The sequence below is a fragment of the Cohnella faecalis genome (genome assembly GCF_003570905.1).
GTDB classification, from domain to species: Bacteria; Bacillota; Bacilli; order Paenibacillales; family Paenibacillaceae; genus Cohnella; species Cohnella faecalis.
In genome coordinates this window covers 1-57671 of sequence record NZ_QXJM01000037.1, presented here as the reverse complement: position 1 = coordinate 57671, position 57671 = coordinate 1, and the positions used below count along the sequence as shown (strand labels likewise).

The window sequence follows — 57671 nt, the reverse complement described above, 5'->3', positions numbered from 1 at the left end:
TGGCTCCCGAAATCGGGTTCAGCTTATTGAATTGGGGCTTTAGAGTCTCGGTCGTGAACAGCCAACCGATTTGAGCGTAATTGGCCGCAAAAATGATAACGAATACGATGACGAACAGCGGCGCGAGAAAAATAAGAATTTGCAGGACGTAATGACCGAATAGGTTCATAACGTTGGTTTCGGTAATATCCATGCTCATTCGGTGCCTGAACACGTCGGAAAACATCGCTAAGAGCCGAGTTTGAAAGAAGGAGCCCAACATAAGAAAACAAGTCAGACTTCCTAGCATGATCAATGCCCCGGGAACGTCCGGACTGGAGGCGACCTGACCCTTGTTGCGGGTGTCCTGCCGTTTTTTCGGCGTCGCCTTTTCCGTTTTTTCGCCGGCGAACAACTGCAAGTCGAGACGGTGACGAAGACGGGACACACGGCACCTCCTCTTCCGGGTTCTCTATCAAGGGGACTTCTGGAACACGACGAACAGCTTGTCCAACGCTTGGAACATATGATCGAAGATCATTTGGAACAAAACGCCAAACCCGGGCAGCAGCAGAACGAGCATCGCAAGTCCGACCAAAATTTTCAGCGGGACGCCGATTACGAATACGTTGTATTGCGGCGCCGTACGAGCCAGCAAAGCAAGACCGACGTCAGTCAGGAACATGGCTACGACGAGCGGAGCCGATATTTGCAAAGCAAGCATGAAAGTATCGGCGAAGGTTCGAGCCAAAAATTCGGCCAGCCCGCCTTCGGACACCGTATGGAATAAATTGTTATCGAGCGGGAGCCACCTGTAACTGTCCATAATGGCGCTTAACAAATAATGATGGCCGTTGATGGATAGAAAGACGAGCAGCATAATCATATACTTCAGATTTCCCGTCATCGGTACGGACACGCCGCTGATCGGATCTACGATATTCGCGATTCCAAGCCCCATCTGCATATCGATTATAGCGCCCGAGGTTTGAACGATCGTAAAAAACAAATAAGTAACGTAACCGATGACCAAACCGGCCAGCACTTCTTTCATGACAGCCATTATGTAAGTAGCATCCGTAGGAACTTTCGAATCGAAGCCCACCGTCAAAAACACGATGATCGAAACGAAAAACGCCAGCCCGATTTTGAAAACGGCAGGTACGGTTTTGGTTGAGAACACCGGCGCTACAACAAAAAACGATGTAATTCGACAAAAGACAAGCATAAAAGCAGGAATGAGCTGCATGACGATATCCATATTCAATTCCATACGGCGTCAACCAATGTAGTTCGCCAAATTGCCGAGCAACTGACTCGTGAAATCGACCATAACGTTCAAAATCCACGGTCCGAATAAAAGAACCGCTAAAAACACGGCAATAATTTTTGGAATGAATGCTAGAGTCTGTTCCTGAATGTGGGTCGTCGCTTGAAAGATACTGACCAGGAGCCCGACAATCAAGCCAAAGCCGAGCATCGGCGCGCTTACTTTGAGAATGGTATAAAGCGCCTGGCCCGCAAGGCCGATGACGAATTCGGAGCTCATGATCTCCCTCCCCGCTAGTTAGGTCTGAAAGCTGGTTAGCAATGATTTGACGATTAAGTACCATCCGTCAACGAGAACGAAGAGCAAAATTTTGAAAGGCAGTGAAATCATGACGGGAGGCAGCATCATCATCCCCATCGCCATCAGCGTGCTCGCCACGACCATATCGATAACGAGAAATGGAATAAAGATCATAAAGCCCATCTGAAACGCCGTCTTCAGCTCGCTGATCGCATAGGCCGGTACCAGCACGGTAATTGGAATATCCTGATACGACTCCGGCTTCTCCGTCTTCGTATAGTTCATGAACAAGAGCAGATCTTTGGCTCTCGTATGCTTGTACATGAATTCCTTCATCGGAACGGAAGCTTTCTGCAACGCTTCGGTTTGCGATATTTCGCTCTTCAAGTAAGGCTGGAGAGCTTCGCTGTTTACCTTGGACAGCGTCGGCGACATAACGAACAATGTCATGAACAGCGCAAGACCGATCAACACTTGATTGGGCGGCATTTGCTGAGTACCGAGCGATGTCCGGACAAAGCCTAGCACGATTACGATTCGAGTGAAGCTGGTCATCAGCACCAGAATCGCCGGGGCCAGACTCAAGACGGTAATAATCAGAAGCAGAGATAAAGACGATGCTCCGACAGGCTCTTTTCCGTCTCCTACCGAAATATCGATAAGCGGCGAATCGGCGAAGGCAGACCCTCCAAAGGCTAGAACGGCGGTTTGCAGGAAAAGCAGACTCGCGATCAATTTACGTTTCATTGTTGTTCTTCCGATCTTCGGGCTTAGTATCCGTCAACAATTGCTCCATGCGCTGCTTTCTTTCAGACAATTGACGCAATCGGTTTTCAAGCGTTTGCTCGAAGCTGGACCGACCTGCCGGCTGCGTGAACTCCGAAACATCCTTGGGAGTCTCATCCGTTAGTCCGCCTTGTCGAGTTAGCTTTCTTAGCCAAATCGGGAGAGAAGCCGCCGGAGCCGCGTTCACCGTATCGTGCTCGGCCAGAAGCGCGGCAACGACGTCCGGATCCGAAATCGATTCGAGCAATGTCACATCTTCGCCGACTCCAAGGACGTAGATCCGGCCGTTCCATTCCACGATCTGCATCGACTTATTCGTGCCGAGCGTCAACCCTCCTAACGACCGAAGCGACCGATTCATCCACCAGCCGCGATTTCGTTTTGCGAAGAAACGCAGCAGCAATACGATGAGCCCTACCATCAACGCAAGCACGAACAACACCCAGAGCATGTCCCAAGTCGAAGACGAGCTTGGCAAGTCTCCTTCCAACCTCCAATTGCTCATTTTCTTTCAACGCTCCCGCATTAACCCAAAGTTTTCTTGATGGCTTCGATAACGCGGTCGGCTTGGAACGGCTTGACGATAAAGTCTTTGGCGCCGGCTTGGATCGCATCAATAACCATTGCCTGCTGCCCCATAGCGGAACACATGATAACTTTGGCGTTCGTGTCCATTTTGCGGATTTCCTTAAGTGCGGTGATGCCGTCCATTTCGGGCATCGTAATGTCCATCGTAATCAAATCCGGATGAAGCTCTTTATACTTTTCGATCGCTTGAGCGCCGTCTTGGGCTTCTCCTACGACCTCGTACCCGTTCTTAGTCAGAATATCGCGGATCATCATGCGCATGAAAGCTGCGTCGTCTACGATAAGAATGCGGTTTGCCATGTTTGGGTTCCTCCCGATGATCGTTATTGAATTTTTTGTACTCGATCCCACTGACTGACGATGTCGGTAACGCGAACGCCGAAGTTCTCGTCGATAACGACAACCTCGCCTTTGGCGATCAGCTTGCTGTTTACAAGAATGTCGACTGGTTCGCCGGCAAGCTTGTCCAGCTCGATGATCGAGCCTTGGGAAAGCTCCAATATTTCTTTAATTTGCTTTTGAGTTCGTCCGAGCTCGACGGTTACTTTAAGCGGAATATCCAATAGCAGATTCAAATTCGTTTCTTCCGCCTGCGAAAAGCCGCTGTTCTGGAACGATGCGAATTGAACCGGATTTACGTTGACGTTCCGATGAGTCGCCGCCGCTCCTAACGTCTGCGGCTGGGACGGCATTTGGGGCACAGGCGCTCCATAGCCGCCGTAATTCGGCGCAGGTTGCGGCGCCGGCTGCGATGGCGGTTGATAGGTTGGAGCCGGAGCTTGATACGTCGGTTGCGGCGCCGGTGCAGCAGATGCCTGGGCAGCAGGTGCCGGGGCAGGCTCAGACGATGTTCCGCCAAGCAGCGAATTGACCAGATCTTTCGCGAAAGGAACCGAAACGAGCTGCATGATCGTCGAATCGATCAAATCGCCGATTTTGAGCCGGAAAGAAATTTTGACGAAATAGTCCTCCGCCGGAATGTTGGATACTCCCGAACCGTTCTGAACGTCTAAAATATCAATTCCGGGCGGCGATATATTTACCATTCGGTTGAAGATCGTTGACATGGACGTCGCCGACGAACCCATCATCTGGTTCATCGCTTCCTGAACGGCGCTTATGTGGATTTCGTTCAATTCCGTAGAAGTGACGTTGCCCTCTCCTCCAAGCATCAAATCGGCGATAACTTGCGCGTCGTGAGCTTTGATTACCAAGGAATTGATTCCTTCGAATCCTTCAACGTAATGAACGTGAACGGCCACATGCGGTTTAGGAAATTCTTCTTCGAAACGGCTTCTTGCAATAGCGGAAACCGTCGGAGTCGTAATATCGACTTTTTTTCCAAGCAGCGTCGATAAAGCCGTCGCGGCGCTTCCGAAAGTAATATTGCCGATTTCGCCAAGAGCGTCCTGTTCAAGCGGAGTCAGTAAATCTTCGATTCCGATCGAGCCGTCTCCGGAGCCGAACGACTCCGGCTGCTCCGCACCGCCGCCCGAGGATTGCTTCAGCAGCGCGTCAATCTCCTCCTGAGACAAATAGTCTTTACTCGTCATGGATCTCTTCCACCTCTTCGCTCACGATTTCGTGAATCTGAATCGCCATTTTATCACGAACGGTACCCGGGCTGGCAATAAATTTTACTTTATCGCCGACTTTAACTTCCAATCCTTCATCCGTCGCCTTATGCAAAGCCAACACATCGCCGACCTGCAGGTTCAAAAACTCGCTAACCGATATCCACGAAGAACCGAGTTCGGCGATAACGGGAAGCTTCGCTTTGTTGACTCGTCTCTCGAGCGCTTCTTGTTCTTCCGGCGCACGGCTCTTCTTCTGGGAAGCGAACCATTGATGCACCGCCAGTCTGGGCATAATCGGCTCCAGCACGACGTGGGGAATACATAAGTTGATCATTCCGGTCGTATCTCCGATCTTGGTGCTTAACGAAATCAATGCGATCGTTTCGTTGGGAGACACGATTTGCATGAACTGCGGATTCGTTTCCAGCGCTTCGAGTCTCGGTTGAAGATCGATGACCGTCTTCCAAGCTTCTTGAAGACTTTCGAACGCGCGGCTGAATATTTTTTCCATGATGATCGTTTCGATCTCCGTCAGGCTGCCTATTTTCGTCGGAGCCGCCCCCGCGCCGCCGAGCAGCCGGTCCAGCATCGCAAACCCGACGTTAGGATGCACCTCCATGACCATGCGTCCTTCGAGCGGCTCCGCTTCGAAAATGTTAAGAATCGTCATCTTCGGAATGGAGCGAATGAACTCGTCGTAAGGAAGCTGCTCCACTTGCACAACGTTGATTTGAACGAACGTCCGAAGCTGGGCGGAGAAATACGTCGTCAAGTATCGGGCGAAATTCTCGTGAATCCGGGTCAAGCTGCGGATATGATCTTTGGAAAAACGGGTTGCCCGCTTGAAATCGTAGGCGCGAACCTTCTTCTGGGTATCCTCTTTTTTGAGCTCCTCCGCGTCCATTTCTCCCGACGAGAGAGCCGCCAGTAGGGCATCTATCTCATTCTGTGAAAGAACGTCAACCAAATCTCTCACCCCTTTCGGACGATCAGACTGTGTGTTAAGCCGATTAAATCGGCGAGATGATAAAGTCGGTTATTTTGACGCTGGTCAGCTTGCCTTCGGACAGGACCGGATTAATGGCATTGATGAGCTCGGCGCACAGCTGGTCTTTCCCCTTTGTGCCCTTGACGTCTTCCGAATTCAATACCCATAGAGCCCGGTTTATAAGCGGTTTAACTTGGATGTCCTTGATCTTGTCGAACTCCTCTTTCGCCTTCGCGCTGTCCATCTGGAAAGACAAGCTGATCCTCACGACATAATCGGTGTCTGCGATGTTCGTTTGGATATTGGTTAATTCGGACGTGACCTTGATCATTTCATCCGCGGACATCGGTTCCGCCGCTACGCTCTGTACGCTTTCCCTCGCTTGATCCTCGGGATCTTTGGCATCCGAACCGAATAGGGAAGACCAGAAGTAGAGGGCGACGATGACGATCAGCGTTATCGCCAGTAAAAGCGAAACGAGCCAAGGCAACATTTTTTTCATGACGTAGCTCCCTCCGATTGCGCGTTTGCGGGACCGGTTATGGCCGCCAGAACGCCGATACTGCGCAAATAGTGCCGGATGGATCTGATCACATCCGATGAATTTTCCATCACAATGAATTTCTTTCCCGTGGTGAGCGTGATCATCGTGTCCGGCGTTTCTTCCACGGTTTCGATTAGCAAGGCGTTGATAGTAAACTTCGTTCCATTCAATCTCGTTACGGCAATCATTCAGATTCCCCGTACGCCGAGGGAGGGCATCTAGCCCTCCCGGGGCGGGACGTCAATTAGCGTTTAAGGTTTACGACTTCTTGCAAAATTTCATCCGATGTCGTGATAATTCGAGAGTTCGCCTGGAAGCCGCGCTGAGCGACGATCATCTCTGTGAATTCGTTCGTCAGATCGACGTTGGACATTTCCAGTTGACCGGCGATGATAGCTCCCGTTCCCGTCTCCGTATTGCCTGCGGAACCGATTTCGAGCGCTCCGTCCGGGTTGGCGTTCGGAGTCATCCGGTACAAGTTGCCTCCGACTTTTTCAAGACCGCTCGGATTGACCACTTTCGCGACTCCGATGAAAATACCGGTCGGCTCAGCGTTGCCCTCGGCGTCGACCGAAATGATCTGGCCGTCCTGAGAAATCGAGAATGCCGTTACTCCCTCGTCGAGAGTAATCGGTCCGCCGCCGCTGTCCTCGGAGCTGAGAACGAACATTCCGTCCGCATTAACGAGCTGGCGATTGGCATCGAACGTGAAGTTGCCGGCGCGAGTCAAATATTGGGCTCCGTCTTCTCCCGGACTTACGACGAAAAATCCGTCACCGTCAATCCGAAGATCCGTCGGCACATTCGTCGTCATGGCACTGCCCGCCGTATGAATCGTATCGATCGACGCGACCGAAACGCCGAGGCCGACCTGCTTGGCGTTGATACCGCCGCTCGTTCCTTCAACCGGTGCCGTGACGCCGGACATCGACTGGCTCAAAATGTCCTTGAACATAACGCGGCCCGCTTTGAAGCCGACCGTATTGACGTTGGCGATATTGTTTCCGATGACGTCGAGCTTCGTTTGGAAGCCCCTCATACCGGATACGCCGGAATACATCGAACGTAACATCTAATGCCAACCTCCTCATTGGTTTTTATGGAGTTTGACCGCTTCAATCGGTCCGCGGTCAAGGGCCTCCTGCTGTAGGGCCGGCCCTGGTCTTGCCGTTCTTTCAGTTAACGACGACGGCGCTGTCGATTTGCGTGAACACATGCTCGTTCATCGACGCTCCGTCCATGGCGGTCACAACGGTGCGATTGGGCACATTGACGATCATCGCAATGCCTTTGAACAATACGAGAGAGTCTTTCGCGCCTTTGGCCGCCGCTTGATCGATCGCGCTCTCAATGCGGCCGAGCTGATCGGAATTCAACTTGATTCCTCTTTGCTGCAGCCTCATTTCGGCATGATGGCTGAACTTGAGCTCCTGGTTGCTCAGCACCTCGCGGAAAGAAGCTCCTGCTTTGGCAAGCTCCACGTTCCCGACCGATTTCCGATTCGGCGATTGCAGCGGTCCCGTCCGTCCCGTCGTTAATTGCCCGATGAACATCCGGTCACTCACTTGCAGCCACCCCCGACCCGCTCCCTCCGCTAACGGATGGCAGAGCGATGGACGTCAGCTCGTCGATCTTCACCTCGGATTGGCCTATCTTCGCATACTGAATGCCGTCTCTCATCACGATCGAATCGACGATTCCATTCTTCGCTTCGACGGTACCCGTGTTGGAAGTTGCGATCCAGCTAACCTGCATCCCGATTATTCCGGATGCGATTCCCGCCGATTGGCGAAGCGATTTTAGCTCTGACGCCATATTCGCCGTCTGTTCCAACGAGGAAAACTGAGCCATTTGCGAAATGAACTCTTTATCCTCCAACGGCTGCATCGGATCCTGGTTGCGCAGCTGCGCGATCAGAATTTGCAAAAATTCGTCTTTGCCAAGCTCTTTCGTCGGCGTTCTTGCGGCCTTCTGTACGTTCTGAGCCGAATAATACGGCCAAATGTTCGTCGTTCCTACGGCTTCGTTCGCCACAGATTTCACCTCCTGTACGGCTTATGCCGTTACGTTAAGCGAACTGCCGTAACCGAATTCCCTTAGGAAAGTCGTTCTTTCCAGTTCCGCTTCGAATAAGTCCTCGCCGCTGCCGCCGTCCTTGTTGCCCGAATTGTTGCCGTCGCCTTGCCCGCCGGATCCCGACTGTCTCTGATCCTGCTGCAGCGAAGCTCCCGCTGAAGATGACGTCTGTTGAACGACTTCCATCCGGTCGACTTGAAGTCCCTGGCCTTGAAGGGCTGTGCGAAGCTGCGACAGCTGATTCTCCAGAAGATCTCTCGCCGTCAGATGCTCGGTAACGAATTGAGCGGTCAGTTGGCCGTTCTGCAATACAATCTTAATATCGACTTGGCCCAAGTGCTCCGGATGAAGTGTGATCTTCGCTTCCGAAATGCCGTTTCCTTGCGTAAGAACGAACTGCTTCACAAGAAATTTCTCCATTTGATCCGCGAACTGTTGAACCGGAATCTGAGCCGGAAGCTGCGGCGCGCTTGGAGCCGTTCCTTTAAGCGCATCGTTCATCTGAAGCGACCATACAGGTGCCGTCGAGGTCGATTTCGGTTCTGCTTCGATACTGGAAGCCAGCTGCTGCGGCTCGATGGACTCGCCATCCGGCGTTTCCGTATGAACTGCGTTTACAGGACGCCAGGCTGCTTCCCGAAGCGGTTGTGCCGTTTTTTTGACTTCCGTCGCGACCGCGGCTGCGGTCTCGTCCGGCGTTTCCGACTTCTTCGCGGAAGCTTCTCCGACGGACGCCGAAGGAACCGATGCCTGGGCGGAGTCTGCGTTAGCGACTGCCTTTCCGCCTGCTTTATCTTGAGTCAGCATGCCTTCCCAAGACTCCAAAACGCTTTGCAATTGAAGGGCAAGCACGGATACCGCCGCAGGGGACTGTTGTCCTTGCGCCAGCCCGGCCGAAAGCTTCCCGATCGTCTCGCCAAGCGTTTGCACAACCTTCCGAACTTCCTGACCGATGTTGATCGTCTCGATCGAAGGTTCGGCCGACTCGGCATCCTCGCTCGCGTTCGTGTCCGTCATGTCTGCCGCAGGTTCGCCAAGGAGCAGCTGCAAAGCAGCCAGCAACGCCGTCAATTGATCGGCAACATCGCTATCCGGCTCCTCTTTGGACTCCTGATCGTTCAATTGATTAACGAGCTCGTCAAGCAGAGCCAACGTTTCTTGCAAAGCGGCATCGTCCGCAGGCATCGCAGGCAATTGTCCGACGATTCCAATCAATCCGACGGGAAGCGCCGTTTTGGCCGGTGCGGACTTCGCTGCGCCGCTGCCGTCCAACACTTGAACGAGCATGCCGGCGAATGCTCCCGACGTGCTTCCAGCTTTGCCGCTTCCTGCCGAGCTTCCCGCCGAGCTTGAGTTTGCTACGACTCCGATCGTATTCATCATTTTTCACCTCCTTTCCCTATCTGTTGATTTGCTCCGGACCTGCGGTCGTTACGGATTTGCCGGCATCAGCTTGCCCAGCAGCGAGGACGTCAGCTTCGAATCCTCTTTGGACATCGCATCCAAAATTTTAGAACGCGCGCTATCGTCCACTACGCCCAATATTCGAAGAGCCTTGCTTTGATTCGTGGCAGCCATAGCGATAAGCAGCTTCGCTGCGCGCTCCGCCTGCATAGAGGAGAATGTCTTGTTCAACTCGTCCGCATTGAGAGTTTCAGCCGACAAACCGGCTTTCTCCGTAAGCTTCTTGTTTTCCGTTTTCAAGGTCTTGGCCTCATCCTCAAGCTGCTTGACTCTTGCTTGCAGCGCCTGAAGCTGGGAGTCTTCGACCGTTTTGGAATCTTTGATCCTCTGGGTGACGTCAGCGGCGCCCTGAGGACTCATTTTCTCAAGCACCCGTCCCCGCTGCGTTTCCGACATGGCCCCAAGCACCAAGGCAGCCTCCTCCGGCGTCATCGCTTCCAGAATCGGAGCGACTTTTCCCGGAGTCATCTTTCCGTACATACCGGCAAGCGAACGAATGCGCTCGTCGTATTGAGCTGTTGATATCGTCTGTTCCTGGATTTGCTTGTTCAACTGCTCGACTTTTCCGTTCAGCTCTTCGATCGTCTTTTTTTGCGTGACCGACTCGGAAGTCGCTTTTGTCAGGCTGCTTTCTTGCTCGGTCAACTGAGCTTTCAGCTCGTCCACTTTTTGCCTGGCGTTGCTCACAGTTAACTCCTCGTCCGTTGCGCCGGCGGCTTCAGGCTCGGCCGGGTCCGGAACAATCGCTTTGATGACCGGAATTTTATTGCCGATTTCCATGGCCGACTCCCGCCAATCCTTGTTGAACATCAGCAAGAGCACGCCTAACAGGACGGCCGTAAACAAAACCGGGGTTACAAAAAAGAGAAAGCGTTCGAAGCCGCTGTAACTGTTTTTTTCCACGTCTGCGCTCGCCACGTCTCTCCTCCTTTCCCTCCGCTGCGTTCGACTCCGCCGCTATCCGCTTGCGGCGGCAGCAGCTCTTGTGATCGCGATTTCATCGAGTTCGTTTTGTTCTTTCGCCAGCCACTCGGTCCGAAACCGGACCAAAGCTTTCTCTCTGGCGTTCAGCCATACTTTCTCGTCTACCATTCGATCCTTTAGCCGGTTGCGGCACTCGCCGGCCTGATCTGCAGCCGTCTCGACTCCGTTCCGTTGCCGCCGGATTCGTTCGTTCAATACGTCGATGTATTGTTGAAGCGTCAGCAGCTCGCTCAAAGGGATCGGCTCGCTCGAAGCGGCTACCAGCCTCGATTCCACGCTCTCCCGCTCGTTCAACAATTGCTCCAAACGCTCTTCTTCGGCTCTAAGCCTGCCAAGCGACGCGGCGTATTCCCACTCCGCCATCGATTTTTCGCTGCCCTTCAAGTCTACGATCTTTTGCATGGAATAACGGAATCGCATAATCGCTTAGCTCATCTCCCGAAAAAATCGATAATTAACCTTTGCTGGGCTTCCTGCAGCGATACTTTCTCGTTCGTCTTCTGTCTCGTATACGCATTAATCTGGTCGATAGCTTGAATGGCCTTGTCGATTTCCGGGTTCGAGCCTCGTTGGTACGCTCCGATATTGATCAGATCTTCCGAATCCCGATAGACCGATAATAGCCGCTTTAAGGACTCGGCCGCGTCCTTCTGATCATCCTCGACGATGTCGTTCATTACGCGGCTGACGCTGGACAGAACGTCAATTGCCGGGAAATGGCCTTTGTTCGCGATGTTCCGGTTCAGTACGATATGCCCGTCCAATATTCCCCTTACGGCGTCCGCAATCGGTTCGTTCATGTCGTCGCCGTCTACGAGAACGGTATAAAAGGCCGTAATCGAGCCGGTCGGCCCCGTCCCCGCTCTTTCGAGCAGCTTGGGCAGCGCCGCGAATACCGATGGGTGTATCCGCGCGTAGCCGGCGGTTCTCCGATGGCAAGCCCCACTTCCCTTAGAGCCATCGCATACCGGGTTACGGAATCCATCATGAGCATCACATTCATGCCCCTGTCGCGAAAATATTCCGCGATCGCAGTAGCGATGAGCGCACCCTTGATCCGGACGAGCGCCGGCTGGTCGGACGTCGCAACGATGACGACCGAGCGGGCCAATCCTTCGGGCCCAAGTCCTTCTCGATGAATTCAAGAACTTCGCGCCCGCGTTCGCCTATGAGAGCGATGACGTTAACGTCGGCTGATGTGTTGCGCGCTACCATCCCCAGCAATGTGCTTTTCCCGACTCCCGAGCCGGCGAATATGCCAACGCGTTGGCCTTGGCCGACGGTGAGCAATCCATCGATAGCCCGGACTCCCGTTCCTAGCGGCTCGACAACCCGAGGCCGCGTGAGCGGATTGCTCGGCGCTGTGTGAGTGGATGCGTGCGGCATTCTAATCGGCAGCCTGGAGCCGTCCAAAGGTCTGCCGAGTCCGTCTAGAACTTTCCCAAGCAGCTCCGATCCCACTTGCACGGTAAGCGGTCTCCCCGTTGCGACGACGTCGCATCCGGGGCCGATGGACATGAGCTCGCCGAGAGGCATAAGCAAAACCCGATTATTCCGAAAGCCGACGACTTCCGCCAAAATCGGCGAACCGCCTTTAATCGGATGAATCGAGCACACCTCGCCGATTGCGACGTCGGGGCCTTCCGATTCTACGGTCAGTCCGATTACTTGCGTCACCTTGCCGTTGACACGAACGGGATCGATAGAGCCGAGAGCTTCCTCGTATTTGGATAAATCAAGGAGCGCCATCGCCAGACTCCTCCTCGCGCGCTTGAGCGGCTACTCTCAGCAGCTCTTCGCGAATAGCGTCCAATTGTGTGTCGATCCGGGCATCGATGCTTCCGAATGCCGAGCGGACGATACAGCCACCGTCCTTAATCGAGGCATCGGGCACGATTTGCAGCTCGGCCTGGGAATCGATCACGAGCATGAGCTCCTCTTTCGCGGCTTGCACAAAGCCGAACTGCGACGGAGATACGCACAGAGTGATGACTCCCTGCTCCTTGCGGCGGGCCAACGCCCTCGCAAACATGTTGACGGCCATTTCAGGCGCTTCGGCTACTTTCGCGAGAATGATTTTCTCGGTAATCGCGCAGCTGAGCTCCACCAGAAACCTTTCGGCTTCCGCTATCGTATTGTCCTTTGTTATGTAAGCCTGTCGAACGATTGCATTCGCTTCGTTCAATCTCGCGTCCCATTGTTTCGCAAGGTCGCGCTCGGCTTGGCCAATTCCCTCTTTATAGCCTTGATCGTAGCCGGACTGCCTAGCTTCTTCCGCGACTTGAGAGTCTTCCGCCCGCCGCTCGCGCCACCAGTCGTCCGCTTCGGAACGAGCATCCGCAACCAATTGCCGCGCCGTTTCCTGCGAGGCTTCGACGATTTGCCGCGCCGCTTGCTCGGCGTCCTGCAATATGCGGTCTCTCATCGATTGTGTTTCGACATCTATCGACGATTCTCCTTCGCCGATATCCGGATTGGAAGAAATATTTTGCGGTGGAAGCTCGAATTTCCTGGCATTTTCAAGCCTTTTCAGATCCTCCAGCGAGATGACGCGACCGGATTTGATCAGATTAGACAATAATATCGTCTCCTCCGCCGCGGGCGATAATAATTTCTCCCGCTTCCTCCAGTCTGCGAATCGTCGCTACGATGCGAGTCTGGGCTTCTTCGACGTCGCGCAACCGTACGGGACCCATGTATTCCATTTCTTCCTTGAACGTATCGGCCATCCGCTTGGACATATTGCGAAAAATCGCTTCGCGAACTTCTTCGCTGGCCACTTTGAGGGCAAGCTGCAAATCCGCGTTCTCGATATCGCGAATGATTCGTTGAATCGAACGGTTGTCGAGATTGACGATATCCTCGAAGACGAACATTCTCTTTTTGATTTCTTCGGCCAATTCCGGATCTTGAATTTCGAGCGAATCGAGAATCGTCCTCTCCGTTCCCGGTCGACCCCGTTCAAAATCTGTACGATTGATTCAATACCGCCGGCATTGGTGTAATCTTGAGTAACCGTAGCCGATAGCTTCTGCTCCAGCACCCGCTCGACCTGGGCAATGACGTCCGGCGATGTGCTGTCCATAAGCGCGATCCTTCTCGCAACGTCCGCCTGCTTGTCCTGCGGCAACGAAGAAAGAACGGCCGACGATTGATCCGGTTGCAAATAAGAGAGAACGAGCGCGATCGTCTGCGGATTCTCGTTCTGTATGAAGTTGAGAATTTGCGTAGGCTCCGCTTTCCTTGCGAAATCGAAAGGACGAACCTGCAAGGTCGCGGTCAAGCGATGAAGGATATCCGTCGCTTTCTGGGTGCCGAGCGCCTTCTCCAATATTTCTTTCGCATAAGCGATACCGCCCTGCGTCAAATACTCCTGAGCGATGCATATTTGATGAAACTCGCTTAGTATCGTTTCCTTCTCCGAGCTGTCCACTTTGCGAACGTTGGCGATTTCCAGAGTCAACTGCTCGATTTCGTCGTCTCGCAAATGCTTGAACACTTGCGCCGACACTTCCGGCCCGAGCGTGATCAGCAGGATGGCCGCCTTTTGCCTGCCCGACAACTGATTAAACTTTGCCATAACTGCCACCGCCTTTATTCATCCACGAGCCAAGTGCGGAGAAGATTGACGAACTCCTCCGGTTTGCGCTTGGCCAAGCTTTCGAGTTGCTTGCGAACCTGACTTTCTCCCGCGACGTTGTCGATATCGATCGTCGGGAGCTCGGTACGGGTAGCCGCCATTTCGGCAAGCTCCTTCGCTTCCTCGGACGCTTTGCGACGACGGTACATAATATAGCCGCCTCCGCCGAGCAACGCCAGCGCAAGCACGCCAAGACCCGCCAGCCAGTAAGTCGACGCAGCTACGCCGGAGCTAACGCTTCCGTTTCCTTCGAACGATTGCGAAATAACCGATACACGGCTCGCCAACGCTTCGTCTGTCAATTCCAGCCCCGATTCCGCAAGAAGCGTTCTTACATTAGCGACGAGCATCGCTTTGTAAGCGTTCTGCTTCTCCGGAGTCATGACGGACTCGGCCACGGCGACGTTAACGGCCAAATCTTTTACTTTATAAGGCGCATATTCGATTTGATCCTTGATGCGGGTCGGTTCGTAATTCGTCGTAGTCGACGTCTTCTCCGAAGAGGTGCCCTCGGAAGTCGTGCCGCCCGGGTAATTGGAAATGTCCGTCTCTCCGGTGCCTGCGACCCCTCCGGTCTGTCCGCTTTGGCCCGTGTACGATTCGTTGCTCGTTTTCTCGCTGATGACGATGCCTTTGTTGTCGTTATTCGGCAACGGCTCAACCTTGTTGACTTCGGTAACTTGCTTATCGAAGTTTAACGTCGAGACGACGCTTACAACCATATTGTCCATGCCGACAATCGGATTGAGGAACGACTGAATGTTGCGTTTGATGTCGTTCTCGAACTTCCGTCGAATTTCGAACTGGGTTTCGACGATTCCGCTCGAATTGGCGTTGCTTCCCCCATTCGAAGGCGTCAGCTCTCCGGACGTGCTCGTAATTGTAATGCCGTCGACGTCCAGATTCGGCACCGCCGTCTTGACGAGATTGAAGTAGCTGTCGATTTCCTCCTGTTTCGGACGGAAGCCCGGCTTGAAGGTCATCACTACCGAAGCCGTCGCCTTCTCGCGATCTTGGTCGCTCAGGAATACCGATTCCTCCGGAAGATTAACGAGCACCTTCGCGCGCTGTACGCCTTGCATCCCCAGCAGCAGCTGCTGAATTTCGCCGTTCAGGGCGTTGCGGTACTTGACTTTGAATTCGTTGTCCGTCGTACCGATCGCGGACGACCCTTTGGTCATTTCGGCGAAGCCGATCGAGCCTTGCTGGACAAGCCCTTGAGAGCCGACTGCGACCTTTACGCGGGAAGCCGCTGCGCTCGGCACCGAAATGCTCGAGCCGTCGGCGCCCAGCTTGTACGAAATCCCCTCTGCATCCAAGTATTGGATGATGGATTGCGCATCGGTGTTGTCCAGGTTTTGAAACGCCAGCTCGTACTCTGTCCTTGTAAACGCATATGTAAGTAAAATGATCGTCAGCAGAAGCAATAGAGCCGCTCCGCCTAATACCGCTTTCTGCTTTTTGCTGTACTGGTTCCAGAAGCCGCTAAGCCTCTCGCGAACCTGACCTAACTTCTCGTTCACAATTTCACCTCACCTGCGGTTGAAGCAGCCTTCGAAAGCTGAATAGGCTTCATCGATTGGGCTGCGGGTTTGCTGCGTTGAAGAGCTGCGATTACATTTGCATCCGCATGATTTCCTGGTAGGCCTCGATGACCTTATTGCGAACTTGTGAGGTTAAAGATAAGCTTAGCTCCGCTTGCGTGGCAGCAATCATGACGTCGTTAACGTCTGCATTGCCGATGATGAATTGATCCGTGACTTTATGTACATTCGTTTCTTGGGCGGCCACGCCGTCCAAAGCATTTTTAAGAAATGCCGCGAAGCTCTCGGTCGCTTCGGCCGGAGTAGCCGTTTTGCGTTCCAGCGGAGTCAGGACGTTCGTCGTTATTCCAACCGGCGCGATCAGGTTGTTCGTAATCAAGAGGGCCCCCGCTTTCGCTATTTAGATACTAGTCATCGGACTTGCGTCATCAACGTCCTATTTCAAGCGATTTCGTGAACATCGCCTTGCTCGCGTTCAAGGCCGTAACATTCGCCTCGTAGGAACGCGATGCGGAAATTAGATCGGTCATTTCCTTGACCATGTCGACGTTAGGCATGTAAACCATCCCGTTCTCGTCCGCATCCGGATGCGACGGGTTGTACACTTGCTTGAACGGAGTCTGATCCTCCTGGATCTTCGTCACATGGACGCCTCGTTCCGAAGGGCCTGTCAGTTTGTCGTTGAGCAAATCCTTGAAGGGGGCCTGCGTCGGCTCCATCACGACCATCTTGCGGCGATACGGAACGAACTTGCCGTCCACGTACTGGGCACGAGTCGTCTCGGCGTTGGCGATATTGGACGTAATGACGTCCATCCGAAGCCGCTGCGCGGTTAAAGCCGATGCGCTAATGTCGATACCGCTAAGCTTCATTTATTAAGCCCTCCCGTCGATGCCGATCCGCATCATTTTCACGTCATGATTGATCTGCTGGACGAACAGATTGTACCGAAGCTGATTTTCCGCGAGCATCGACATCTCTTTTTCGATATCGACGTTGTTCTTGTCATTGTTAATGACGGTGGAATCCTCGGTCACAATTTGCGGAGCGGGGCTGGAATAAGAGCTTCCTCCGATCGGAATGTGCCTTTCGTTCGTCAGCCTGCCGGGCAGCACGGATGTGCCTTCCCCATCCATCGCTTGAGTGAGCAACTCTTCAAATGCGACATCGGACCTCTTGAAAAAGGGAGTGTCGACGTTCGCAACGTTATTGGACAGCACCTGCTGTCGCAAAGAAGCGGCGTGAAGAGCTCCTTCCAATCGACCAAACGAAGCTCCACCGAGCACGTTCATGAATTTCCCGCCTTTCTTTTATTAAAAAAAATAATCAATCGACATAAGGTTTCGTCAACTATTTCAACGTTCGACAACCATAATCCTGCTTGATTCGACATTTAATTCGAATTTCACCACATTTTTTGGGGGTACCCGTTAATTAAAATTTTCTAAGACCATCATCCATCACCGCTTAGTTTGTGACAATAAGAAAAAAGCCCTAATCTGAACAGCAAGACTGGGCTTCAAGATATAGAAATATGACGCAAGCCTTTATTTTTTACGATTTTCGAGCTCCTGCAAAAGTTGGAAATTGAGAATTCGGATGTAGGTACCCTTCATACCAAGCGACCTAGTCTCGATGACGCCGGCGCTTTCCAGCTTCCTTAAGGCATTGACGATGACCGACCTGGTTATGCCGGCCCGATCGGCTATTTTCGAAGCAACGAGAAGTCCCTCTTTCCCTTCCAGCTCATCGAATATTTGCTCAATGGCTTCCATTTCGCTGAAGGATAGCGAGTTGACCGCGACGGACACAACCGCTTTGTTGCGAGCGGCCACTTCTCGCTCTTCCGCACGCTCGCGCAAGATCTCCATGCCTATGAGAGTAGACCCGTATTCGGCCAAAATCAGGTCGTCATCCCCAAAGATCCGCTCATCCATCGATAGGATAATAGTCCCGAGTCTGTCGCCTCCGCCTATGATCGGAACGATCGTTACCGTACGGCCTTCAAAAGCCGCTTCCACGGGCGACAGCGTCTCGGATTTCGAAACGTCGGTGACCGTTTCCCCAATTCGCAGCAAATTCTCATTCGTTTCCGCAGGAAAACGCAGCTCGTCCGGATGCTCCTGACGAAGCCACATCTCCGGAAAATGAGTAGACAGCGCCGATCCGAGAATTTTCCCTTTACGACTGACGACGAACACATCGGCTGTAGCCGTTTCCCGCAGCACTTCCGCCATTTCGCGGAAAATGAGCGGTTTCCCCGCGGCTCGCTGCAGCAATTTGTTGAGCGTACGGGTCTTTGAAAGCAACGTCATGATCTTCTTTTCCTCCTAATTGCGGCAAACCGTTTCGAACCTCTACAAAATATATTGACTCAAATCGCGGTTGCTTGCAATGGTCGCCAGCTTTTCCCGCACGTATTCCGGCGTTATGCTCATCGATTCCAGCTGCAGCTCCGGCGCTTCGAAGGATAAATCCTCAAGCAGCTTCTCGAGAAGCGTATGCAGCCGGCGGGCTCCGATGTTCTCCGTATTCCGATTCACTTCCTGAGCCATCCGGGCGATTTCGGCAATAGCTCCATCCGTAAAATCGACTTCTATTCCTTCCGTCTGCAGAAGAGCGGTGTATTGCTTCGTCAACGCGTTCTGCGGCTCCGTCAATATGCGCACGAAATCTTCATCGGTCAGACTCGACAGCTCCACCCTGATTGGAAACCGTCCTTGCAGCTCCGGTATGAGATCCGAAGGCTTCGCGATATGGAAAGCTCCCGCTGCGACGAACAATACATAATCCGTCTTTACCGGACCGTATTTGGTCATTACCGTAGATCCTTCTACGATCGGCAGAATATCTCTCTGCACGCCTTCGCGGGACACGTCGGGCCCTTGCCGGCTTCCGCCGCTCGCGATTTTATCGATTTCATCGATGAAAATAATACCGGACTGCTCCGCGCGCCGAACCGATTCCGTAATGACATCGTCCATGTCAATCAGCTTCGTCGCTTCCTCTTGTGTAAGGACCTTGCGCGCTTCTTTAACCGACAACCGGCGCTTTTTGCGTTTTTTGGGCAAAAATTGACCGAGCATTTCCTGCATGTTCTGGCCCATTTGCTCTTGTCCCGGACCGGAGAACATATCCATCATCGAAGGAGTCGCGTCTTCGACGTCGATTTCGATCGTTTCGTTTTCCAATGCGCCCGCTTCAAGCTTCTCTCTCGTGTCGCGCCGTTTCCCTTCAATCGAAGGGTCGACCGCCGCTTCCGGCTCGTCTTGGTTCTGAACGCCTCCGAACAGCATTTCGAGCGGATTGCGCTGAGTCTTCGCTTTAGCGGGAGATGGAACGAGCAGCGCGACCAAACGCTCGTTGGCCGCCTTCTCGGCTTTGTCCTTCACCTTCTCGGTACGCTCTTCCTTCACCATCCGAATCGCCGTCTCCACCAAATCCCGCACCATCGACTCTACATCGCGTCCTACGTAGCCGACCTCGGTGAACTTCGTCGCTTCCACTTTGATGAAAGGCGCCTGCACGAGCTTCGCGAGTCGTCTTGCAATTTCCGTCTTGCCGACGCCGGTCGGTCCGATCATCAGGATGTTTTTCGGCACGATTTCGTCGCGGATTTCTTCCGGCAGCCGGCTTCTGCGAAAACGATTGCGCAAAGCGACGGCAACCGATCTTTTGGCCGGTTTTTGACCGACGATATATTTGTCTAATTCCGCTACGATCTGGCGCGGAGTGAGCTGTTCGTTCATCGTTTTTCCCTCCCGGATACGAGGTTATATTTCTTCCACAATAATGTTATGGTTCGTAAATACGCATATTTCGGCAGCCGTCTCAAGCGCTGCTCGCGCCATTTCGTTCGCTTCCAAATTCGGCGCGTGCTTCTTGAGCGCACGCGCGGCGGCGAGCGCGAAGCTGCCCCCGGAGCCTATGGCCAGCACTCCGTCGTCGGGCTCGATCACTTCACCGTTCCCCGACAACAGCAGCATGCCCGTCGCGTCCACGACGATCAGCATAGCCTCGAGACGTCTTAGAACGCGGTCCGAACGCCAGTCCTTCGCAAGCTCCACAGCCGCTCTCTGCAAGTTGCCGTGATGCTCCTCCAGCTTCCCTTCGAACTTCTCGAACAAAGTAATCGCATCGGCCACCGATCCGGCGAAACCGGCTACTACTTGCCCTCGATAAAGACGTCTCACTTTTTTCGCGGTATGCTTCATAACCATGCTCTGACCGAACGTCACTTGCCCGTCGCCCGCAATGGCGGCTTTGCCGTTGTGACGGACGGCGCAAATCGTCGTCGCGTGAAACTCGTTCATCCTCTGCGCCTCCTTCTTTCCTTACTATTCAAAAAGCTCAAGAAGCAGCTTCAGTCGTCATTCGCCTCCGCTGCTTCCATGCTGTCTATGCCTGAATCAACCGATGCTTTTGACGAACGTGTCGATCTCCTCTAACGCGCGAGCCGCAATGGCCTCGTTTCTTTCTTTCTTCCCTCGAATCCGGTTCTCCATTGGAGGAAACAGACCAAAATTCGCGTTCATAGGCTGAAAGTGCCGGAAATCGGCCGTCGTAATGTAGTTGGCCATGCTGCCCAGCGTCGTATGCGCGGGAAGAACGACAGGCTCAAGTCCTCTCGCAAGGCGGCCGGCATTCAATCCCGCGAGAAGACCGGAGGCGGCCGATTCGACGTATCCCTCCACCCCGGTCATCTGCCCGGCGAAAAAGAGCGTCTCGCGTTTTGCGAACTGATATGTCGGCTTAAGCAGCTTCGGCGAATTGATGAATGTATTGCGGTGCATAACTCCGTAACGGACGAATTCCGCATTTTCCAAACCCGGGATAAGAGAAAATACGCGCTTCTGCTCGCCCCATTTCAAATGCGTCTGGAAGCCGACCAGGTTGTACAGCGTGCCCGCCGCATTGTCCTGGCGAAGCTGGACGACGGCGTGCGGCCATCTCCCCGTCTTCGGATCGTCGAGACCTACCGGCTTCATCGGTCCGAACAGCATCGTCTGCTTGCCTCGTTTCGCCATGACTTCGATCGGCATGCAGCCTTCGAAATACATTTCCTTCTCGAACTCTTTGATTTCGGCCGTTTCCGCCGTAATGAGCGCTTCGTAGAACGCTTCGAATTGCTCCGGATTCATCGGACAATTCAAATAGGCTGCTTCTCCCTTGTCATAACGGGAAGCCAGAAACACCTTCTCCAAATCGATCGAATCCTTCTCGATAATCGGAGCGGCCGCATCGTAGAAGTAGAAATACTCTTCTCCGAGCAGCTCCTTGATCTGCGATGAGAGATCGGGCGACGTGAGCGGCCCTGTCGCGACGACGACGATGCCGTCGTCCGGTATGACGGGCAGCTCCTCGTTGACGACGGTAACGAGCGGATGCTCGCGCAGATGGCTCGTCACCTCGCCGGAGAACCCTTCCCTGTCGACGGCCAAGGCTCCTCCGGCGGGAACGGCGTGCTTGTCGGCTGATGAGAGGATGAGTGACCCTAGACGGCGCATCTCTTCCTTGAGTACGCCTACGGCGTTCGTCAGGCCGTTGGCGCGCAAAGAGTTGCTGCATACGAGCTCGGCGAAACGGTCTGTGTGATGAGCCGGCGTGCGGCGGACCGGACGCATTTCATATAGAGTGACGGGTACGCCTTGGGACGCGATTTGCCAAGCGGCTTCGCTTCCCGCAAGACCGGCGCCGATAACGGTCACGGAACGTATTTCGGTCAAAATGTCCAAGCCTCCACCTTTATTCTGCTGCTTCTTCGATGTCCGGCGCTTCTTCGGAATGGGTGCACGACGTGCAGTTCCATTGAGTCTGAGCTCTCGTCCGCTTCTCCACCATCAAGGCGCCGCAATCCGGACACGGCTTCGCGACCGGCTTATCCCAGGATACGTAATCGCAGCCCGGATATTGATCGCAACCGTAGAACAAACGGCCTTTTTTGCTGCGCCGCTCGACGATCTTTCCTTCCTTGCATTTCGGGCACGTTACGCCCGTGTCTTTCACGATCGGCTTCGTATTGCGGCAGTCCGGGAACCCGGAGCAAGCCAAAAACTTGCCGAAACGGCCCATCTTGTAGACCATCGGGCTTCCGCATTTGTCGCACACTTCGTCGGAAGGCTCGTCGCGGATTTCGATCTCTTTCATTTCGTCTTCCGCTACGGTCAGCCGTTTTTCGAACGATTTGTAAAAGTCGCCGATAACGTGAACCCAATTTTCCTTGCCTTCCTCCACATGGTCGAGGTCGCCTTCCATGTTGGCGGTAAATTCGGCATCGAGTATTTCCGGGAAAAACTCCTCCATAAGCTGGATAACGAGCTCTCCCAGCTCCGTCGGGACGAACTTCTTCTCTTCGATCGCTACGTAGTTGCGTTTCTGAACGGTCTCGAGCGTCGGAGCATACGTGCTCGGACGGCCGATCCCCAGTTCCTCCAACGTTCGCACAAGACGCGCTTCGGAGTACCTCGGCGGCGGCTGAGTAAAGTGCTGCTTCGGATCGACGCTGGACGACTTCACGGCGTCTCCGACCGCAAGCGGAGGCAGCAAACGTTCTTCGTCGGCGGAAGTACCGTCGTCATTTCCCTCTACGTACACCTTCATGAACCCGGCGAATTTCATCTTCGAGCCGGTCGCGCGGAACGTAACGGGACCGTTCTGCAAATCGACGGTCATCGTGTCGAGCACAGCGGACGCCATTTGGCTTGCGAGGAATCGTTCCCAGACCAGCTTGTAGAGACGGATTTGATCGCGCGAAAGAAACGACTTCACCGATTCCGGGTCGCGGAGCACGGAAGTAGGCCGGATCGCTTCGTGAGCGTCCTGCGCGTTCGCATTTTTCTTGTTGTACACCCGCGGCGTCTCCGGTACGAAAGCGACTCCGTATTTACCCGCGATGAATTCCCGCGCCTCGGTCTGCGCGATCTCGGATATGCGCGGCGAATCGGTACGCATATAAGTGATGAGACCGACGGTGCCTTCCGTGCCGAGATCGACGCCCTCATAGAGCTGTTGGGCAATCTGCATCGTCTTGGAGGCCCGGAAATTCAGCTTGCGCGCCGCCTCTTGCTGCAACGAGCTCGTAATGAACGGCGGCGACGGATTGCGCAACCGTTCCTTTTCCTTGACTTCTCCGACGGAGAAGGCTTCGCCTTTCAACAGTGCGAGCACTTCCTTGACCTCGGCTTCGCTGCCCAATTCCTTCTTCTCGCCGTTCACGGCATGGAACTTGGCTTCGAATTCGGCCTTCTCTTTCGACAGATGAGCGGTGATGCTCCAATATTCTTCCGGTACGAACTCTTTGATTTCGTTCTCGCGGTCGATGACGAGCTTGACGGCAACCGATTGTACGCGGCCGGCGCTTAGCCCCTTCTTGACTTTCTTCCACAGCAGCGGGCTAATTTTGTAGCCGACGAGCCGATCCAGCACCCGTCTTGCCTGCTGAGCGTTCACAAGGTCCATATCGATCGGCCGGGGCGCCTTGAAGGCATCCTTGACGGCCTGTTTCGTGATTTCGTTGAATACGACGCGGCAAGCGTCTTTCTCATCCAGCTCAAGGTAATGCGCGAGATGCCACGCGATCGCTTCTCCCTCTCTGTCGGGGTCAGCCGCGAGGTACACTTTTTTCACCTTTTTGCTGGCATCTTTCAAGTCCTTAAGGACGGTACCTTTTCCGCGGATCGTGATGTATTTAGGCGTGAAGTCGTTTTCGATCTCGACGCCGATCTGGCTTTTGGGCAAATCGCGAATGTGCCCCATGGACGCCTTGACGATAAATTTACTGCCCAAATATTTGCCGATAGTCTTGGCTTTCGCCGGAGACTCGACGATTACGAGTGAATCCGCCACGTCCGTTCCTCCTCTCCTACGGTCGACGAGCCTTTGCCTTCGTCGCTCGAAACAGACAAGTCGACGGAAGGTCAAAGGACACTATATACGAAACCGGGCTCTTGGTGAATCCTTCTTTTTATAAGTAAAGATAGCAGAACCGAGTGTAAAAGTCCAAATGTCATCCCGGAGCTTGCCGAAAGCTCGTCGATCGAACGGGGCCGATCGAGCAATAATTCGTATATGGAAGCTTCATCGGCGCTCAGGTTCGGAGATGGCGTCGTCCCCGATTTCGACAGCAAATCGGACATCGGCAGCGAAGTCAATTCGGTCAGTTGGCTGACGTATTCTCCCCAGATATCTTCAGCGTCGATGACGGGCTTCGCCCCGTCTCTTAGCCATTTCATAATTTCATGACTGCGGGGAGACGTTATTTGTCCGGGAACGACGAACACGTCGCGTCCGTAAGCAAGTGCTCTGTCCGCCGTCCGGAACGCCCCGCTGCCTTTGGCCGCTTCCACGACGACGGTGCCAAGCGCCAGCCCCGCGATGATTCGGTTGCGCTCCAAAAACATATACGGCTTCAGAACGGCGTCCGGCGGTGTTTCGGATAACAGGAGTCCGGATTCGCCGATTTTTCGGTACAGCTCTTTATTTTCATACGGATAAGGTTTGTTAACGGGCGTGGCCAGGACGGCAATTGTCCCTCCAGGCTGCTCAAGCGCCCCCCAATGTGCTGACGTATCGATTCCGCTGGCCATTCCGCTTACGACCGTTAGACCGCATCCTGCGCATTCTGCGGACAGCATTTCGGATGCATGCCTGCCGTACGCCGTCGCGACTCGCGTTCCTACGACGGCGACGGACGGACGAGACGCCAGCTCATAGCGGCCGCGGTAATACAAAACCCATGGGTGATCCTTCGTCTCCAAGAGCAGCGGCGGGTACTCGGCGTCGAATGCGGTAACGACGGACATCTCTCCCTTTTCCCGCTGTCTGCGCCGCATTTCGATTCTCTCCGGCCGAAAGCCATCGAGGAGCGACTGCACCTGATGCGGCTTGAGTCCCATATCTTCCCATTCCCGCTCGCGAATTTCGTTTGCCTCCTCCAATCTCCCTGATTGGACAATCAAGCTTAGCAACGCTCTGCCGATGCCTGGGCATTCGTGCATTGCAATCAAATGGCGGCGCATTCTCTCCATCGTATCCGTCAAAATTTCCGCTCCCCTCGACCCGCTATAGATCGAATCCGCAACGACAAACAAAAGGCAGCCCTCCATCCCCTTGTCATCCAAGAGGAGGAAGGCTGCCTGCCTATCCCGTTCGCGCATTCGCAATTATGCTTATGCACTCACTATAGCATTACGATTTGCATTTTTCCAGCAAGCCGCGCTCTTCGAGAACGCTGACGAGCGTCGAGCCCATCTCCGACGGCGTCGGAGCGACCTTGATGCCGCATTCGTTCAGCTTGGCGATTTTTTCTGCAGCCGTACCTTTACCGCCGGAAATAATCGCGCCTGCATGGCCCATCCGCTTGCCAGCCGGAGCCGTAGCGCCGCCGATGAAGCCGACGACCGGCTTCGTCATGTTCGCCTTGATCCACTCCGCCGCTTCTTCCTCGGCCGTACCGCCGATTTCGCCGATCATGATGACCGCATACGTATCCGGGTCTTCATTGAAGAGCTTCAGAATGTCGATGAACTCGGATCCTTTGACAGGATCTCCGCCGATGCCGACAGCGGACGATTGACCGATTCCGCTCGACGTCAATTGATGAACGGCTTCGTAAGTGAGCGTCCCGGAACGGGAAACGACGCCTACGTGGCCTTTTTTGTGAATATAGCCCGGCATAATTCCGATCTTGATCTCGCCCGGCGTAATGACGCCAGGGCAGTTCGGTCCGATCAGGCGGGTTTTCTTGCCTTCCATGTACCGGGTAACCTTGATCATGTCGATGACAGGAATACCTTCGGTAATACAAATAGCAAGATCCAGCTCCGCATCGACCGCTTCCATGATCGCGTCGGCCGCGAACGGCGGAGCGACATAGATGACGGAAGCCGTCGCGCCCGTAGCCGCTACCGCTTCTTTCACCGTGTTGAAGATCGGCAGCGAAACGGTCGAGCCGTTTTCAAGCGTAATGTCGACCGTTTGGCCGCCTTTGCCCGGCGTCGTGCCGCCGACCATCTGCGTACCGTAATCGAGTGCACCCTTGGCGTGGAACAATCCCGTCGCTCCCGTAATGCCTTGGGTGATCACCTTGGTGTTTTTATCGATCAAAATGCTCATGACTTCACACTCCCCGGTTCGTTCTCCCTAGTCATTTCACGAGCGACACGATTTTTTGCGCGCCGTCGGCCATCGAATCCGCGGCCACGATGTTAAGGCCCGATCCGTTCAAAATTTCCTTGCCCAGCTTCACGTTGGTGCCTTCCAGACGAACGACGAGCGGCTTGTCGAGACCAAGCTCGCGCGCGGCCGCCACGACGCCTTCGGCAATTACGTCGCATTTCATAATGCCGCCGAAAATATTAACGAAAATACCTTTCACGTTAGCGTCGGACAAGATGATCTTGAACGCTTCCGTTACTTTTTCTTTCGTAGCGCCGCCGCCAACGTCCAGGAAGTTGGCCGGCTCGCCGCCGTAATATTTGATAATATCCATCGTCGCCATCGCAAGACCCGCGCCGTTAACCATGCAACCGATGTTGCCATCGAGAGCGATGTAGCTCAGGTCGTATTTCGAGGCTTGGATTTCCTTCTCGTCTTCTTCATCCAGATCGCGAAGCGCCACGATGTCCTTGTGACGGAACAGAGCGTTGGAGTCGAAGTTAAGCTTCGCGTCCAGCGCCATAACGTCTCCGGAGCCCGTTACGACGAGCGGGTTGATCTCGGCGATCGAGCAATCTTTGTCTTCGAACGCTTTGTACAGCTTCAGCATGAAGCCGGCCGCTTTGTTGACCAACTCATTAGGGATGTTGATCGCATAAGCAAGGCGACGCGCTTGGAATGGCAGCAATCCGGTTACCGGATCGACGATTTCCTTAATGATTTTCTCGGGCGAGTGAGCGGCGACCTCTTCGATCTCCGTTCCGCCTTCTTCCGAAGCCATCATAACGATTCGGCCTGTGGCGCGATCGACGACGACTCCGACGTAATATTCTTTCTTGATGTCGCAGCCTTCTTCGATAAGCAGGCGCTTCACTTCTTTGCCTTCTGGTCCGGTTTGGTGCGTAACGAGCACTTTACCGATCAATTCGTTAGCGAAATTCCGTACGTCGTCAAGGCTTTTGGCGATTTTGACGCCGCCCGCTTTACCGCGTCCGCCGGCATGGATTTGCGCTTTCACGACAGTGACCGCGCTGCCCAGCTCTTGCGCCGCCGCGACGGCTTCTTCCGCCGTAAACGCGACTTTGCCCCGAGGCACGGAAACGCCATACTGTCTCAAGACTTCCTTGCCTTGATACTCATGAATGTTCATGGCCCTTGCATCCTCCCGTTTTGCACGTGTTCGATCGTGCGGCTGCCGCAGCCCGGCCGCGCATCGCGCAGGTGCCGTCAGCGGAAGCCTGTACCAAAACCTTCCCTATTGTAACACTTTTCGCCGAGACGTTCCTCTTTTTTTCATCAATTTTTTAGCTCGATTTGGCAATGGTTTCATCTAAAAAATAGATCAAAAACGACCGATCGTTTTTAGAATGACCATCCCGAACATAACCATACCGGCATTCGCCCGGTTTCCAAAAAGAAAGGGATAAGAGCATAGTCGGCAAGCAGGCATCGCGAATAGATTGATCGAAAAGGAGGTGTTTTTCAGGTGGCCATTCAGTTTTTGGATATGATGGTTTCCCAGCAGCTCGACAGCCCATCGGGAACGACGGTTCTTACGACGGTTCCATTATTGATCGGCGATCTAGGAGTATCGACGTCGCTTGTAGTCGGCACTCCGAACCAAGATAAGGTACGCGTAGGATTATCGGGTACGGTCGGCATCTTGCACAATGCCAAAGACAAGCACGATAAGGATAAGCATAAGGATAAGAAAAAAGACAAACACGACCATGACTCCCATGCCTCCGTCCTTTTTACGATTGAGCGCGGCGGCAACGGAACGTTCGGCTCCGGCACCGTGATTTATCAGGAAGAATACAGACCCGTAAAAAAGCACACTTCCCTTATTCCCGTCTCCATCACGACGACAGACTTTCCCCCATCGGCTGCTGCAGCCCAAAGTCTTATCCGCTACACTCTGTACGTTGCGCTAGACGTTCCGTCCGAAGCCTTCATATTGACCGGACCGATCGCGATTTACGGCGTTGCGGTAGCCGGCTTTAACTAAGGCTGTTGACAATTCCGGCTGCGGAAGGATAGACTGATTCAAAGGATACGAACGGAAGATAAGGAAGCACCTTTCTTCGATGGCGACGAGTCGCTGTGGAGGGAGGGTGTTTTTCATTGTATGTTAAAATGCTCAGCGCTAGCGTAGCGGGAGTCGAAGGTCGAATTATCGAGGTGGAAGTCGATATTAGCTCGGGGCTTCCCCAGGTTTCCGTCGTCGGGCTTCCGGATCCAGCCGTGAGAGAATCCGTGGAACGGGTGAGGGCCGCTATTCAAAACGGGGGCATGAAGTTTCCTCTCGACCGGATTACGGTCAATCTGGCTCCCGCCGATTTGCGCAAGGAAGGCAGCGCTTTCGATCTGGCGATCGCGGCGGGCATTCTATGCGCGAGCGGGCAACTGTCGCCGGATAAGCTGGAAGGCGCAATGCTAATTGGCGAGCTGGCCCTGAACGGGGACGTTCGGGCCGTTCCCGGCATCTTGCCAATGACCGAGCAAGCTCGAAAAAGAGGATTGAAGCGAGTCGTCGTCCCTTACCCGTCCATGGCGGAGGCAGCGCTGCTCGAAGGAATCGAAGTCGTCGGTATCGGCTCGATCAAGGAATGGGGATCGCTCGGCGAATTCGTGGATTTTTCCGTAGGTGCCAAGTTGCGCGTTCACAACCGCGAAAGAGCAGTTGCCGAGACCGACGACTCCGATCATCAGTTGGATTTAGCGGACGTTATCGGTCAGCAGCAAGGCAAGCGAGCTCTCATAATCGCGGCCGCAGGGATGCACAACATCTTGTTTGTCGGTCCTCCTGGAACGGGCAAAACGATGCTCTGCCGCAGACTCCCTTCCCTGCTCCCCGATTTGGACGACGAAGAGGCACTCACTCTTACGAAAATTTACAGCGTCAGCGGCAAATTGGTCGGCTCCCGCCAAAGCCTTATCCGCGCTCGGCCTTTTCGGATGCCTCATCATACCGTATCTGCGTCGGGATTAATCGGAGGAGGATCGATTCCGAAGCCTGGGGAGGTGACGCTTGCGCATCACGGCGTCTTGTTTCTCGACGAGATGCCGGAATTTTCGCGAGCATGCTTGGAAGCGTTGAGGCAGCCGCTGGAGGATCGCGAAGTCACGATAGGACGCGCTCGCGGAGTTTGCCGCTTTCCCGCCAGATTTATGCTGGCGGCGTCGATGAATCCTTGCATGTGCGGGTACTATGGAGGCAGCATAGAGGAAAAGCCTTGCACATGCCCGCCCTCCGCAATTGCCCGTTATCGCTCACGGATGTCCGGCCCGCTCGCCGACCGAATCGATCTACAGGTCGAACTTCCCCGAGTAACGTTTCGTGAATCGAAATCTGACGAGTGGACGTCGGCTCGCGTTCGCACAAAAGTGGCGGAAGCGTATGAAAGACAGAAGCTCCGTTACACGGGCAGCGGAGTTTCGTGGAACAGCGAGCTTCAGGGACGGCTGCTCAAACGGTATGCGCGTTTAAGTTCGGAAGCGGAGTCGCTTATCGGCAGAGCATACAAGCTTCTTGGCCTTAGCTTTCGAGCGCATGACCGCATACTGAAGATGGCACTGACCATTGCGGACCTGGACGGACGCGATCGGATCGAAACCGAGGACATAGCGGAAGCGATCCAGTACCGTTGTCTTGACCATTCCTATGCAAAGTCGAACGCTTGAACGGAATAAGGTGCCTAACGACCAGCCAATTTGAGTTGGCGGTGCGGCACCTTTTGCACGTTTCTTGCAATTTATATACGACAAGCAGGATTCCAAGCCCGCTCAATAGGCAGATGTAATAAGGAGCTTGCTGCAATTATTGGCACCGCTCGATGTGTGGGACGTGCTCCCACTGATGACGCTTTCCAGCTAATTTCTGCTCCATGTACGGGATGTGCTCCCACTGTTGGCGCTCTCCAGCTAACTTCCACTCAATGTATGGGACGTGCTCCAACTGTTGGCGCTCTCCAGCTAACTTCCACTCAATGTATGGGACATGCTCCCACTGTTGGCGCTCTCCAGATAATCTCCGTGCGATGCACGGGATGCGCTACCGTTGTTCCCCCACAATCAACAATGATTAGAAAGCGCCGGGTATGTGTTTGATTTCAGCCACTTCGCCGTCCGCGCTGAAAGTAACGGCTACGGCATCGAATCGGACGGACCGATTGCTTTCGCCCTTCATTCTCATATAAATGGAAGCAATGTCTCGGACTTGTCGGCATTTGCGCGGAGTAATCGCTTCGATGGCTGTCCCGAATCTATTCGTGCTCGATCGCGAACGTACTTCCACGAACACCAAAACGGCTTCCTCCAGAGCGATTAGATCGATCTCGCCTGAACGGCAGCGCCAATTCCTTTCCACTATGACCAGCCCCAGAGATTGCAAATAAGAGGCGGCCGCCTCCTCGCCTCTTAATCCGGTCAGCCTTCTACCCCTAGCGGACGGAACGGATGTCGTACGCCGATTCGATCCGAAAGAGTCGTTCAACCGATCCCCCCTCCTTCACTTCTTGTCGCGAGCTTATCCGAACGGTATACGAAGCTAAGCACTTCCGCGACAAGCCGATAGAGCTCGGGGGGATTTCTTGCTCCAGGTCGAGCTTGGACAGCACTTCCACAAGCGAAGCGTCTTCTTGCACCGGTATTCCGTTATCCTGGGCGCGGCGCAATATTTCGTCCGCGATAACGCCTTGGCCTTTGGCGATGACAATCGGGGCCGTTCGGTGCTCCGGCTCGTACTTGAGAGCAACCGCTTTTTTCGGTAATGTCCGTTCGGACGGTTGTCGGCTCATGCCCGAAAATCAACTCCCTTGTAAGGCTTAGAGGCAAACGCAGATGACGGAGGGTAATCCCCTCTCGGATTGTCCGTTCCCGCTGCTCCATCCGCCCCTTCGATACCCGAACGAAGCGAAGGCAGCGGCGATACAGTCAACGACAGAAGCTGGAAGCCCGCCTCTCTTATTCCCGACGACAGCTCGTTCCTGGCTTGTTCCAATAAATCCTGCATACCTGGAAAATCGTTCATCAGCTTAAGCGATACGATACGATCGACCACCTGAACGTCGACGACCGTATCTCCCAGATTTCGCATGCGCAGATCGAATAACAGCCGGCAATTGTCGGCGTCCCACTCTCCTCGGCGTCCGCGCCGCGTCTGGACATGAACGGTAGCAGTCGTCTCGCCATCCGCCGTCTTCATTGGCACGAATAACGTCATATGACTGAACGGCGAAGTCCCGTTGCGCTCGGAAGCCAACAGCAATTGCTGTCCGGTTATTTGATTGACCAGCGTTTGGGCGGCATCCCGTAATGCAGGAGGTATATCGTCACGGGAAGATAAGGCGAGCAAAGCGCTTTTCATCGAATCGCCGTGCTGGTTCGATGCTTGTTCCGCCGTTGCGTCCAAATCCGTTCCCGCCGAAGCGGGAAACGTTAGATCCCCGCCCAGTCTCTGATCGGATGCATGAAGAGCATTGCGCTCATGCCCAGCGCCGATCCACTGCAGGAATCGTCCGATCCAAGCGCCTTCCTGCCGAGGAGCGGCCGCAGTCGGCTGTCTGCCGTCCGGTCTGGAACCTTCCGCAGCGGAGTTGCCGGTTTTCCCCGATGCGGCCTCTCCCGAAGCAGAACGCTCGCTTGAACTCAAGGAGGCTTGTCGATTAGCCGCAGCCGCATTCTCTTGAGAGCTTGTCGATGTTGTCGCTCGCGGCATCGCCGAAGCTCGTTCGCCGCCAGCTTCGGCCAATCCGCTCCGCGGCGCAGACCGCTCAATCGGATCGCCCTCATTATCCGTTCGAGCCTGTATCGCCGCTTTCACATTTTCCTGAACCGAGAGATCCGCAACATTTACTGCCGATCCACGCGGGTTCGCCCGAGCCGAATCTGCATTCCGCGCAATCCCGTCGGGTTGCGGCCGAGAGCTTTCTACCGACTTTTTCGCTTCGTCTCCAAAAGTCGGCTGGCCCTCCTTCCCCGCCTCGGCTCGAACCATGTACTCCGCTCCTCGCGCGAGGAGCGTTTGCAGCTTTTTCCCAAGCTCGGACGCCTCGCTTGACGCAGCATTGCCCGAGCTTTGCCATGCGGCAAGCTCAGTCTGCACGTTCGCGATCGATTCGTGAAGCGGAGCGCCGAACAAAGCTTGCCTCAGCGAGCCGATCGTCGCTTCCGTCGGAGCGAGCCCTCGTCGGAACGCTACGTCCGAAGCCGCCATCCAGCTTTGCGAATCGGTCGTTGCCGGCTTCAGACTTGCCGCCGAGGCGAAAAAGGACGCCGTATCCCGAGAGATCGGATAACCGTCCTTTTTCAACCCTCTCACAAGCTCCATGGCCCATTTTTGCTCCGGAAGGCTGAACGACTTAAGCACGTCCTTCAGCCCTTCCTCCGGCATCATTTCCGACAGGTCCGCAAGAGGCTTAAGCGCCACCAAGCCGCCGCCCGAGCTCGTCTGCACCTGCAGCAGCGTTCCGCGACCGACAGGCATATCCGCATCGAGCCTTGCCCTCACGTTAACGCCGTTAATGCTCACTATAGCTTCCTGATTGTCCAGCAGCTCCAAGAGGACGCCTCGGACGATTTGCCCTATTCTTAGCTCCAGCGCCTTGCTCCCCTCGGCCGGCTGTCCTTCGCTTAGCAGCGCCCGAAGCATTGGTCCGATGTTCATGCTCACGCGGTATTCCCCCCTCACGAACGAAGCGATTTCCTTACTTCTATGTATCGGCTTGGCAAACGCGAAAATGAATGCAAATGCTCTTCTCTATCCCTCTAGAACAATTCCTGTTGCACGACGTACAGCCCCTTTAGAAAGCTTTGCCTATGCATCGGCGTTGGACCGAGTCTTATAATCGCCTCGCGATGCTCCTTGGTCCCGTAGCCCTTGTGCCCGGCAATGCCATAGCCCGGATGAAGAGTATCCCATACTTCCTGGCATAGCCTGTCCCTCGTCACCTTGGCCACGATGGATGCCGCGCCGATCGATTGGCTGAGAAAATCGCCTTTGACGATAGCCGTCTGGTTCGTATCAAGCTCTACCGACTCCGCATCCACAAGCAAGTAATCCGGCTTTACGCTCAAAGCCTCGACCGCCTTTTTCATCGCAAGCCGGGAAGCCTGGCGAATATTGATCCGGTCGATCGTCGCCGCATCCACTCTCGCCACAGACCACGATGTCGCCGTTTTCAATATTTCCTCGTACAGCAGGTCCCGCTTTTTTTTCGCTTAATTGCTTGGAATCGTTAACTCCTTCCAAAATAAAACCGACAGGCATAATGACCGCAGCGGCTACAACGTCTCCGAACAGACAACCGCGGCCTACTTCATCGATACCGGCGACGGCGGTATATCCCGGCTCCAGCATTCCGTCTCGAATTGCAGCCGATTCGTTTCTTCCATGACATTCCCGCCCTCTTCCATTCCTATTGTTATTGACATTGTCCGTCAATTCCGCACTATTGCCAAGACCGCGATGCCGCCTTTCGACAAAAAAAAGCCGCCGGAGCGCAATCATCCGACGGATGTATCCAGTTTGCTTACTCCGAAGCTCCGATCGGCTCCATCGCTTCTTCCGGACCTTCCAGCGTAATTCGGCCCAGCTTGCCTGACCGAAGGTCGCGCAGCAGAACGCCGGCTGCTTTCTCGTAATCGATATGCCCTCCGCCAGCCAAACATCCCCTGCGCCGTCCAATCGCTTCCAGCACCTCGATGGCCGATTGCAAATCCGGCAGCGACGAAGGCAAGCTATCCAAGCCGTAACGTTCGGAGAGAACGTCGCCATACCGGGGAGCCAGCTCCTTCAGCACAAAGCAGGCGACTTCGTCGATATGGAGCACCTCTTCTTTAATCGCGCCCGTAGCCGCGAGGCGGTTGCCAACCTCGGGGTCCTCAAACCTTGGCCACAGAATGCCCGGCGTGTCCAGTAGCTCGATGTCGCTTCCCGTGCGAATCCATTGCTGACCTTTCGTTACGCCCGGTCGATCGCCCGTCGCCGCGACATTGCGTCCGGCAAGCCGATTAATCAAGGTCGACTTGCCGACGTTAGGAATACCGACGATCAACGCCCGCGCCGCTCTCGGCTTCAACCCTTTGCTCAGTTGACGCTCGATTTTCTCGCGCAAAAGCTCTTTCACCTTGCCCGAAATATCTTTGACGCCCGTACCGTTGCTCGCGTCGATGGCAAGCGTCTCATGGCCTTGGGCCTTGAAATGCTTGTTCCAGCGAGTCGTTTGCTCCGCATCCGCCAAATCCGCTTTGTTAAGCAGAATGAGCCGCGCTTGCCGCCCACGATTTCGTCGATCATCGGATTGCGGCTCGATTGCGGAATTCGGGATCCAGAGTCGAATAGACGTCGATCAGCTTGAGCTTTCTTCGATTTGACGTCGTTGCTCGGGTCATATGCCGGGAAACTTGTATGGTCATGGACCATCCCCCTATTCAGCGAGTCCCGGATATGAGGGATTCATACCATGTTCATTGGCGACTCATCAGTGTGATACAAAATGGAAATCCTTGATCGGCCAGAACACCAAATCGGCGCGTCCAACGACACGGGATTGCGGAATAAAGCCGATCATCCGGCTGTCCTCGCTGTTGGAGCGATGATCGCCCATGACGAATAGCATGCCTTCCGGCACTTTGCCGTCAGGGAATTCCAAGTTCGGGAAGTCGCTGCTTCCCCGTTGTGCGGATTATAGAGCGAATCGGGACCGGCCGCATGCGCTTCCTCGATCGCTTTCTTCAAATAAGATTCCTCAATTTTGGCGCCGTTGATGTATACATCGTCCCCGTCGACCTTCACTTCGTCGCCCGGAACTCCGATAACCCGCTTGATGAAATCGCGGCCTTCATCCGGTACGTGGAACACGATGACTTCTCCGCGTTTCGGTTCGCGAATATCGTAAATGATTTTATTGACGATAATCCGTTCGTGATCCCAAAAGTTAGGCTCCATCGAAGGCCCGTCGACGATAAACGGGCTGACCAGAAACCAGCGAATGACGAATACGAGCAAACCTGCGATAGCAAGTGCCTTAATCCATTCGAAAAGCTCACCCGCCGCTTTCGATGGCTTCGGTCCGTTCGGATTCGCGCCCGAAGGAGGGGGCGCCGTTCCGTCATCCTCTTCGCGAGCAGCCGGCTCGTAGTCGCTTGCCTCTTGTCTTAGTCCGGATGCGGAGCGCTCGTCTTCTTTCGTTTGTCCTTCGGAATCTATGTATGCTTGCCCGTTTAGTTCCTCGTCCCGATTACGCTCCAACACTATTCGCCTCTATTCTTGCTCCGCTGTGCAGCGGAAATTTTCTGAAAACGGGAATAAATACAAAAAGGGAGACTTGAACACCGCCAAGCCCCCCTTTGACGCATCTTATCGAATTTCTTTGATCCGTGCCGCTTTACCGCGCAGGTTGCGCAGGTAGTACAGCTTCGCACGGCGAACTTTACCGCGACGAGTCACTTCGATCTTCTCGATCCGTGGCGAGTGAACCGGGAAAGCACGCTCAACGCCTACGCCATAAGAAATTTTACGAACCGTGAACGTTTCGCTGATGCCGCCGCGCGACGTTTGATCACGACGCCCTCGAACAGCTGAACGCGCTCGCGGGAACCCTCGACGACTTTCACGTGCACTTTCAGCGTATCGCCCGGACGAAAGCTAGGTACGTCCTTGCGCAGCTGCTCTTGCGTAATCGCTTGAATCAGATTCATGGGGTATTCCCTCCTTCCATCATAGACGTTCGTACCCCGCTCCCCGAATGTCGACACTCGGATCATGACGTGCAGAGGACCGTCCGACTTTACGTAGATCGTTCATATCGACAAGTCATGAACGACGCACAAAACAACATTTGAAATCATACCACAAACGCGAAGGAAACACAACCGAAAAAGCGGCAGATCGATGTAAAAAAATGGAGTAACCGCGTTGCCGCAGCTTAATCCGACCCATTCTCCGTCCGTCGCCGCTCTTCCAGCCATTTCCGTTCTTTTTCCGTAAGCTCGACGACATGAAGCAGCTCGGGCCTGCGCGAATGCGTCCGTTCCAGCGACTGGTGGCGGCGCCATTTGTCGATCTCTGCATGGTGACCCGACAAAAGGACATCCGGGACCTTCCAGCCCCGAAATTCAGGCGGGCGCGTATAATGCGGATATTCGAGCAGTCCGTCGCTGAACGAGTCCGTAACCGCCGATTGTTCGTTTCCGAGCACACCCGGAAGCAGCCGAACGACCGTATCGATGACGACCATCGCCGGCAGCTCGCCGCCCGTCAGAACGTAATCCCCTATCGACAGCTCGTCCGTGACAAGATGCTCCCGGATTCTCTCGTCATAACCTTCGTAATGGCCGCAAACGAAAATAAGGTGAGATTCCCCCGACAGCTCCTGAGCTTTGCGTCGACTTCGATAAGGGCGAGCGCTTCCGCCGCGATTTCCCGCGAATCGGCCGCCACCGCCGCGACCGCGTCGCCCACATACCGGACCTTGTCTTCGCAGAACACCGGCTGATCCGGCTTTGCGATACCGAAGCCGTTCAGGCCGGGGACGTCGCGCCATGTCAGCACGGCATGCACGCCGGGCAGCGCGACCGCTTTCTCCGTCGAAATCGAACGGATGAGAGCGTGAGGATGCTCGCTTCGGAGAACCGCTCCGATCAATTCGTCCGGATGGCGCATGTCGGTCAAATAGACAAGCGACCCGGTCACTTTCGCCGGGCGTCGGACGGATTCGCCATCTGCTTCCGCTCTTTTCTTTCGTCACCAGTCCCATCTGTCAGCCTCCTTCCGATGGCGGGGCTTTCCGGCCAAGCTTCCAAGCTTCCGCCGCAAGCAGGTTCGCGACCGTTCGAATCCGATATTCCTTCGAGGCGAACGGGTCCGGCGCGGGAGCATATTCGGCTGCAACCGCCGCGAACATCGCTTCGGCGGCTTCCCGGCCCGGCTTCGCGCCGATCACTGCCTTCTCCGCCAGCGCCAGCCTTTGAGCAAGCATGCTGCTCCACCCGCGCGATTCTGATTTGCGCAATGACGCCGTCTTCAGTCAGCGTTCCGTTCATTGCCGCTGTCGCTAGCGAAGGCGTGAACGCTTCCCGGCGGCCGACCTTGTGGTAATAGCTGAACGTCCTTTCGGCTGAACCGCCCGAATCCAATGCCGCTTCCGACCGCGATCCGCTGCCGAATCCAACATCGGCGGCAGCCTCAACGGCGGTGCCAACGGCAAGCCCGGAAGCTGCTTCGACTAACGGGAGCCGGATTTCCTTCAGCAGCGAAGGCCCTGCCGTTCCGCTTCGGCAACGTTCCAGCCACGACTCCGCATCCATCGCGCGTTCTCCTTCGTCATCTTGCCAAACCAGCTCCGCTTCGTGAGCGATAAGCGCCGGCAGCGAATCGCCGACCCGGGTGACGATATTGCCGCCTATCGTCGCAACTGGCGGATCGAGTGCGCGGCTATCGCAGCAGCAGCCGCCGTAAGCGCAGGCGCGTTCGCGAGAACCTCGGCACTCGAACGCACTTGGGCGAGAGATGTCAGCGCTCCTATCGTTAACCGATTATGCTTGACTTTTATTCCCGTCAGTTCCTTCACAGCGCTCAAATCGATCAAATAAGAAGGCATCGGCAGCGAGCCTGCTTCCCATTGCGTCCGAAGCCATGTCGCCCCGGCCGCGAACGCCGCTTCCGCGCCGAACCGGCGCTTCCATTGCCATGCCTCCGCCGGATCGGCCGGTCTCCATACTTCGGGATAACGAAAGCTGCTGCCATGTATGTTGGACATCGTTAATCCCTCCTTCGGCCTTGCGACAACGTTGCCGGATCAGAATCGCTGCTCGCGCAAGTAAGGCGTTCCCAGCGACTGCGGAGCGCCGGACAGCTTGCCGCGATTCCGCCAGCCCAAAAACATCAGAACGAAAATCGTCACGAAATAAGGAATCATTTTCAAGAAATAGGTTGGAACGTCGCTCCCGATCAATTGAAGGCGGAAGCCGAGCGAATCGAGCATTCCGAAGAAGTACGCGCAGAACAATGCTCGCAGCGGATTCCATCTGGCGAAGATGACGAGCGCGACGGCGATCCACCCTTTGCCCGCCGTCATCCCTTCGGTCCAGGCCGGCGTATAGACGAGCAGCAAATCCGCTCCAGCCAAGCCGATGAGAGCCGAGCCCGCGATAACGTAGCCGTATCGCAGCCATTGAACCGGGATGCCCATGACGTCCGCCGTCGGCGGATTGTCGCCGATCGCTCTTAGATGCAGCCCCGCCGACGTGCGGTGAATGTAAATGTGCATGGCCGCAACAAGCGCAAAGCTTGCCCAGGTGAATACATCCAGATGAGCGAAAATATCGCCGATAACCGGAACGGGCTCCAGCCAAGACATATGCCATTTCGGAACCGAGCCGGGCAATGGCAGACCGCTGATCGGCTTGCCAATATAGGCGCTAAGTCCGGCTCCGAGAAGCGTCATCGCAAGACCGCTCACGATTTGATTCGCCCTAAGCGTTACGGTGACGAACGCATGCAAGAGGCCGAGCGCAACGCTAACCGCAATGACGACAAGAATGGCTGCCGTAAGACTGCCCGTGTTCAAGTAAGTGAGGCAGGCGATGACCGCCCCATCAGCATGAGACCTTCCGCCCCAAGCTGAATAATGCCGGACCGTTCGATCAGAATACCGCCAAGCGTCGCGAACAGCAGTGGAGTTCCGGAGGCGACGGCGGCGACGATCATTTGCATCCACATATCCATCGATAATCCGCTCCTTTAGACGCTGCGACGCAGCCGGAATTTGGAGATCGTGCCTCCAGCGATTAGGAAAAACAAGATCGCGCGCTGCAGCATGCTGGAGATCGAGGAAGGAATGCCGAGCGTTTGCACGCTGTATCCCCTACGATCAATCCGCCGAACAGGAACGAGGATACGATCAGTCCGACCGGATTCAGCTTCGCCAGCCAAGCGACGATTATGGCGGTGTACCCGTACCCGGCGAGATGCCGTACATGAGCCGATGCGTGACGCCTGCCACCTCGCTCATCCCGGCCAAGCCCGCCAAGCCGCCCGATATGATCATAACGAGCAAAATATGCCGATTAATGCGAATCCCTGCATTGCGAGCCGCTTCCGGATTGGAGCCGATAAGCCGCAGCTCGTAACCCCATCTCGTATATCGGATCATGAACGCATAGAGTCCGACTGCAAGCAGCGCGAATATGAGGCCAAAATGAAGACGGGTATCGCCGAAAATCGGCAGCGACTGCGCATCGTTAAACATCGGCGAGCCCGGAAATTGAATCCCTTCGGATCTTTCCAAGGACCGAATACGAAATAATCGAGCAGCAGCAGCGCCACATAATTGAGCATAAGCGATGTAATAAGCTCGTTGACTTGAAAATACGTTCTCGGAATAGCGGTGAGCAGTCCCATAATCCGCCGCCGAGGATCCCCATGACGACCATCGCCGGAATGGAAAGGTAGATGGGCCACTCCGGAAAATAAATGGTGACCGAGGTGGCGAATATGGCGCCGAGCGCGAACTGCCCTTCCGCGCCGATGTTCCATACCGATATCCGGTAAGCGACCGACACGCCCAAGCCGCAAAGCAGCAGCGGAATGGATTTGACCAACGTCTCCGTAATGCCGAATGATGTGCCGAATGCGCCAACGACCATCTTTTTGTATACCGCCAACGGGTTCATCCCGTTCGCCCAAATGAATATGCCGCATACGACGAGAGCCAGCGCTACCGAGACGACGGTCATCCACCAAGGGCTCGACGATCTCGTCGGATCGATCTCGATGCGCCACGATTTGCGCTTCGGGGGAGGCAATGAATCGCTTCGGAGCTGAACGTCCGCAGGTACCGTTCCTTCCGTCATCCGCCACCTCCTCAGCCAGCTTCTCGTCCTCGTGCCCATACATGCCTGCCATGTACATGCCGATCGTTTCCCGATCCGCTTCGTCCCCGACATCTCTCCAACGATACGTCCGTTGTACATAACGAGAACCCGATCGGACAGCTGGAGCACTTCGTCCAAATCCTCCGACAGCAGCAGCACCGCACGGCCGGCATCGCGAAGCTCCGTCAGAAGCCTATGCACTCCTTCCGTCGCGCCGACGTCTAGACCTTGCGTCGGATGAACGGCAACCATGAGGAGCGGATCGTGGTCGATTTCGCGCGCGAACAATAGCTTTTGCTGATTGCCGCCCGACATCTGCTGCACGGGAGTATCGATGTCCGGCGTTTTGACGTCGAATTTTTCGACGAGCGATTTCGACCAATCCCGGTTGCCGGACGTTCGCAGGAAGCCGAAGCGGGATCGTTTGTCCGTGCGGTAGGACTTGAACAACAAATTGTCTACCGCCCCCAACCCTCCTGCCAGCCCGCTTTTCATGCGATTTTCCGGGACGTGGGCGACACCGGCTTCGATCATATGCCTGACGGAAGCGGTTTTGATCTCTTGGCCGTTGAAGACGATGCTTCCCTTCTTCCAGCTCCGAAGACCGTTCAATACTTCGGCGAGCTCCTTCTGGCCGTTGCCGGCCACACCCGCGATGCCTACGATTTCCCCTTCGTGCACTTGCAGCTCCAGATCGTCCAGCGCCTTGCGTCCATGATCGGCGTGAACTTCCAACGCCTCAACCTTCAGCAGCGGACGTCCCGGGTACGTGCGGACGCCTTCCTCTCCGGCGCCACCTCTTTGCCTACCATGAGTCTTGCGAGCTCTCGCTCGTTCGTCTCGCTCCGGTCGATCGTATGAATCATTCGGCCTTTGCGCATGACGGATATACGATCAGCGGTCGCCATGACTTCCTTAAGCTTATGGGTCGTCAGGATGACCGTCTTGCCTTCGTTTTTCATTTGCCGAAGAGTATCGAACAATTGGTCGGCCTCTCCGGGAGTCAATACGGACGTCGGTTCGTCGAGTATGATGATGCCGGCTCCCGGTACAGCGTCTTCACAATCTCCACACGCTGCTGCTCGCCTACGGACAATTGCCAGACCGGCACGTCGACCGGAAACGTCAGACCGAATTTTTCCGCGATTCCTTTGATTTCGGCTTGCTTGTTTTTCATCCACTTCGGCCCCCGCAAAAAGGACGACTTCTCGCCAAGCACAATATTTTCCGCTGCGGTCAGCGTCGGAACGAGCCGAAAGTTTTGGAAAACATTCCGATTCCGAGCTTCATGGCGTCCTTCGGAGAACGGATTTTGACGGGAACGTTATCGATGCGAATTTCTCCGCTATTCGGGCGGTACACTCCGGAAAGCATGCACATCATCGTGCTCTTGCCTGCGCCGTTCTCGCCCATCAGGGCGTGAATTTCGCCGGCCGGGCAGCGAAATCCACGTGATCGTTCGCGATAACGGGACCGAACTGCTTGCAGATGTCCCGCATTTCGATGGCATATCCTCTCTCATGGCAAGCGGCTCCTTTGGTCGTATAAATTAACAAATCCTTGAGGCAAGGGATTTGCCGGACGATCTTTCGAATGCGGCCTTCCGCTTTCATCCGCCATTCTCCCGATTCACCGTCAGTACGGATCGAATGGGAAAACGGCGGATAGCGGATAGAGCTACGGTTCGTTTGTTAGCCGATTAAGCTTTCATCACTTCGGAATCGACCCGTCGACGCCTTTGACGAACCAATCCATGCTGAGCACTTCGGCGTCGGTCAACACTTTGCCCGATGCTACTTTTTCGCGCCCGATTGATCGACGAGCGGACCGGTGAAAATGCTTGGATCTTCTTTCTTGTACTTGGCAAGAAGCTCCTCGATCTTCGCCTTGGCTTCCGGATCGACGCTCGAGCCGAGAGGAGCGAGATCGACCGTGCCGTCCACGAACGAGCCGAGGAACGACTCGGATTTCCAGGTGCCCGCCATGACGGCTTCGACCGTTTTCACATAGAAAGGACCCCATACCAAACCGGATTCGTTAAGTAAGCATCCGGCGCGAAGCGCGTCATATCGGAGTCGTTGCCGCCCGCTTTCGCACCGCGTTCAGCCGCCGCTTGCAGCGTTGCAGGGGAATCCTGGTACGCCATCAGGACGTCCGCGCTTTGTCCAGCAAGCTGATGGCCGCCTGACGTTCGGTCGTCGGATCGTACCACGTGTTGGACCATACGACGCTCACTTTGACATCGGGGTTAACCGATTGAGCGCCCAGCGTATAGGCGTTAATATTGTAGATTAGCTCCGGAATCGGGAAAGCCGCTACGTAGCCAAGATGGTTCGTCTTCGTCGCTTTGCCCGCCGCGATGCCGCTCAAATAGCTGGCTTCCCAGTTTTTTCCGAAGTAAGTAGCCATGTTTACGTCCGTCTTGTACCGCCGCAATGGACGAATACGACTTTGGGAACTTCTTGGCGACATTGACCGTGTAGTCCATGTAACCGAAGCTTGTCGTGAAAATAATGTCATGGTTCTGGGCGAGCTCTGTAATGACTCGCTCCGCGTCCGCGCTCTCCGGAACGTTCTCAACCGTCGTCGCCTTGATTCCGTTTTTTCTTCGAGGTACTTGCGGCCTTCGTCATGCTGGAACGTCCAGCCGCCGTCACCCGGAGGGCCAATGTACACGAAAGCTACGCGAGGCAGCTTCTTCTCGTCGGATGGCGAGGCAGCTTGCGTAGCCGACGGGGATACCGCCGGACTCGATGAACCGGAGGGAGAAGCCTCATTCTTCTTGTTCGAAGATCCGCAGCCTGCAAGCGTGAATGCGAACAACAACAGGACAACCAACCGATAGATAAGCTCTTCGTGCGATTTCTCATATTGTTCCTCCCGACTCCCTGTCTTTGTTTCATCTTAAGCGACTTCATCGCCATCGATGTACTTTCATTATGATATTGCGTCATTTTAACGTCAATTTATATAACATTAATTTGGGGGTTGTGCTAAGAAAAAGAGACGTAATTGTGCGTGATGCACTCTCAAGTTAAATTATATGTCATAAAATAACATTAAAAAAGTTGATAATTTGTGCATTCTTAATTTAGTTAATCCCCTTAAACTTACATTTGAATCCTTTAGTTAAAATAACCCCTTCCTTCACGCCAAATATTTTCGCATACCGGATACAAGCATCTTACAAGATGTGCGAGACCGGGAGATGGGGGTTATCTGGGATTTGCACACTCTCGTTTGGGGCTCGTAACCGGCTCGGGTAAGGTTATTGGGATTCGCACCTGGTCAGTGGGCTCACATAACCAGCTCAGGTAAGGTTACTGGCGGCGCACTCGGTCGATGGGCTCGCGTAACCGGCGCAGGTAGGGTTACGGGGTCTCACTCGTCGATGGGAGCGCGTAACCGGCTCTGGTATGGTTACTGGGATTCGCACACGGTCGATAGGCTCGCGTAACCGGCTTAGGTAAGGTTACTGGAGGCGTACTCGGCCGATGGGAGCGCGTAACCGATTCTGGTATGGTTGCTGGGTCGCACTCCGTCGATGAAGGCGCGTAACCGGCTCAGGTAGGGTTACTGGGATTCGCACACCGTCGATAGACTCGCGTAACCGGCTTTAGGCAAGGTTACTTTACTGGAGGCGCACTCGGCCGATGGGAGCTCGTAACCGGCTCGGGTATGGTTGCTGGGGTCGCACTCCGTCGATGAAGGCGCGTAACCGGCTCAGGTAGGGTTACTGGGATTCGCACACGCGTCGATAAGCTCGCGTAACCGCTTAGGTAAGGTTACCGGGGTCGCACACCGTCGATAGGCTCGCGTAACCGACTTTGGTAAGGTTACTGGAAGCACACTCGGTCGATGAGGGGCGTAACCGGCTCTGGTAGGGTACTGGGATTCGCACACCTTCGATAGGCTCGCATAACCAGCTCAGGTAGGGTTACTGGAAGCGCACTCAGTCGATGGGAGCGCGAACCCAGTAACCCTAACCAGAGCCGGTTACGCGCCTCATCGACCGAGTGTGCTTCCAGTAACCTTACCAAAGTCGGTTACGCGAGCCTATCGACGGTGTGCGACCCGGTACCTTACCTAAGCCGGTTACGCGAGCTTATCGACGGTGTGCGAATCCCAGTAACCCTACCTGAGCCGGTTACGCGCCTTCATCGACGGAGTGCGACCCCAGCAACCATACCCGAGCCGGTTACGAGCTCCATCGGCCGAGTGCGCCTCCAGTAAAGTAACCTTGCCTAAAGCCGGTTACGCGAGTCTATCGACGGTGTGCGAATCCCAGTAACCCTACCTGAGCCGGTTACGCGCCTTCATCGACGGAGTGCGACCCAGCAACCATACCAGAATCGGTTACGCGCTCCCATCGGCCGAGTACGCCTCCAGTAACCTTACCTAAGCCGGTTACGCGAGCCTATCGACCGTGTGCGAATCCAGTAAACATACCAGAGCCGGTTACGCGCTCCCATCGACCGAGTGAGACCCCGGTAACCCTACCTGCGCCGGTTACGCGAGCCCATCGACCGAGTGCGCCGCCAGTAACCTTACCTGAGCTGGTTATGTGAGCCCACTGACCATGTGCGAATCCCAATAACCTTACCCGAGCCGGTTACGAGCCCCAAACGAGAGTGTGCAAATCCCGATAACCCGCCATCTCCCGGTCTCGCACATCTTGTAAGATGCTTTATCGCGGTATTGCGAAATATTTGGCGTGAAGGAAGGGGTTATTTTTTAACTAAAGGGATTCAAATGTAAGTTTATATGACATATAATTTAACTTGAGAGTGCATCACGCACAATTACGTCTCTTTTCTTAGCACAACCCCCAAATTAATGTTATATAAATTGACGTTAAAATGACGCAATATCATAATGAAAGTACATCGATGGATGAAGTCGCTTAAGATGAAACAAAGACAGGGAGTCGGGAGGAACAATATGAGAAATCGCACGAAGAGCTTATCTATCGGTTTGGTTGTCCTGTTGTTGTTCGCATTCACGCTTGCAGGCTGCGGATCTTCGAACAAGAAGAATGAGGCTTCTCCCTCCGGTTCATCGAGTCCGGCGGTATCCCGTCGGCTACGCAAGCTGCCTCGCCATCCGACGAGAAGAAGCTGCCTCGCGTAGCTTTCGTGTACATTGGCCCTCCGGGTGACGGCGGCTGGACGTTCCAGCATGACGAAGGCCGCAAGTACCTCGAAGAAAAAACGGGAATCAAGGCGACGACGGTTGAGAACGTTCCGGAGAGCGCGGACGCGGAGCGAGTCATTACAGAGCTCGCCCAGAACCATGACATTATTTTTCACGACAAGCTTCGGTTACATGGACTACACGGTCAATGTCGCCAAGAAGTTCCCGAAAGTCGTATTCGTCCATTGCGGCGGGTACAAGACGGACGTAAACATGGCTACTTACTTCGGAAAAAACTGGGAAGCCAGCTATTTGAGCGGCATCGCGGCGGGCAAAGCGACGAAGACGAACCATCTTGGCTACGTAGCGGCTTTCCCGATTCCGGAGCTAATCTACAATATTAACGCCTATACGCTGGGCGCTCAATCGGTTAACCCCGATGTCAAAGTGAGCGTCGTATGGTCCAACACGTGGTACGATCCGACGACCGAACGTCAGGCGGCCATCAGCTTGCTGGACAAAGGCGCGGACGTCCTGATGGCGTACCAGGATTCCCCTGCAACGCTGCAAGCGGCGGCTGAACGCGGTGCGAAAGCGGGCGGCAACGACTCCGATATGACGCGCTTCGCGCCGGATGCTTACTTAACGAATCCGGTTTGGTATGGGGTCCTTTCTATGTGAAAACGGTCGAAGCCGTCATGGCGGGCACCTGGAAATCCGAGTCGTTCCTCGGCTCGTTCGTGACGGCACGGTCGATCTCGCTCCTCTCGGCTCGAGCGTCGATCCGGAAGCCAAGGCGAAGATCGAGGAGCTTCTTGCCAAGTACAAGAAAGAAGATCCAAGCATTTTCACCGGTCCGCTCGTCGATCAATCGGGCGCGGAAAAAGTAGCATCGGGCAAAGTGTTGACCGACGCCGAAGTGCTCAGCATGGATTGGTTCGTCAAAGGCGTCGACGGGTCGATTCCGAAGTGATGAAAGCTTAATCGGCTAACAAACGAACCGTAGCTCTATCCGCTATCCGCCGTTTTCCCATTCGATCCGTACTGACGGTGAATCGGGAGAATGGCGGATGAAAGCGGAAGGCCGCATTCGAAAGATCGTCCGGCAAATCCCTTGCTCAAGGGATTTGTTAATTTATACGACCAAAGGAGCCGCTTGCCATGAGAGAGGGATATGCCATCGAAATGCGGGACATCTGCAAGCAGTTCGGTCCCGTTATCGCGAACGATCACGTGGATTTCGCTGCCGGGCCGGCGAAATTCACGCCCTGATGGGCGAGAACGGCGCAGGCAAGAGCACGATGATGTGCATGCTTTCCGGAGTGTACCGCCCGAATAGCGGAGAAATTCGCATCGATAACGTTCCCGTCAAAATCCGTTCTCCGAAGGACGCCATGAAGCTCGGAATCGGAATGGTTTTCCAAAACTTTCGGCTCGTTCGACGCTGACCGCAGCGGAAAATATTGTGCTTGGCGAGAAGTCGTCCTTTTTGCGGGGGCCGAAGTGGATGAAAAACAAGCAAGCCGAAATCAAAGGAATCGCGGAAAAATTCGGTCTGACGTTTCCGGTCGACGTGCCGGTCTGGCAATTGTCCGTAGGCGAGCAGCAGCGTGTGGAGATTGTGAAGACGCTGTACCGGGGAGCCGGCATCATCATACTCGACGAACCGACGTCCGTATTGACTCCCGAGAGGCCGACCAATTGTTCGATACTCTTCGGCAAATGAAAAACGAAGGCAAGACGGTCATCCTGACGACCCATAAGCTTAAGGAAGTCATGGCGACCGCTGATCGTATATCCGTCATGCGCAAAGGCCGAATGATTCATACGATCGACCGGAGCGAGACGAACGAGCGAGAGCTCGCAAGACTCATGGTAGGCAAAGAGGTGGCGCCGGAGAGGAAGGCGTCCGCACGTACCCGGGGACGTCCGCTGCTGAAGGTTGAGGCGTTGGAAGTTCACGCCGATCATGGACGCAAGGCGCTGGACGATCTGGAGCTGCAAGTGCACGAAGGGGAAATCGTAGGCATCGCGGGTGTGGCCGGCAACGGCCAGAAGGAGCTCGCCGAAGTATTGAACGGTCTTCGGAGCTGGAAGAAGGGAAGCATCGTCTTCAACGGCCAAGAGATCAAAACCGCTTCCGTCAGGCATATGATCGAAGCCGGTGTCGCCCACGTCCCGGAAAATCGCATGAAAAGCGGGCTGGCAGGAGGGTTGGGGGCGGTAGACAATTTGTTGTTCAAGTCCTACCGCACGGACAAACGATCCCGCTTCGGCTTCCTGCGAACGTCCGGCAACCGGGATTGGTCGAAATCGCTCGTCGAAAAATTCGACGTCAAAACGCCGGACATCGATACTCCCGTGCAGCAGATGTCGGGCGGCAATCAGCAAAAGCTATTGTTCGCGCGCGAAATCGACCACGATCCGCTCCTCATGGTTGCCGTTCATCCGACGCAAGGTCTAGACGTCGGCGCGACGGAAGGAGTGCATAGGCTTCTGACGGAGCTTCGCGATGCCGGCCGTGCGGTGCTGCTGCTGTCGGAGGATTTGGACGAAGTGCTCCAGCTGTCCGATCGGGTTCTCGTTATGTACAACGGACGTATCGTTGGAGAGATGTCCGGGGACGAAGCGGATCGGGAAACGATCGGCATGTACATGGCAGGCATGTATGGGCACGAGGACGAGAAGCTGGCTGAGGAGGTGGCGGGATGACGGAAGGAACGGTACCTGCGGACGTTCAGCTCCGAAGCGATTCATTGCCTCCCCCGAAGCGCAAATCGTGGCGCATCGAGATCGATCCGACGAGATCGTCGAGCCCTTGTGGTGGATGACCGTCGTCTCGGTAGCGCTGGCTCTCGTCGTATGCGGCATATTCATTTGGGCGAACGGGATGAACCCGTTGGCGGTATACAAAAAGATGGTCGTTGGCGCATTCGGCACATCATTCGGCATTACGGAGACGTTGGTCAAATCCATTCCGCTGCTGCTTTGCGGCTTGGGCGTGTCGGTCGCTTACCGGATATCGGTATGGAACATCGGCGCGGAAGGGCAGTTCGCGCTCGGCGCCATATTCGCCACCTCGGTCACCATTTATTTTCCGGAGTGGCCCATCTACCTTTCCATTCCGGCGATGGTCGTCATGGGGATCCTCGGCGGCGGATTATGGGGACTGCTCACCGCTATTCCGAGAACGTATTTTCAAGTCAACGAGCTTATTACATCGCTTATGCTCAATTATGTGGCGCTGCTGCTGCTCGATTATTTCGTATTCGGTCCTTGGAAAGATCCGAAGGGATTCAATTTTCCGGCTCGCCGATGTTTAACGATGCGCAGTCGCTGCCGATTTTCGGCGATACCCGTCTTCATTTTGGCCCTCATATTCGCGCTGCTTGCAGTCGGACTCTATGCGTTCATGATCCGATATACGAGATGGGGTTACGAGCTGCGGCTTATCGGCTCCAATCCGGAAGCGGCTCGCAATGCAGGGATTCGCATTAATCGGCATATTTTGCTCGTTATGATCATATCGGGCGGCTTGGCGGGCTTGGCCGGGATGAGCGAGGTGGCAGGCGTCACGCATCGGCTCATGTACGGCATCTCGCCGGGGTACGGGTACACCGCCATAATCGTCGCTTGGCTGGCGAAGCTGAATCCGGTCGGACTGATCGTATCCTCGTTCCTGTTCGGCGGATTGATCGTAGGGGGATACAGCGTGCAAACGCTCGGCATTCCTTCCTCGATCTCCAGCATGCTGCAGGGCGCGATCTTGTTTTTCCTAATCGCTGGAGGCACGATCTCCAAATTCCGGCTGCGTCGCAGCGTCTAAAGGAGCGGATTATCGATGGATATGTGGATGCAAATGATCGTCGCCGCCGTCGCCTCCGGAACTCCACTGCTGTTCGCGACGCTTGGCGGTATTCTGATCGAACGGTCCGGCATTATTCAGCTTGGGGCGGAAGGTCTCATGCTGATGGGGGCGGTCATCGCCTGCCTCACTTACTTGAACACGGGCAGTCTTACGGCAGCCATTCTTGTCGTCATTGCGGTTAGCGTTGCGCTCGGCCTCTTGCATGCGTTCGTCACCGTAACGCTTAGGGCGAATCAAATCGTGAGCGGTCTTGCGATGACGCTTCTCGGAGCCGGACTTAGCGCCTATATGGCAAGCCGATCAGCGGTCTGCCATTGCCCGGCTCGGTTCCGAAATGGCATATGTCTTGGCTGGAGCCCGTTCCGGTTATCGGCGATATTTTCGCTCATCTGGATGTATTCACCTGGGCAAGCTTTGCGCTTGTTGCGGCCATGCACATTTACATTCACCGCACGTCGGCGGGGCTGCATCTAAGAGCGATCGGCGACAATCCGCCGACGGCGGACGTCATGGGCATCCCGGTTCAATGGCTGCGATACGGCTACGTTATCGCGGGCTCGGCTCTCATCGGCTTGGCTGGAGCGGATTTGCTGCTCGTCTATACGCCGGCCTGGACCGAAGGGATGACGGCGGGCAAAGGGTGGATCGCCGTCGCGCTCGTCATCTTCGCCAGATGGAATCCGCTGCGAGCATTGTTCTGCGCGTACTTCTTCGGAATGCTCGATTCGCTCGGCTTCCGCCTTCAATTGATCGGGAGCGACGTTCCAACCTATTTCTTGAAAATGATTCCTTATTTCGTGACGATTTTCGTTCTGATGTTTTTGGGCTGGCGGAATCGCGGCAAGCTGTCCGGCGCTCCGCAGTCGCTGGGAACGCCTTACTTGCGCGAGCAGCGATTCTGATCCGGCAACGTTGTCGCAAGGCCGAAGGAGGGATTAACGATGTCCAACATACATGGCAGCAGCTTTCGTTATCCCGAAGTATGGAGACCGGCCGATCCGGCGGAGGCATGGCAATGGAAGCGCCGGTTCGGCGCGGAAGCGGCGTTCGCGGCCGGGGGCGACATGGCTTCGGACGCAATGGGAAGCAGGCTCGCTGCCGATGCCTTCTTATTTGATCGATTTGAGCGCTGTGAAGGAACTGACGGGAATAAAAGTCAAGCATAATCGGTTAACGATAGGAGCGCTGACATCTCTCGCCCAAGTGCGTTCGAGTGCCGAGGTTCTCGCGAACGCGCCTGCGCTTACGGCGGCTGCTGCTGCGATAGCCGCGCACTCGATCCGCCAGTTGGCGACGATAGGCGGCAATATCGTCACCCGGGTCGGCGATTCGCTGCCGGGCTTATCGCTCACGAAGCGGAGCTGGTTTGGCAAGATGACGAAGGAGAACGCGCGATGGATGCGGAGTCGTGGCTGGAACGTTGCCGAAGCGGAACGGCAGGGCTTCGTCCACGACCGGTAGAAGCTCGTAGTCGACTTCGATAAGGGCGAGCGCTTCCGCCGCGATTTCCCGCGAATCGGCCGCCACCGCCGCGACCGCGTCGCCCACATACCGGACCTTGTCTTCGCAGAACACCGGCTGATCCGGCTTTGCGATACCGAAGCCGTTCAGGCCGGGGACGTCGCGCCATGTCAGCACGGCATGCACGCCGGGCAGCGCGACCGCTTTCTCCGTCGAAATCGAACGGATGAGAGCGTGAGGATGCTCGCTTCGGAGAACCGCTCCGATCAATTCGTCCGGATGGCGCATGTCGGTCAAATAGACAAGCGACCCGGTCACTTTCGCCGGGCCGTCGGGACGGATTCGCCATCTGCTTCCGCTCTTTTCTTTCGTCACCAGTCCCATCTGTCAGCCTCCTTCCGATGGCGGGGCTTTCCGGCCAAGCTTCCAAGCTTCCGCCGCAAGCAGGTTCGCGACCGTTCGAATCCGATATTCCTTCGAGGCGAACGGGTCCGGCGCGGGAGCATATTCGGCTGCAACCGCCGCGAACATCGCTTCGGCGGCTTCCCGGCCCGGCTTCGCGCCGATCACTGCCTTCTCCGCCAGCGCCAGCCTTTGAGCAAGCATGCTGCCTCCACCCGCCGCGATTCTGATTTGCGCAATGACGCCGTCTTCAGTCAGCGTTCCGTTCATTGCCGCTGTCGCTAGCGAAGGCGTGAACGCTTCCCGGCGGCCGACCTTGTGGTAATAGCTGAACGTCCTTTCGGCTGAACCGCCCGAATCCAATGCCGCTTCCGACCGCGATCCGCTGCCGAATCCAACATCGGCGGCAGCCTCAACGGCGGTGCCAACGGCAAGCCCGGAAGCTGCTTCGACTAACGGGAGCCGGATTTCCTTCAGCAGCGAAGGCCCTGCCGTTCCGCTTCGGCAACGTTCCAGCCACGACTCCGCATCCATCGCGCGTTCTCCTTCGTCATCTTGCCAAACCAGCTCCGCTTCGTGAGCGATAAGCGCCGGCAGCGAATCGCCGACCCGGGTGACGATATTGCCGCCTATCGTCGCCAACTGGCGGATCGAGTGCGCGGCTATCGCAGCAGCAGCCGCCGTAAGCGCAGGCGCGTTCGCGAGAACCTCGGCACTCGAACGCACTTGGGCGAGAGATGTCAGCGCTCCTATCGTTAACCGATTATGCTTGACTTTTATTCCCGTCAGTTCCTTCACAGCGCTCAAATCGATCAAATAAGAAGGCATCGGCAGCGAGCCTGCTTCCCATTGCGTCCGAAGCCATGTCGCCCCGGCCGCGAACGCCGCTTCCGCGCCGAACCGGCGCTTCCATTGCCATGCCTCCGCCGGATCGGCCGGTCTCCATACTTCGGGATAACGAAAGCTGCTGCCATGTATGTTGGACATCGTTAATCCCTCCTTCGGCCTTGCGACAACGTTGCCGGATCAGAATCGCTGCTCGCGCAAGTAAGGCGTTCCCAGCGACTGCGGAGCGCCGGACAGCTTGCCGCGATTCCGCCAGCCCAAAAACATCAGAACGAAAATCGTCACGAAATAAGGAATCATTTTCAAGAAATAGGTTGGAACGTCGCTCCCGATCAATTGAAGGCGGAAGCCGAGCGAATCGAGCATTCCGAAGAAGTACGCGCAGAACAATGCTCGCAGCGGATTCCATCTGGCGAAGATGACGAGCGCGACGGCGATCCACCCTTTGCCCGCCGTCATCCCTTCGGTCCAGGCCGGCGTATAGACGAGCAGCAAATCCGCTCCAGCCAAGCCGATGAGAGCCGAGCCCGCGATAACGTAGCCGTATCGCAGCCATTGAACCGGGATGCCCATGACGTCCGCCGTCGGCGGATTGTCGCCGATCGCTCTTAGATGCAGCCCCGCCGACGTGCGGTGAATGTAAATGTGCATGGCCGCAACAAGCGCAAAGCTTGCCCAGGTGAATACATCCAGATGAGCGAAAATATCGCCGATAACCGGAACGGGCTCCAGCCAAGACATATGCCATTTCGGAACCGAGCCGGGCAATGGCAGACCGCTGATCGGCTTGCCAATATAGGCGCTAAGTCCGGCTCCGAGAAGCGTCATCGCAAGACCGCTCACGATTTGATTCGCCCTAAGCGTTACGGTGACGAACGCATGCAAGAGGCCGAGCGCAACGCTAACCGCAATGACGACAAGAATGGCTGCCGTAAGACTGCCCGTGTTCAAGTAAGTGAGGCAGGCGATGACCGCCCCCATCAGCATGAGACCTTCCGCCCCAAGCTGAATAATGCCGGACCGTTCGATCAGAATACCGCCAAGCGTCGCGAACAGCAGTGGAGTTCCGGAGGCGACGGCGGCGACGATCATTTGCATCCACATATCCATCGATAATCCGCTCCTTTAGACGCTGCGACGCAGCCGGAATTTGGAGATCGTGCCTCCAGCGATTAGGAAAAACAAGATCGCGCCCTGCAGCATGCTGGAGATCGAGGAAGGAATGCCGAGCGTTTGCACGCTGTATCCCCCTACGATCAATCCGCCGAACAGGAACGAGGATACGATCAGTCCGACCGGATTCAGCTTCGCCAGCCAAGCGACGATTATGGCGGTGTACCCGTACCCCGGCGAGATGCCGTACATGAGCCGATGCGTGACGCCTGCCACCTCGCTCATCCCGGCCAAGCCCGCCAAGCCGCCCGATATGATCATAACGAGCAAAATATGCCGATTAATGCGAATCCCTGCATTGCGAGCCGCTTCCGGATTGGAGCCGATAAGCCGCAGCTCGTAACCCCATCTCGTATATCGGATCATGAACGCATAGAGTCCGACTGCAAGCAGCGCGAATATGAGGCCAAAATGAAGACGGGTATCGCCGAAAATCGGCAGCGACTGCGCATCGTTAAACATCGGCGAGCCCGGAAAATTGAATCCCTTCGGATCTTTCCAAGGACCGAATACGAAATAATCGAGCAGCAGCAGCGCCACATAATTGAGCATAAGCGATGTAATAAGCTCGTTGACTTGAAAATACGTTCTCGGAATAGCGGTGAGCAGTCCCCATAATCCGCCGCCGAGGATCCCCATGACGACCATCGCCGGAATGGAAAGGTAGATGGGCCACTCCGGAAAATAAATGGTGACCGAGGTGGCGAATATGGCGCCGAGCGCGAACTGCCCTTCCGCGCCGATGTTCCATACCGATATCCGGTAAGCGACCGACACGCCCAAGCCGCAAAGCAGCAGCGGAATGGATTTGACCAACGTCTCCGTAATGCCGAATGATGTGCCGAATGCGCCAACGACCATCTTTTTGTATACCGCCAACGGGTTCATCCCGTTCGCCCAAATGAATATGCCGCATACGACGAGAGCCAGCGCTACCGAGACGACGGTCATCCACCAAGGGCTCGACGATCTCGTCGGATCGATCTCGATGCGCCACGATTTGCGCTTCGGGGGAGGCAATGAATCGCTTCGGAGCTGAACGTCCGCAGGTACCGTTCCTTCCGTCATCCCGCCACCTCCTCAGCCAGCTTCTCGTCCTCGTGCCCATACATGCCTGCCATGTACATGCCGATCGTTTCCCGATCCGCTTCGTCCCCGGACATCTCTCCAACGATACGTCCGTTGTACATAACGAGAACCCGATCGGACAGCTGGAGCACTTCGTCCAAATCCTCCGACAGCAGCAGCACCGCACGGCCGGCATCGCGAAGCTCCGTCAGAAGCCTATGCACTCCTTCCGTCGCGCCGACGTCTAGACCTTGCGTCGGATGAACGGCAACCATGAGGAGCGGATCGTGGTCGATTTCGCGCGCGAACAATAGCTTTTGCTGATTGCCGCCCGACATCTGCTGCACGGGAGTATCGATGTCCGGCGTTTTGACGTCGAATTTTTCGACGAGCGATTTCGACCAATCCCGGTTGCCGGACGTTCGCAGGAAGCCGAAGCGGGATCGTTTGTCCGTGCGGTAGGACTTGAACAACAAATTGTCTACCGCCCCCAACCCTCCTGCCAGCCCGCTTTTCATGCGATTTTCCGGGACGTGGGCGACACCGGCTTCGATCATATGCCTGACGGAAGCGGTTTTGATCTCTTGGCCGTTGAAGACGATGCTTCCCTTCTTCCAGCTCCGAAGACCGTTCAATACTTCGGCGAGCTCCTTCTGGCCGTTGCCGGCCACACCCGCGATGCCTACGATTTCCCCTTCGTGCACTTGCAGCTCCAGATCGTCCAGCGCCTTGCGTCCATGATCGGCGTGAACTTCCAACGCCTCAACCTTCAGCAGCGGACGTCCCCGGGTACGTGCGGACGCCTTCCTCTCCGGCGCCACCTCTTTGCCTACCATGAGTCTTGCGAGCTCTCGCTCGTTCGTCTCGCTCCGGTCGATCGTATGAATCATTCGGCCTTTGCGCATGACGGATATACGATCAGCGGTCGCCATGACTTCCTTAAGCTTATGGGTCGTCAGGATGACCGTCTTGCCTTCGTTTTTCATTTGCCGAAGAGTATCGAACAATTGGTCGGCCTCTCCGGGAGTCAATACGGACGTCGGTTCGTCGAGTATGATGATGCCGGCTCCCCGGTACAGCGTCTTCACAATCTCCACACGCTGCTGCTCGCCTACGGACAATTGCCAGACCGGCACGTCGACCGGAAACGTCAGACCGAATTTTTCCGCGATTCCTTTGATTTCGGCTTGCTTGTTTTTCATCCACTTCGGCCCCCGCAAAAAGGACGACTTCTCGCCAAGCACAATATTTTCCGCTGCGGTCAGCGTCGGAACGAGCCGAAAGTTTTGGAAAACCATTCCGATTCCGAGCTTCATGGCGTCCTTCGGAGAACGGATTTTGACGGGAACGTTATCGATGCGAATTTCTCCGCTATTCGGGCGGTACACTCCGGAAAGCATGCACATCATCGTGCTCTTGCCTGCGCCGTTCTCGCCCATCAGGGCGTGAATTTCGCCGGCCCGGGCAGCGAAATCCACGTGATCGTTCGCGATAACGGGACCGAACTGCTTGCAGATGTCCCGCATTTCGATGGCATATCCCTCTCTCATGGCAAGCGGCTCCTTTGGTCGTATAAATTAACAAATCCCTTGAGGCAAGGGATTTGCCGGACGATCTTTCGAATGCGGCCTTCCGCTTTCATCCGCCATTCTCCCGATTCACCGTCAGTACGGATCGAATGGGAAAACGGCGGATAGCGGATAGAGCTACGGTTCGTTTGTTAGCCGATTAAGCTTTCATCACTTCGGAATCGACCCGTCGACGCCTTTGACGAACCAATCCATGCTGAGCACTTCGGCGTCGGTCAACACTTTGCCCGATGCTACTTTTTCCGCGCCCGATTGATCGACGAGCGGACCGGTGAAAATGCTTGGATCTTCTTTCTTGTACTTGGCAAGAAGCTCCTCGATCTTCGCCTTGGCTTCCGGATCGACGCTCGAGCCGAGAGGAGCGAGATCGACCGTGCCGTCCACGAACGAGCCGAGGAACGACTCGGATTTCCAGGTGCCCGCCATGACGGCTTCGACCGTTTTCACATAGAAAGGACCCCATACCCAAACCGGATTCGTTAAGTAAGCATCCGGCGCGAAGCGCGTCATATCGGAGTCGTTGCCGCCCGCTTTCGCACCGCGTTCAGCCGCCGCTTGCAGCGTTGCAGGGGAATCCTGGTACGCCATCAGGACGTCCGCGCCTTTGTCCAGCAAGCTGATGGCCGCCTGACGTTCGGTCGTCGGATCGTACCACGTGTTGGACCATACGACGCTCACTTTGACATCGGGGTTAACCGATTGAGCGCCCAGCGTATAGGCGTTAATATTGTAGATTAGCTCCGGAATCGGGAAAGCCGCTACGTAGCCAAGATGGTTCGTCTTCGTCGCTTTGCCCGCCGCGATGCCGCTCAAATAGCTGGCTTCCCAGTTTTTTCCGAAGTAAGTAGCCATGTTTACGTCCGTCTTGTACCCGCCGCAATGGACGAATACGACTTTCGGGAACTTCTTGGCGACATTGACCGTGTAGTCCATGTAACCGAAGCTTGTCGTGAAAATAATGTCATGGTTCTGGGCGAGCTCTGTAATGACTCGCTCCGCGTCCGCGCTCTCCGGAACGTTCTCAACCGTCGTCGCCTTGATTCCCGTTTTTTCTTCGAGGTACTTGCGGCCTTCGTCATGCTGGAACGTCCAGCCGCCGTCACCCGGAGGGCCAATGTACACGAAAGCTACGCGAGGCAGCTTCTTCTCGTCGGATGGCGAGGCAGCTTGCGTAGCCGACGGGGATACCGCCGGACTCGATGAACCGGAGGGAGAAGCCTCATTCTTCTTGTTCGAAGATCCGCAGCCTGCAAGCGTGAATGCGAACAACAACAGGACAACCAAACCGATAGATAAGCTCTTCGTGCGATTTCTCATATTGTTCCTCCCGACTCCCTGTCTTTGTTTCATCTTAAGCGACTTCATCGCCATCGATGTACTTTCATTATGATATTGCGTCATTTTAACGTCAATTTATATAACATTAATTTGGGGGTTGTGCTAAGAAAAAGAGACGTAATTGTGCGTGATGCACTCTCAAGTTAAATTATATGTCATATAAACTTACATTTGAATCCCTTTAGTTAAAAATAACCCCTTCCTTCACGCCAAATATTTCGCAATACCGCGATAAAGCATCTTACAAGATGTGCGAGACCGGGAGATGGCGGGTTATCGGGATTTGCACACTCTCGTTTGGGGCTCGTAACCGGCTCGGGTAAGGTTATTGGGATTCGCACATGGTCAGTGGGCTCACATAACCAGCTCAGGTAAGGTTACTGGCGGCGCACTCGGTCGATGGGCTCGCGTAACCGGCGCAGGTAGGGTTACCGGGGTCTCACTCGGTCGATGGGAGCGCGTAACCGGCTCTGGTATGGTTACTGGGATTCGCACACGGTCGATAGGCTCGCGTAACCGGCTTAGGTAAGGTTACTGGAGGCGTACTCGGCCGATGGGAGCGCGTAACCGATTCTGGTATGGTTGCTGGGTCGCACTCCGTCGATGAAGGCGCGTAACCGGCTCAGGTAGGGTTACTGGGATTCGCACACCGTCGATAGACTCGCGTAACCGGCTTTAGGCAAGGTTACTTTACTGGAGGCGCACTCGGCCGATGGGAGCTCGTAACCGGCTCGGGTATGGTTGCTGGGGTCGCACTCCGTCGATGAAGGCGCGTAACCGGCTCAGGTAGGGTTACTGGGATTCGCACACCGTCGATAAGCTCGCGTAACCGGCTTAGGTAAGGTTACCGGGGTCGCACACCGTCGATAGGCTCGCGTAACCGACTTTGGTAAGGTTACTGGAAGCACACTCGGTCGATGAGGGCGCGTAACCGGCTCTGGTAGGGTTACTGGGATTCGCACACCTTCGATAGGCTCGCATAACCAGCTCAGGTAGGGTTACTGGAAGCGCACTAACCGC

58 protein-coding genes and 11 pseudogenes (1 of these 69 running past the window's edge) are annotated in these 57671 nt (G+C 55.2%); 13 read left to right on the top strand and 56 right to left on the bottom strand.

The genetic code is table 11. The features are described from left to right. The 31 genes and pseudogenes from flhB to sucC form a co-directional block, all read right to left on the bottom strand. Positions 1-427, bottom strand: the start of a protein-coding gene (gene flhB, locus D3H35_RS11485; protein WP_119149417.1) for a flagellar biosynthesis protein FlhB. Its footprint begins 668 nt before the window's first position; only the first 427 of its 1095 coding nucleotides appear in the window; it begins with the start codon at positions 425-427; its stop codon lies off the left edge, out of view. A 27-nt stretch (positions 428-454) separates the two neighbouring features. Further along, the gene (gene fliR, locus D3H35_RS11480; protein WP_119149718.1) at positions 455-1240 is read right to left on the bottom strand and encodes a flagellar biosynthetic protein FliR; all 786 of its coding nucleotides are present in this window, start codon (positions 1238-1240) and stop codon (positions 455-457) included. 18 nt (positions 1241-1258) lie between these two features. After that, complete coding sequence (gene fliQ / locus D3H35_RS11475; protein WP_119149415.1) at positions 1259-1528, bottom strand: flagellar biosynthesis protein FliQ; 270 nt, start codon at positions 1526-1528, stop codon at positions 1259-1261. Between the two features lie 18 nt (positions 1529-1546). Continuing rightward, entirely contained in the window at positions 1547-2296 is a 750-nt protein-coding gene (gene fliP / locus D3H35_RS11470; protein ID WP_119149413.1) for a flagellar type III secretion system pore protein FliP, read from the bottom strand. After that, the gene (locus tag D3H35_RS11465; RefSeq protein ID WP_119149412.1) at positions 2286-2840 is read right to left on the bottom strand and encodes a flagellar biosynthetic protein FliO; all 555 of its coding nucleotides are present in this window, start codon (positions 2838-2840) and stop codon (positions 2286-2288) included. The genes fliP and D3H35_RS11465 overlap by 11 nt, the downstream gene beginning before the upstream one ends. A gap of 20 nt (positions 2841-2860) precedes the next feature. After that, complete coding sequence (locus D3H35_RS11460; protein WP_119149410.1) at positions 2861-3223, bottom strand: response regulator; 363 nt, start codon at positions 3221-3223, stop codon at positions 2861-2863. A 23-nt stretch (positions 3224-3246) separates the two neighbouring features. Then, complete coding sequence (gene fliY, locus D3H35_RS11455; RefSeq protein WP_119149408.1) at positions 3247-4476, bottom strand: flagellar motor switch phosphatase FliY; 1230 nt, start codon at positions 4474-4476, stop codon at positions 3247-3249. Beyond that, positions 4466-5467, bottom strand: a complete 1002-nt coding sequence (gene fliM / locus D3H35_RS11450; RefSeq protein WP_119149406.1) for a flagellar motor switch protein FliM — start codon at positions 5465-5467, stop codon at positions 4466-4468. Before fliM ends, fliY begins: the two co-directional genes overlap by 11 nt. A 43-nt stretch (positions 5468-5510) precedes the next feature. Further along, positions 5511-5990, bottom strand: coding sequence for a flagellar basal body-associated FliL family protein (locus tag D3H35_RS11445; RefSeq protein ID WP_119149404.1), 480 nt, complete (start codon positions 5988-5990; stop codon positions 5511-5513). Continuing rightward, positions 5987-6220, bottom strand: a complete 234-nt coding sequence (locus D3H35_RS11440; RefSeq protein ID WP_119149402.1) for a flagellar FlbD family protein — start codon at positions 6218-6220, stop codon at positions 5987-5989. The genes D3H35_RS11445 and D3H35_RS11440 overlap by 4 nt, the downstream gene beginning before the upstream one ends. Positions 6221-6276: 56 nt before the next feature. Then, positions 6277-7104, bottom strand: coding sequence for a flagellar basal body rod protein FlgG (gene flgG, locus D3H35_RS11435; RefSeq protein WP_119149400.1), 828 nt, complete (start codon positions 7102-7104; stop codon positions 6277-6279). 103 nt (positions 7105-7207) lie between these two features. Then, positions 7208-7597 (bottom strand): TIGR02530 family flagellar biosynthesis protein, encoded by a 390-nt coding sequence (locus D3H35_RS11430; RefSeq protein WP_233567890.1) that lies wholly within the window; start codon positions 7595-7597, stop codon positions 7208-7210. Then, positions 7590-8066 carry a flagellar hook capping FlgD N-terminal domain-containing protein gene (locus D3H35_RS11425; RefSeq protein WP_119149396.1) on the bottom strand — a complete coding sequence of 159 codons (477 nt, stop codon included), beginning with the start codon at positions 8064-8066 and terminating at the stop codon, positions 7590-7592. The genes D3H35_RS11430 and D3H35_RS11425 overlap by 8 nt, the downstream gene beginning before the upstream one ends. A 21-nt stretch (positions 8067-8087) precedes the next feature. Continuing rightward, a complete protein-coding gene (locus tag D3H35_RS11420; RefSeq protein ID WP_119149394.1) occupies positions 8088-9491 on the bottom strand; it encodes a flagellar hook-length control protein FliK in 1404 nt (467 codons plus the stop codon). 48 nt (positions 9492-9539) lie between these two features. After that, positions 9540-10490: a magnesium transporter MgtE N-terminal domain-containing protein gene (locus D3H35_RS11415; protein ID WP_119149392.1), complete on the bottom strand. Its 951-nt coding sequence runs from the start codon at positions 10488-10490 to the stop codon at positions 9540-9542. Positions 10491-10529: 39 nt separating this feature from the next. Then, the gene (gene fliJ / locus D3H35_RS11410) at positions 10530-10976 is read right to left on the bottom strand and encodes a flagellar export protein FliJ (RefSeq protein WP_119149390.1); all 447 of its coding nucleotides are present in this window, start codon (positions 10974-10976) and stop codon (positions 10530-10532) included. Positions 10977-10990: 14 nt separating this feature from the next. Further along, positions 10991-12173: pseudogene (locus D3H35_RS11405) on the bottom strand (hypothetical protein); the annotation flags it as partial. A 118-nt stretch (positions 12174-12291) separates the two neighbouring features. Then, on the bottom strand, positions 12292-13134 hold the full coding sequence (locus tag D3H35_RS11400) for a FliH/SctL family protein (RefSeq protein WP_119149388.1): 843 nt from the start codon (positions 13132-13134) through the stop codon (positions 12292-12294). Beyond that, positions 13127-14136, bottom strand: a pseudogene (gene fliG / locus D3H35_RS11395) (flagellar motor switch protein FliG). Before fliG ends, D3H35_RS11400 begins: the two are co-directional and overlap by 8 nt. Before the next feature lie 14 nt (positions 14137-14150). Next, entirely contained in the window at positions 14151-15719 is a 1569-nt protein-coding gene (gene fliF, locus D3H35_RS11390; protein ID WP_119149386.1) for a flagellar basal-body MS-ring/collar protein FliF, read from the bottom strand. A 91-nt stretch (positions 15720-15810) separates the two neighbouring features. Then, positions 15811-16119 (bottom strand): flagellar hook-basal body complex protein FliE, encoded by a 309-nt coding sequence (gene fliE / locus D3H35_RS11385; protein WP_119149384.1) that lies wholly within the window; start codon positions 16117-16119, stop codon positions 15811-15813. Positions 16120-16168: 49 nt separating this feature from the next. Further along, entirely contained in the window at positions 16169-16612 is a 444-nt protein-coding gene (gene flgC, locus D3H35_RS11380) for a flagellar basal body rod protein FlgC (protein WP_119149382.1), read from the bottom strand. Positions 16613-16615: 3 nt separating this feature from the next. Further along, positions 16616-17032, bottom strand: coding sequence for a flagellar basal body rod protein FlgB (gene flgB, locus D3H35_RS11375; protein WP_119149380.1), 417 nt, complete (start codon positions 17030-17032; stop codon positions 16616-16618). Positions 17033-17287: 255 nt separating this feature from the next. After that, positions 17288-18055: a GTP-sensing pleiotropic transcriptional regulator CodY gene (gene codY, locus D3H35_RS11370; RefSeq protein WP_119149378.1), complete on the bottom strand. Its 768-nt coding sequence runs from the start codon at positions 18053-18055 to the stop codon at positions 17288-17290. Between the two features lie 42 nt (positions 18056-18097). Beyond that, the gene (gene hslU / locus D3H35_RS11365) at positions 18098-19489 is read right to left on the bottom strand and encodes an ATP-dependent protease ATPase subunit HslU (RefSeq protein WP_119149376.1); all 1392 of its coding nucleotides are present in this window, start codon (positions 19487-19489) and stop codon (positions 18098-18100) included. A gap of 24 nt (positions 19490-19513) precedes the next feature. Further along, on the bottom strand, positions 19514-20053 hold the full coding sequence (gene hslV, locus D3H35_RS11360; RefSeq protein ID WP_119149374.1) for an ATP-dependent protease subunit HslV: 540 nt from the start codon (positions 20051-20053) through the stop codon (positions 19514-19516). Positions 20054-20149: 96 nt separating this feature from the next. Next, positions 20150-21466, bottom strand: coding sequence for an FADH(2)-oxidizing methylenetetrahydrofolate--tRNA-(uracil(54)-C(5))-methyltransferase TrmFO (gene trmFO, locus D3H35_RS11355; RefSeq protein ID WP_119149717.1), 1317 nt, complete (start codon positions 21464-21466; stop codon positions 20150-20152). Between the two features lie 19 nt (positions 21467-21485). After that, positions 21486-23585, bottom strand: coding sequence for a type I DNA topoisomerase (topA, locus tag D3H35_RS11350; RefSeq protein ID WP_119149372.1), 2100 nt, complete (start codon positions 23583-23585; stop codon positions 21486-21488). 71 nt (positions 23586-23656) lie between these two features. After that, on the bottom strand, positions 23657-24829 hold the full coding sequence (gene dprA / locus D3H35_RS11345; protein WP_158594074.1) for a DNA-processing protein DprA: 1173 nt from the start codon (positions 24827-24829) through the stop codon (positions 23657-23659). 97 nt (positions 24830-24926) lie between these two features. Beyond that, entirely contained in the window at positions 24927-25853 is a 927-nt protein-coding gene (gene sucD / locus D3H35_RS11340) for a succinate--CoA ligase subunit alpha (RefSeq protein WP_119149368.1), read from the bottom strand. 31 nt (positions 25854-25884) lie between these two features. Beyond that, on the bottom strand, positions 25885-27045 hold the full coding sequence (gene sucC, locus D3H35_RS11335) for an ADP-forming succinate--CoA ligase subunit beta (RefSeq protein ID WP_119149366.1): 1161 nt from the start codon (positions 27043-27045) through the stop codon (positions 25885-25887). Between the two features lie 336 nt (positions 27046-27381). On the opposite strand from sucC, the gene D3H35_RS11330 reads away from it, so the two are divergent. Together D3H35_RS11330 and D3H35_RS11325 are read left to right on the top strand one after the other, a co-directional pair. Further along, the gene (locus D3H35_RS11330) at positions 27382-27903 is read left to right on the top strand and encodes a hypothetical protein (protein WP_119149365.1); all 522 of its coding nucleotides are present in this window, start codon (positions 27382-27384) and stop codon (positions 27901-27903) included. Between the two features lie 116 nt (positions 27904-28019). Continuing rightward, positions 28020-29579 (top strand): YifB family Mg chelatase-like AAA ATPase, encoded by a 1560-nt coding sequence (locus tag D3H35_RS11325; RefSeq protein WP_119149363.1) that lies wholly within the window; start codon positions 28020-28022, stop codon positions 29577-29579. Positions 29580-29979: 400 nt separating this feature from the next. On the opposite strand, the gene D3H35_RS11320 is transcribed toward D3H35_RS11325, so the two are convergent. From D3H35_RS11320 to D3H35_RS32305, 19 genes and pseudogenes are all read right to left on the bottom strand, one after another. Further along, positions 29980-30390: a YraN family protein gene (locus D3H35_RS11320; RefSeq protein ID WP_233567889.1), complete on the bottom strand. Its 411-nt coding sequence runs from the start codon at positions 30388-30390 to the stop codon at positions 29980-29982. Then, positions 30387-30694: pseudogene (locus tag D3H35_RS11315) on the bottom strand (EscU/YscU/HrcU family type III secretion system export apparatus switch protein). Before D3H35_RS11315 ends, D3H35_RS11320 begins: the two are co-directional and overlap by 4 nt. Further along, the gene (locus tag D3H35_RS11310; RefSeq protein WP_119149361.1) at positions 30691-32568 is read right to left on the bottom strand and encodes a hypothetical protein; all 1878 of its coding nucleotides are present in this window, start codon (positions 32566-32568) and stop codon (positions 30691-30693) included. The pseudogene D3H35_RS11315 and the gene D3H35_RS11310 overlap by 4 nt, the downstream one beginning before the upstream one ends. Positions 32569-32663: 95 nt before the next feature. After that, a pseudogene (locus D3H35_RS11305) lies at positions 32664-33290 on the bottom strand (ribonuclease HII). 137 nt (positions 33291-33427) lie between these two features. Beyond that, positions 33428-34313 (bottom strand): annotated as a pseudogene (gene ylqF / locus D3H35_RS11300) (ribosome biogenesis GTPase YlqF). A gap of 65 nt (positions 34314-34378) precedes the next feature. Next, positions 34379-35148, bottom strand: a pseudogene (lepB, locus tag D3H35_RS11295) (signal peptidase I). A 108-nt stretch (positions 35149-35256) separates the two neighbouring features. Beyond that, positions 35257-35597, bottom strand: a pseudogene (gene rplS / locus D3H35_RS11290) (50S ribosomal protein L19). Positions 35598-35824: 227 nt separating this feature from the next. Next, positions 35825-36289 (bottom strand): annotated as a pseudogene (gene trmD, locus D3H35_RS11285) (tRNA (guanosine(37)-N1)-methyltransferase TrmD); the annotation flags it as partial. Then, positions 36172-36561, bottom strand: coding sequence for a xanthine dehydrogenase family protein molybdopterin-binding subunit (locus D3H35_RS11280; protein WP_411675146.1), 390 nt, complete (start codon positions 36559-36561; stop codon positions 36172-36174). The gene D3H35_RS11280 and the pseudogene trmD, both read right to left, overlap by 118 nt. A 26-nt stretch (positions 36562-36587) precedes the next feature. Beyond that, positions 36588-37657, bottom strand: a pseudogene (locus D3H35_RS35355) (FAD binding domain-containing protein). A gap of 39 nt (positions 37658-37696) precedes the next feature. Continuing rightward, the gene (locus D3H35_RS11260) at positions 37697-38467 is read right to left on the bottom strand and encodes an ABC transporter permease (RefSeq protein ID WP_233567888.1); all 771 of its coding nucleotides are present in this window, start codon (positions 38465-38467) and stop codon (positions 37697-37699) included. Next, positions 38464-38625, bottom strand: a complete 162-nt coding sequence (locus tag D3H35_RS32335) for a hypothetical protein (RefSeq protein ID WP_233567887.1) — start codon at positions 38623-38625, stop codon at positions 38464-38466. The genes D3H35_RS11260 and D3H35_RS32335 overlap by 4 nt, the downstream gene beginning before the upstream one ends. Positions 38626-38839: 214 nt before the next feature. Beyond that, on the bottom strand, positions 38840-39148 hold the full coding sequence (locus D3H35_RS33480) for an ABC transporter permease subunit (RefSeq protein WP_267901380.1): 309 nt from the start codon (positions 39146-39148) through the stop codon (positions 38840-38842). After that, the gene (locus D3H35_RS32330) at positions 39141-40508 is read right to left on the bottom strand and encodes an ATP-binding cassette domain-containing protein (protein WP_267901379.1); all 1368 of its coding nucleotides are present in this window, start codon (positions 40506-40508) and stop codon (positions 39141-39143) included. The genes D3H35_RS33480 and D3H35_RS32330 overlap by 8 nt, the downstream gene beginning before the upstream one ends. 11 nt (positions 40509-40519) lie before the next feature. Continuing rightward, positions 40520-40756 (bottom strand): hypothetical protein, encoded by a 237-nt coding sequence (locus D3H35_RS32325; protein ID WP_233567886.1) that lies wholly within the window; start codon positions 40754-40756, stop codon positions 40520-40522. Positions 40757-40776: 20 nt separating this feature from the next. Then, a pseudogene (locus tag D3H35_RS32320) lies at positions 40777-41186 on the bottom strand (ATP-binding cassette domain-containing protein). After that, on the bottom strand, positions 41186-41386 hold the full coding sequence (locus D3H35_RS32315; RefSeq protein ID WP_233567885.1) for a hypothetical protein: 201 nt from the start codon (positions 41384-41386) through the stop codon (positions 41186-41188). Before D3H35_RS32315 ends, D3H35_RS32320 begins: the two are co-directional and overlap by 1 nt. A gap of 180 nt (positions 41387-41566) precedes the next feature. Continuing rightward, on the bottom strand, positions 41567-41779 hold the full coding sequence (locus tag D3H35_RS32310; RefSeq protein ID WP_233567884.1) for a hypothetical protein: 213 nt from the start codon (positions 41777-41779) through the stop codon (positions 41567-41569). Between the two features lie 139 nt (positions 41780-41918). Continuing rightward, positions 41919-42182, bottom strand: coding sequence for a BMP family ABC transporter substrate-binding protein (locus D3H35_RS32305; protein ID WP_233567883.1), 264 nt, complete (start codon positions 42180-42182; stop codon positions 41919-41921). Positions 42183-42441: 259 nt separating this feature from the next. Here D3H35_RS32305 and D3H35_RS32300 point away from each other — a divergent pair, with 259 nt between their 5' ends. From D3H35_RS32300 to D3H35_RS34795, 11 genes and pseudogenes are all read left to right on the top strand, one after another. Beyond that, positions 42442-42618 carry a hypothetical protein gene (locus tag D3H35_RS32300; protein ID WP_233567882.1) on the top strand — a complete coding sequence of 59 codons (177 nt, stop codon included), beginning with the start codon at positions 42442-42444 and terminating at the stop codon, positions 42616-42618. A gap of 2096 nt (positions 42619-44714) precedes the next feature. After that, positions 44715-44903, top strand: a complete 189-nt coding sequence (locus D3H35_RS11240) for a hypothetical protein (RefSeq protein WP_119149355.1) — start codon at positions 44715-44717, stop codon at positions 44901-44903. A gap of 162 nt (positions 44904-45065) precedes the next feature. Next, positions 45066-45587, top strand: coding sequence for a BMP family ABC transporter substrate-binding protein (locus tag D3H35_RS32295; protein ID WP_233567881.1), 522 nt, complete (start codon positions 45066-45068; stop codon positions 45585-45587). Then, positions 45568-45879 (top strand): hypothetical protein, encoded by a 312-nt coding sequence (locus D3H35_RS32290; protein ID WP_233567880.1) that lies wholly within the window; start codon positions 45568-45570, stop codon positions 45877-45879. The genes D3H35_RS32295 and D3H35_RS32290 overlap by 20 nt, the downstream gene beginning before the upstream one ends. Positions 45880-45976: 97 nt before the next feature. After that, a pseudogene (locus D3H35_RS34800) lies at positions 45977-46632 on the top strand (ATP-binding cassette domain-containing protein). Then, positions 46608-47618, top strand: coding sequence for an ABC transporter ATP-binding protein (locus D3H35_RS11230; protein WP_233567877.1), 1011 nt, complete (start codon positions 46608-46610; stop codon positions 47616-47618). The pseudogene D3H35_RS34800 and the gene D3H35_RS11230 overlap by 25 nt, the downstream one beginning before the upstream one ends. Positions 47619-47685: 67 nt before the next feature. Then, a complete protein-coding gene (locus D3H35_RS11225; RefSeq protein WP_158594072.1) occupies positions 47686-48732 on the top strand; it encodes an ABC transporter permease in 1047 nt (348 codons plus the stop codon). Positions 48733-48747: 15 nt separating this feature from the next. Next, positions 48748-49248, top strand: a complete 501-nt coding sequence (locus tag D3H35_RS33475) for an ABC transporter permease subunit (protein ID WP_267901378.1) — start codon at positions 48748-48750, stop codon at positions 49246-49248. After that, a complete protein-coding gene (locus tag D3H35_RS33470; protein WP_267901386.1) occupies positions 49206-49676 on the top strand; it encodes an ABC transporter permease in 471 nt (156 codons plus the stop codon). Before D3H35_RS33475 ends, D3H35_RS33470 begins: the two co-directional genes overlap by 43 nt. 39 nt (positions 49677-49715) lie before the next feature. Then, the gene (locus D3H35_RS32275; protein WP_233567876.1) at positions 49716-49940 is read left to right on the top strand and encodes a hypothetical protein; all 225 of its coding nucleotides are present in this window, start codon (positions 49716-49718) and stop codon (positions 49938-49940) included. Further along, the gene (locus D3H35_RS34795; RefSeq protein ID WP_411675145.1) at positions 49876-50235 is read left to right on the top strand and encodes an FAD binding domain-containing protein; all 360 of its coding nucleotides are present in this window, start codon (positions 49876-49878) and stop codon (positions 50233-50235) included. Before D3H35_RS32275 ends, D3H35_RS34795 begins: the two co-directional genes overlap by 65 nt. Here D3H35_RS34795 and D3H35_RS11210 read toward each other — a convergent pair. The 6 genes from D3H35_RS11210 to D3H35_RS11185 form a co-directional block, all read right to left on the bottom strand. Continuing rightward, complete coding sequence (locus D3H35_RS11210) at positions 50116-50619, bottom strand: hypothetical protein (protein ID WP_119149350.1); 504 nt, start codon at positions 50617-50619, stop codon at positions 50116-50118. The two genes, D3H35_RS34795 and D3H35_RS11210, sit on opposite strands and share 120 nt — an antisense overlap. A 3-nt stretch (positions 50620-50622) precedes the next feature. Beyond that, positions 50623-51624: an FAD binding domain-containing protein gene (locus tag D3H35_RS11205; RefSeq protein ID WP_119149348.1), complete on the bottom strand. Its 1002-nt coding sequence runs from the start codon at positions 51622-51624 to the stop codon at positions 50623-50625. Positions 51625-51663: 39 nt separating this feature from the next. After that, on the bottom strand, positions 51664-52593 hold the full coding sequence (locus tag D3H35_RS11200; RefSeq protein WP_119149346.1) for an ABC transporter permease: 930 nt from the start codon (positions 52591-52593) through the stop codon (positions 51664-51666). A 15-nt stretch (positions 52594-52608) separates the two neighbouring features. Continuing rightward, a complete protein-coding gene (locus tag D3H35_RS11195; protein ID WP_119149344.1) occupies positions 52609-53724 on the bottom strand; it encodes an ABC transporter permease in 1116 nt (371 codons plus the stop codon). Further along, positions 53721-55274: an ABC transporter ATP-binding protein gene (locus D3H35_RS11190; RefSeq protein ID WP_119149342.1), complete on the bottom strand. Its 1554-nt coding sequence runs from the start codon at positions 55272-55274 to the stop codon at positions 53721-53723. Before D3H35_RS11190 ends, D3H35_RS11195 begins: the two co-directional genes overlap by 4 nt. A gap of 189 nt (positions 55275-55463) precedes the next feature. Further along, positions 55464-56630, bottom strand: coding sequence for a BMP family ABC transporter substrate-binding protein (locus D3H35_RS11185; RefSeq protein ID WP_119149340.1), 1167 nt, complete (start codon positions 56628-56630; stop codon positions 55464-55466). Positions 56631-57671: the final 1041 nt, after the last annotated feature.

Coding starts and splice junctions, on each gene's coding strand:
- fliR (WP_119149718.1), bottom strand. CDS start 1,240: ATGGATATCGTCATGCAGCTCATTCCTGCTTTTATGCTTGTCTTTTGT.
- fliQ (WP_119149415.1), bottom strand. CDS start 1,528: ATGAGCTCCGAATTCGTCATCGGCCTTGCGGGCCAGGCGCTTTATACC.
- fliP (WP_119149413.1), bottom strand. CDS start 2,296: ATGAAACGTAAATTGATCGCGAGTCTGCTTTTCCTGCAAACCGCCGTT.
- D3H35_RS11465 (WP_119149412.1), bottom strand. CDS start 2,840: ATGAGCAATTGGAGGTTGGAAGGAGACTTGCCAAGCTCGTCTTCGACT.
- D3H35_RS11460 (WP_119149410.1), bottom strand. CDS start 3,223: ATGGCAAACCGCATTCTTATCGTAGACGACGCAGCTTTCATGCGCATG.
- fliY (WP_119149408.1), bottom strand. CDS start 4,476: ATGACGAGTAAAGACTATTTGTCTCAGGAGGAGATTGACGCGCTGCTG.
- D3H35_RS11445 (WP_119149404.1), bottom strand. CDS start 5,990: ATGAAAAAAATGTTGCCTTGGCTCGTTTCGCTTTTACTGGCGATAACG.
- D3H35_RS11440 (WP_119149402.1), bottom strand. CDS start 6,220: ATGATTGCCGTAACGAGATTGAATGGAACGAAGTTTACTATCAACGCC.
- flgG (WP_119149400.1), bottom strand. CDS start 7,104: ATGTTACGTTCGATGTATTCCGGCGTATCCGGTATGAGGGGCTTCCAA.
- D3H35_RS11420 (WP_119149394.1), bottom strand. CDS start 9,491: ATGATGAATACGATCGGAGTCGTAGCAAACTCAAGCTCGGCGGGAAGC.
- fliJ (WP_119149390.1), bottom strand. CDS start 10,976: ATGCGATTCCGTTATTCCATGCAAAAGATCGTAGACTTGAAGGGCAGC.
- flgC (WP_119149382.1), bottom strand. CDS start 16,612: ATGAAGCTTAGCGGTATCGACATTAGCGCATCGGCTTTAACCGCGCAG.
- flgB (WP_119149380.1), bottom strand. CDS start 17,032: ATGAACGTGCTCGGTGGAGCTTCGTTTGGTCGATTGGAAGGAGCTCTT.
- codY (WP_119149378.1), bottom strand. CDS start 18,055: ATGACGTTGCTTTCAAAGACCCGTACGCTCAACAAATTGCTGCAGCGA.
- hslU (WP_119149376.1), bottom strand. CDS start 19,489: ATGAACGAACAGCTCACTCCGCGCCAGATCGTAGCGGAATTAGACAAA.
- hslV (WP_119149374.1), bottom strand. CDS start 20,053: ATGAACGAGTTTCACGCGACGACGATTTGCGCCGTCCGTCACAACGGC.
- sucD (WP_119149368.1), bottom strand. CDS start 25,853: ATGAGCATTTTGATCGATAAAAACACCAAGGTGATCACCCAAGGCATT.
- sucC (WP_119149366.1), bottom strand. CDS start 27,045: ATGAACATTCATGAGTATCAAGGCAAGGAAGTCTTGAGACAGTATGGC.
- D3H35_RS11280 (WP_411675146.1), bottom strand. CDS start 36,561: ATGCGCCATCCGGACGAATTGATCGGAGCGGTTCTCCGAAGCGAGCAT.
- D3H35_RS32335 (WP_233567887.1), bottom strand. CDS start 38,625: ATGGATATGTGGATGCAAATGATCGTCGCCGCCGTCGCCTCCGGAACT.
- D3H35_RS33480 (WP_267901380.1), bottom strand. CDS start 39,148: ATGTTTAACGATGCGCAGTCGCTGCCGATTTTCGGCGATACCCGTCTT.
- D3H35_RS32315 (WP_233567885.1), bottom strand. CDS start 41,386: ATGAAAGCGGAAGGCCGCATTCGAAAGATCGTCCGGCAAATCCCTTGC.
- D3H35_RS32305 (WP_233567883.1), bottom strand. CDS start 42,182: ATGGCTACTTACTTCGGAAAAAACTGGGAAGCCAGCTATTTGAGCGGC.
- D3H35_RS32300 (WP_233567882.1), top strand. CDS start 42,442: ATGTACACGAAAGCTACGCGAGGCAGCTTCTTCTCGTCGGATGGCGAG.
- D3H35_RS11240 (WP_119149355.1), top strand. CDS start 44,715: ATGAGAAATCGCACGAAGAGCTTATCTATCGGTTTGGTTGTCCTGTTG.
- D3H35_RS32295 (WP_233567881.1), top strand. CDS start 45,066: ATGACATTATTTTTCACGACAAGCTTCGGTTACATGGACTACACGGTC.
- D3H35_RS32290 (WP_233567880.1), top strand. CDS start 45,568: ATGGGGTCCTTTCTATGTGAAAACGGTCGAAGCCGTCATGGCGGGCAC.
- D3H35_RS33475 (WP_267901378.1), top strand. CDS start 48,748: ATGGATATGTGGATGCAAATGATCGTCGCCGCCGTCGCCTCCGGAACT.
- D3H35_RS33470 (WP_267901386.1), top strand. CDS start 49,206: ATGCACATTTACATTCACCGCACGTCGGCGGGGCTGCATCTAAGAGCG.
- D3H35_RS32275 (WP_233567876.1), top strand. CDS start 49,716: ATGTCCAACATACATGGCAGCAGCTTTCGTTATCCCGAAGTATGGAGA.
- D3H35_RS34795 (WP_411675145.1), top strand. CDS start 49,876: ATGCCTTCTTATTTGATCGATTTGAGCGCTGTGAAGGAACTGACGGGA.
- D3H35_RS11210 (WP_119149350.1), bottom strand. CDS start 50,619: ATGGGACTGGTGACGAAAGAAAAGAGCGGAAGCAGATGGCGAATCCGT.
- D3H35_RS11205 (WP_119149348.1), bottom strand. CDS start 51,624: ATGTCCAACATACATGGCAGCAGCTTTCGTTATCCCGAAGTATGGAGA.
- D3H35_RS11200 (WP_119149346.1), bottom strand. CDS start 52,593: ATGGATATGTGGATGCAAATGATCGTCGCCGCCGTCGCCTCCGGAACT.
- D3H35_RS11195 (WP_119149344.1), bottom strand. CDS start 53,724: ATGACGGAAGGAACGGTACCTGCGGACGTTCAGCTCCGAAGCGATTCA.
- D3H35_RS11190 (WP_119149342.1), bottom strand. CDS start 55,274: ATGAGAGAGGGATATGCCATCGAAATGCGGGACATCTGCAAGCAGTTC.
- D3H35_RS11185 (WP_119149340.1), bottom strand. CDS start 56,630: ATGAGAAATCGCACGAAGAGCTTATCTATCGGTTTGGTTGTCCTGTTG.